A 57502-nucleotide genomic window follows, 5' to 3' on the forward strand; every position below is an offset into this window, starting at 1 on the left:
GGCCTGGATATCGACGCGCAGGATAGATCCCCATTCGGGCCAATCGGCCAGCATTTCCTCGAATGTCTGGCGCAGCAGCACCGCCTGCAGGTCCGGATGGTCCAGCCGTTCGCAGATCCGGTGAATGACGCAGTCTTCCAGCGAACGGTGGTTGAGCACCGTCGAATAGAGGAAAGCTGCGAGCACGGGATCCCTGTCTGCACCGCTCTTTGCTTCGTGGCGCAAGGTGTCCCAGATCGGATCGACGGAGGCTAGGGTCTCGGTCGTGCGGATATCAGTGCGTGCCGCCATGGCAGTACCCTCGTTTGCGGGAGAGCCCATTATATAGAACAGTATTGCAAAAACGCCAATGCCGGCGAAACGGATGACCCGACATCAGCCTGTTGCCAGTTGGCTGTAGAAGTCCAGCACAGCCGCCTTGAACACCCGGTCGCCGACGGCCAGCATGTGGTCACGGTTGGGAATATCGATGGCCTGCGCATGTGGCATCAGCGCCGCCAGTTCCTGCGGTGAACCGGCAATATCGTCTTTGGTGCCAACGCCAATCAACGTCGGCGTTTCGATGCGGCCCATATCGCTGCGCGCCACCAGATCGCGTGAGCCACGGATACAGGCGGCCAGAGCCTCGCGGTCGCTTTTCGTCTGGTCGGCAAAGGCCCGGAACATACGTCCACGGGCATGCGTAACATCCTCCAGCGAGGGGGCAAGCAGCGCATCGGCGATCGGATCCCAGTCGCCGACGCCATCGGTCATGCCGATACCCAGCCCGCCCAGCACCAGTGAGCGCACGCGGTCCGGATAGGCAAGCGTGGCAAAGGTCGAGATGCGCGCCCCCATGGAATAGCCCATTAGATGGGCAGTCTTGACGCCCAGATGGTCAAGCAGCGCCATAGCATCACCCGCCATAACGGAAGGATGATAGGCTTCCACCTCACGCGGCTTGTCGCTCGCGCCATGGCCGCGATTGTCGAGCGCGATCACCCGGTAACCCGCCTCGCCCAGCGTCTTCAACCAGCCCGGATAGACCCAGTTCACATTGGCTGTCGAGGCAAAGCCATGGATCAGCAGAACGGGCTCGCCGCCAGGATCACCTTGGTCGAAATAGGCCAGCTGCAGGTTCTCGTGGTGGAAACTGGAAAATTCGGGGGCATTGAGGTTCATGGGCACGGCTTCCTTTTGGTGCGCGATCATATGCGAAACAGTGCCGCGCTTGAACAGCACGCCCATGAAATTTCAGTGCAGGCCCGTGTTTCCCCTACACTTTCGCTTAGCACCCCTATAGAGTCAGCGCCAAACGATCAGATCATTGGAGACGAATATGGCCGGTCACGGTATCCCCCATTTCCAGAACGACGGTGGACATCGCCTTATCGAGGTGGGCGTGAAGGAATTCATGTGCACCGGCGCTTCCGTGCCTTATGACCACCCGCATATCTACATCGACATGGGCGACGACAACGAAAAGGTCTGCTCCTATTGCTCGACGCTCTACCGTTATAACCCCGCCCTGAAAGCGGAACAGACCAATCCTCCAGGCTGCACCTTCCACGTCAAAGCCGCCTGACCAGAGCCGAATCATGAATGTCGAAAATGCCGCGATCATAGGCGCGGGAATGGCTGGCCTGACGGCCGCTCTTGCGTTGTCTCGTCGCGGCATTTCCTGCCAGGTGATTGAGCAGGCGCCCTATCTGGCCGAAGTGGGCGCCGGCCTGCAGCTTTCGCCGAATGCAACGCGCATTCTTGGGCGGCTCGGTGTGCTGCCGCAACTGGAACACGTCTGGACGGAACCGGACATGATTGCACTTGCATCGGGCCGCACGCTCGGGCGCATCGCTCATGTGCCGGTCGGACGGTCGGCACGCGAGCGCTGGCGTGCGCCTTATGGTGTTCTTCACCGCGGCACTCTCCAGACTGTGCTGAGCGCTGCCGTTTCGGCAGAACCTCTCTGCTCATTGCATCTTGGCCACCGCATCGATCGCGCCGATCCCGCGACGGTTGCCGCAGTCACCGGCGTGACGCCGGACCTGATCATCGGTGCCGACGGTGTATGGTCGATGGTGCGGGAATCGATCACCAATGCGCCGGAGCCGGATTTTTCCCGCAATGTCGCCTGGCGCTTCACCATAGCGTCCGAAGTTGCCCCGGATTTCCTGTCACCGTATTCGGTCACGGCCTTTCTCGGACCCTCGGCCCACATTGTATCCTATCCACTGCGCGAAATCGGCGGCTACAACATCGTGGCCATCGCCAGCGGCGTCGATCCGGGCCACACTTGGGAAGCCCATGGAGATACGCGGCAAAAGCAAATCCTGCTGGATCAGTTTCACGGCTGGCATCCCAAGGTGATCGACCTGCTGCGCGGCACGCAGGATGCAAAATTCTGGCCGCTCTATCAGGTCAGCAATGGCGCATGGCAGAATGGCCGCAACACGGTGCTTATCGGTGACGCAGCGCATGCGATGATGCCGTTTGCCGCACAAGGCGCTGCCATGGCAATCGAGGATGGTTGGCAACTGGCCTTGTGCCTATCGTCAGCCACAAGCCTGCCGGCAGCACTTGCGGCCTACGAATCGGTGCGCAAGGCCCGAATAGCCCGCGTGCGCCAGCGTGGCAGCTTCAACCGCTTTGCCTATCACCTGCGCGGCCCCCTGCGGTTTGGGCGTGATCTTGTGCTGTCGCTACGTCCGCCGCAATCGCTCGCGGCGGACATGGATTGGCTCTACGGTTACGAGGCCAGTTGATCAGGCTTTTGCCATGGCGGCAAAACCGTTTTCGAGATCCGCCTTCAGGTCGGCGACATCCTCAAGCCCGATCTGAAGGCGGATGACCGGCCCCTCACTGGGCGCCTTGCAGATGGTGCGGTCGCTCAGATTGACATGCACTGCAAGGCTCTCATAACCGCCCCAGGAATAGCCAAGGCCGAAGAGGGACAGCGCATCCAGGAATGCATGCGCCTTGCGCTTGAAATCATCCTCGTGATCGACCTTCAGCACAATCGAGAAGACACCCGTGGCACCCTTGAAATCACGCTTCCAGATCGCGTGTCCCGGAAAGCTTTCGAGCGCCGGGTGCAGGACGCGCACCACGTCATTGCGCTCCTCCAGAAAGCGGGCGATATCGAGGGCGCTTTTCTGATGATGGGCAAGTCGAACGCCCATGGTGCGCAGGCCGCGCAGAATCTGATAGCTGTCATCAGGCGAGCCGCAGGTGCCCAGTGTGAGTTGTGCCTCCTGCAGGCGGGGCCAGTGCTTTTCGTTGGCAGACACCGATCCCATGATGATATCGGAATGGCCGGACGGGTACTTCGTCGTGGCATGCATGGACACATCGACGCCGAAATCGAGCGCCCGGAAGTAGAGCGGCGTTGCCCATGTATTGTCCATGGTGACGACGCAATCATGCCGGTGCGCCGCATCGGCGATGGCACGAATATCCTGCATTTCGAACGTGTTGGAGCCCGGAGCCTCGGTATGCACTAGCTTCGTGTTCGGACGGATCAGCGCTTCGATACCCGCACCGACCAACGGATCGTAATACTCGATCTCCACGCCCATCCGGGTCAGCATCGTATCGCAGAAGTGCCGGCAGGGATGATAGACAGAATCGACGATCAGCGCATGGTCGCCGGCTGACAGATAGGCGAGGAAAGGCACGGTAATCGCCGCCAGTCCCGATGGCACCAGAATGGTGCCGGCCGAGCCCTCCAGGGCATTCAGCGCGTCGCACAGAGCATCTGTCGTCGGCGTCCCGCGTGTCCCGTAACTATATTTCTGTGCCCGCGTCTCCATGGTCTTGCAATCGGGGAATAGGACCGTGGACGCATGAACGACCGGCGGATTCACAAAACCGTGATAGCTCATAGGATCATGTCCCAGATGAGCAAGGCGCGTGTTGTCGCCGGCATTGGCCAGGGTGAAGGCTTTGTCTTTCATAAGGAAACAGGCTTTCGCAATTGTGATTGCGAAGTTTTGGCGGCTCGCGGGAGGCTGGTCAAGCCCAGCCTGACAGATCAGGAGCAAGTTTACACACAGCCACAACGTACGGCTGTCTTCAGTTTAGGCAGCGACTGCACAAAACCATACACCTTGCGTAATATATCACCACTCCACGGCAATTTGTCGGATTTGAGGCGCTAATTTAAAGTGCAAGACTTGACCCCTGCCCATATTTCCGACTGTGATAGTGCCAGCTCGTTCCGGGAGGCCTTACGAGCGGCCTGCCCCAGCCGACATCTGGTTGGGCGGGGAGGCTTTGGGTCGATCAAAAAACAAGAGACAAAGGTTGGGAAAAATGAAAAAGACAATTCTGTCAGCTGCGATTGGCGCGGCAGTACTGGGCGCTGCCTCGACTGCATCCGCTGCCACGCTTGACTCCGTGAAGGCAAAGGGCTTCGTGCAATGCGTCGTCAACACCGGCCTGGCCGGCTTTGCCGCTCCGGATGCCTCTGGCAACTGGACTGGCTTCGACGTTGACTACTGCAAGGCCGTATCGGCTGCGATCTTTGCCGACGCAACCAAGGTCAAGTACACTCCGACCACGGGCCAGACCCGCTTTCCGGCCCTGCAGTCCGGTGAAGGCGACGTTCTGTTCCGCAACACCACGTGGACCATCAGCCGCGACACAGCACTCGGCTTCAACTTCCGCACCGTCAACTACTATGACGGTCAGGGTTTCATGGTTCCCAAGAGCCTCAATGTGAAGTCGGCTCTCGAGCTGTCCGGCGCTGCTGTCTGCGTACAGTCCGGCACCACGACCGAGCTCAACCTTGCCGACTACTTCAAGGCCAATAACCTGCAGTACAACCCGGTCGTCTTCGAAAAGTTCGAAGAAGTGAACGCCGCCTATGCTGCCGGCCGTTGCGACGTCTACACCACCGACCAGTCCGGCCTTTATGCCGTTCGCCTCGGCCTGACCAACCCGGATGACCACGTCGTTCTTCCGGAAATCATCTCCAAGGAGCCGCTTGGCCCGGCCGTTCGCCAGGGCGACGACCAGTGGTTCGACATCGTATCCTGGACGCATTACGCGCTGATCCAGGCTGAAGAGTTCGGCATCACGCAGGCCAATGTTGACGAAATCCGCAAGACCACGACCAACCCGGACATCAAGCGCTTCCTCGGCGTTGAAAAGGACAGCAAGATCGGTACCGATCTCGGTCTGACCAATGACTGGGCCTACAATATCATCAAGGGCGTCGGTAACTACGGCGAAATCTTCGAGCGCAATATCGGCAAGGGCTCGGCCCTGAAGATCGAACGCGGCCTGAATGCTCTGTGGTCCAAGGGTGGCCTGCAATACGCACCGCCGATCCGTTAATCGGCTGTTTTACGGACGAAAGCGAGGCGGCCACACCGCCTCGCATACCACCTCGGCATAATAGAAAATAACGGCCTTAAGGCCTTGCGGGGAAATTGGCACGCATGACCGACCATGCCATAAATGCGCCCACCAAAGGACGCGATCTCCGATCTTTGATCTACGATCCCAAGGTTCGGAGTATCTTTTTTCAGATCGCGACAGCGGTAATCCTGACGTTTTTCGTCCTCGAGATTTACCACAACGTCACCACCAACCTGCAGCAGTCGAACACTGCCTCCGGTTACGCTTTTCTCAACAGCCGGGCTGGCTTTGATATCGGCCAGTCCCTCATCGCCTATACCAGCGATTCCACCTATGGCCGCGCCATTATCGTCGGCCTGTTGAATACGCTGATGATCGCCTTCTGCGGCATTATCACGGCCACGATCCTCGGCTTTCTGGTCGGCCTTGGCCGCCTGTCGAAGAACTGGCTGATTGCCAAGCTGTGCACCGTCTATGTCGAAGTGTTCCGCAACATTCCGCCGCTCCTGGTGATCTTCTTCTGGTATTCGGGCGTTCTGTCGACATTGCCGCAGCCGCGTGATGCCATCCAGATCCCCGGCAGCATCTTCCTGAGCAATCGCGGCCTCACCTTCCCCAAGCCGATCTGGGGCGACGGCTCCGGCCTCATTCTCATCGGTCTGGCCGCAGCAATCGTTGCCGCCTTCGCCATTTCCCGCTGGGCAAAGGCGCGCCAGATGGCAACGGGAAAGCAATTTCCGGTTGGCTGGACCACGCTCGGCCTTCTGATCGGCCTTCCGCTGATCGGTTTCCTCGCGGCTGGCGCACCGTTGACCTTCGATATTCCCGTCGAAGGCCGTTTCAATCTTTCGGGCGGCGCTGTCGTTGCACCGGAATTCGTGGCGCTCTATCTGGCGCTTTCCTTCTACACAGCCTCGTTCATTGCCGAAATTATCCGCGCGGGTATCCGGTCCGTGTCGAAGGGACAGAGCGAGGCAGCCTTTGCGCTCGGTCTGCAACCCTCGCACACGACCCGTCTCGTCGTGGTGCCGCAGGCTATGCGCATCATCATCCCACCCTTGACCAGCCAGTATCTGAACCTGACGAAGAATTCGTCGCTCGGTATCGCGATCGGTTTCCCCGATCTCGTCTCGACCGGCGGAACGACGTTGAACCAGACCGGCCAGGCCGTGGAAGTCGTTGCAATCTGGCTCGTGGTATATTTGAGCATCAGCATTGCCACCTCCCTGTTCATGAACTGGTTCAACGCCAAAATGGCATTGGTGGAGCGCTAAGACATGGCCACGCGAAAAATCACTTTTGTCCGCGACAGCATGCTGCCGCCACAACCTGCTCCCCAGGCGTCCGGCAATTCCGCCGCCTGGGTGCGCGCCAATCTTCTGGCCACGCCGAAAGACGTGGTCATGACCCTCTTGGCCCTGGCTCTTCTGGCCTATATGCTGCCCGGAATGATCAACTGGCTGTTTATCGAGGCCAGCTGGTTCGGATCGGACCGCTCGGTCTGCGCCACCATTGCCCAGGGCGGCATTCAGCCGAATGGCTGGCACGGGGCCTGCTGGGCCTTTGTGGAAGACCGCTTCGCGCAGTTTGTCTTCGGCCGTTATCCACTTGAAGAGCGCTGGCGCGTTCTTTTGACGCTTGCGCTCTTCGTCGCACTACTCATTCCGGTTCTGATGCCAAAGGCGCCACGCAAGGGCCTGAATGCGCTCCTGCTCTTCGTTGTCTTTCCTGTCGTTGCCTTCTTTCTTCTGCATGGCGGTTTTGGCCTGTCGGAAGTGGAAACGCCGCTCTGGGGCGGATTGATGGTCACGCTGATCCTGTCCTTTGTCGGGATTGCCGTATCACTGCCGCTCGGCATCCTTCTGGCGCTCGGGCGCCGGTCAAAAATGCCGGTGATCAAGACGATCTGCGTCGTCTTCATCGAAGTGATCCGTGGCGTACCGCTGATTACGGTTCTGTTCATGGCCAATGTCATGTTGCCACTCTTCCTGCCCACAGGCTGGACGATCGACAACTTCCTGCGTGCACTGGTCGGTGTCGCCCTGTTTGCCTCGGCCTATATGGCCGAAGTCATTCGCGGCGGCTTGCAGGCCATTCCGAAAGGACAGACGGAAGGCGCTGAATCGCTGGGCCTCAGCTATTGGCAGACGATCCGGCTGATCATCCTGCCGCAGGCCATCAAGCTGGTCATTCCGGGCATCGTCAACACGTTCATCGGCCTATTCAAGGATACCTCGCTCGTCTCGATCATCGGGATGTTCGATCTCCTGGGCATTGTACAGCTGAACTTCCGGGATTCTGCATGGATCGCACCAGCCGTGCCGATCACAGGTCTCGTATTCGCCGGGTTCATGTTCTGGATCTTCTGCTTCGGCATGTCGCGCTACTCCGCCTTCATGGAGCGGCACCTCGACACCGGGCACAAACGATAAAAAAGGGGAAAGACATGGCAGACGCCGCACCCAAGAAGACAGCCGTTTCAAATACCGACGTGGCCGTCGAAATCACCGCAATGAACAAGTGGTACGGAGATTTTCACGTCCTGCGCGATGTGAACCTCAAAGTCATGGCAGGCGAACGCATTGTCATCGCTGGGCCATCCGGTTCCGGAAAATCGACGATGATTCGCTGCATCAACCGGCTGGAAGAACACCAGTCCGGACAGATCGTCGTTGACGGTATCGAACTGACGAATGACCTAAAGAAGATCGATGAAGTGCGCCGCGAAGTCGGCATGGTCTTCCAGCACTTCAACCTCTTCCCGCATCTGACGATCCTGGAAAACTGCACGCTTGCACCGATCTGGGTTCGTAAGATGCCGAAGAAGGAAGCGGAAGAAATCGCGATGCACTTCCTGAAGCGCGTCAAGATTCCGGAACAGGCCAACAAATATCCGGGCCAACTCTCCGGCGGACAGCAGCAGCGCGTGGCAATTGCCCGCTCGCTGTGCATGAAGCCGAAGATCATGCTCTTCGATGAGCCGACATCTGCACTCGATCCGGAAATGGTGAAGGAAGTGCTCGACACGATGGTGGGTCTTGCCGAAGAAGGCATGACCATGCTCTGCGTGACCCACGAAATGGGCTTTGCCCGCCAGGTCGCGGACCGCGTCATTTTCATGGACCAGGGGCAGATCGTCGAGCAGAACGCGCCGGCGGAATTCTTCGACAATCCGCAGCACGAGCGCACCCGACTCTTCCTCAGCCAGATTCTGCACTAGTGCTTCTATTGTGACATTTGCGTCCCGTCACGAGACCCTTACGAGTAAATGTCGGCGCAGAAAAATCAACAAGGGCGGCCAACAAGCCGCCCTTCACTATGATGGCAAACCCGTCGATTGTTTCGGCGGGTTTTTGCGTTCTCTGGCGTTGAGATTTCGGCTGACGGATCGCCCGGCGCTTCACATGTGCCTTCGAAGAAGTCGCCTCGACATGAAGCGGCGACCTATCGCCGGATCACTGACGAGATCAACAGTAAAGGCATGAAAAAAGGCGGCTCGAAGGCCGCCTTTTCAGTATGATAAATCCGTAACCGATTAACGCGAATAGAATTCGACAACCAGGTTCGGTTCCATGATGACGGCGTAAGGCACGTCCGACAGGGTGGGCACGCGAACGAAGGTCGCAACCATCTTGTTGTGATCGGCATCGATATAGTCCGGAACGTCACGCTCAGCGAGCGAAACGGATTCCAGAACCGTGACCATCTGCTTGGACTTTTCGCGAACTTCGATCACGTCGCCAGCCTTGCAGCGGTAGGAACCGATGTTGACGCGAACGCCGTTGACCGTGACGTGGCCGTGGTTGACGAACTGGCGGGCAGCAAACACCGTCGGTACGAACTTGGCGCGGTAGACGATAGCGTCCAGACGCGATTCCAAGAGGCCGATCAGGTTTTCGCCGGTATCGCCCTTGCGGCGGTTGGCTTCGTCATAGGTGGCGCGGAACTGCTTCTCGCGGATATCGCCGTAGTAGCCCTTCAGCTTCTGCTTGGCGCGCAGCTGCACACCGAAGTCCGAAAGCTTGCCCTTGCGGCGCTGACCGTGCTGGCCAGGACCGTATTCGCGACGGTTGACCGGGGACTTCGGACGACCCCAGATATTCTCGCCCATACGGCGATCGATTTTGTACTTGGACGACGCGCGCTTGCTCATCGCATTTCCTTTCATAGGTTTTCACCGGCCTGTTACCAAACCGGCTTTAAGGAAACACGCCCTCCTAAGAGATGCCGTTGACGGCACCTCTGACAGGTTTCTCACGGAGCATCCGGAGACAACCACGGGACATGTCAAATGAAACACCGGGCGTTGCCACCCGGTGCTTGAGGCGGTCTTTAGGGACAAGTCATGGAATTGTCAACAACGACACCACGGAAGCGCGACGGTGGCGGCATTGAATGCTGGATAACGTCTATTCACAAATCTGCCGTCCTACTTGATTTTTTCTGTTGTTCCCCCCTTGAATGACAAAAACAGGCTTCCCATCTCAATTATCAGCACCGGGCCCCTCTGACGTGTACAGCCGGATCGACCCGTGATGTCGGTGCTTTTTCCATTCAACTTGATCCGGCGTTGGAAGACCCGTCATGGATTTTCTCGTCGTCGATGTACTCGGCAAGCCACTCTGGATGTGGCTCACCTTTGTTGTTGTCGTACTTGTACTGCTGGCACTCGATCTTGGTGTTCTCCACAAGGATAGCCGCGAAATTGGCATCAAAGAGAGCTTCGTCCTTTCCGCTTTCTACATTTCTCTCGGCCTCGCCTTCGGTGGCTGGATCTGGTACCAGAGCGGCGAACAGGCCGGCCTGGAATATCTGACCGGATTCGTGGTCGAAAAAAGCCTCGCGATGGACAATATCTTCGTCATCGCCATGATCTTCGGATATTTCTCCATTCCCCGCGCCTACCAGCACCGTGTGCTTCTCTGGGGCATTCTCGGCGTCATCATCCTGCGCGGCATCATGATCGCCGCCGGCGCGGCCATCGTCGAGAACTACAACTGGGTACTTTATATCTTCGCAGCCTTCCTGATCATCACCGGCATCAAGATGCTGCTGACGGCTGAGCAGGAATATGATGTCTCCACCAACCCGGTGCTGAAATTTCTGCGCAAGAAGCTTCCGGTCACGGACAGCCTGCGCGGCGAAAAGTTCATGGTGCGCGAGACCGATGAAAAGACCGGCAAGCTGAAGACCTTCATCACGCCGCTCTTCCTTGCCCTGGTGATGGTGGAACTGGCCGACGTCATCTTCGCCGTCGATTCCATCCCGGCGATCTTTGCCATCACGACAGACCCCTATATCGTCTACACGTCCAATATCTTCGCGATCCTTGGCCTTCGCGCGCTCTACTTTGCGCTCTCGGCCCTGATCCACCGCTTTGCCTATCTCAAGTACGCGCTGTCGGTCGTCCTGATCTTCATCGGCTCCAAGATCTTCCTTGCCGACATGCTCGGCCTTGCCAAGATCCCGCCGGTCGTCTCGCTGACCGTAACGCTGGGCATCCTTGCCGCCGGCATCTTCGGCTCGCTCTGGGCGACCCGCAACCTGCCCACGGATACCAGCCACGGCAAATAAGCCGGGCTGACACACCAATATCACCGCGCCGGCTCAACCGGCGCGGTTTTCTCCGTCTTGGCGGCATAGAAAGAATACCGACAGGATCCGGGCACTTGGCGTCCGCTTAGCTGAGACACACACTATACACCCAATGTCCCATTTATTTTATAGTATTATAATTTTCTGAAATTTTAACTCCAAATCAAACCGTCCATATGTTGCTCGCTTCATGCGGCAAGTCTGCACAATTTGACCCTTCTTCAATCTTTTCTCCCTAGTGACAAAAAGTTGCCTGTCAAAAGCATCAGCTTTCTTTGGGGGATGAGGATAATGATGTTCGCCTTTCTGTTTCGCTCTCTACGAGGGCGTTTCACGCTTCTCACCGTTCTGGGTTTCGTCTTAGGCCTGAGCTCCGTTGCACTCGTCGGCACGGCCTTCATGGAAACGGCCATGCGCCGCGACGCCCAGGCGGCAGCACGTGGGCTTCTTCTCCAATATGCCAATGATATTCGTTCGGACATTGCCCGCTCATCGGCACTGATCAATACACTGGCCGAAACTGCCGCAGCCGTTGCATCCTCTGAGAAGCCGGATCGTGACCTGCTGGGAGATATGGTCAGCCGAAGCTTGAACGGCCAAGCCGATCTGCTGGGGATAAGCCTGGTCTTTGAAGACAATATGCTGGATGGAGAAGACCAGCACTTTCAGGACCATCCGAATTCTGGCCTGAATAGCGGTCGGTTTGCCACCTATCTTTACCGCTCCGGCAGTTCGGCCATCGACATCGAAAAGCTGGACATGGCAGATGCGGCAGCGGCCGTCTGGTACGATACCCCCTTGAAATCCGGCAGGCTGATGATCACGCCCGCCTATGCGGACCTGATCGACAACACCGAAACCATGATCACCACCATTGCCGCACCTGTGCGCCGGGGCCAAGACGTGATCGGCGTGGCCGGCGCTGATTTCAACCTCGGCGACATATCCAAGCGCATCGCGGCACTGAAGCCCTTCAATTCCGGTGCCGTGTCGCTTATCGACGGTTCCGGCCTGTGGCTTGCGCATGCCGACCGGACGCGGCTGGCGAAACCGGCCGATATCAGCGATGTCCAGACCCTGACGCAAAGGGCTAGCGCGCAAGATGTCGTGGATCAGACGGATTCCAACGGCATCTATCACGCCGCCTTCAAGATTCGCTTCCCCGACATCGGCGAGGAATGGACGCTGCTGCTCGCGGTGCCAGGAGCCGATATGGTGGCGAATGCCACACAGGCGCGCAACAACATGCTGATGTTCGGCGGCCTGATTGCCCTTGTTGCACTGATACTGACATCTGTTGCCGCAAGCCGCTTCTTCGGCCCCATTTCCACGATGACACGCGTCATGCACCGGCTTGCAGTCGGCGAAAACGACATGACAATCCCCTTCACCCAGCGCCAGGATGAAATCGGTGGCATGGCAGCATCTATCGCCGTTTTTCAGGCCGCAGCCCTGCGCAATCGCCAGCTGGAGAACGAGGCTGAAGAGGCACGTCGGCGCCTGGAAGAGGATCGCGCGCTGAGCCAGGCAAAGGCCGAGGCCGAGGCTTCGCAGAAGCTTCACGAGGCGACATCCGGGCTTGCCTCCGGCCTTAAGCGGTTGGCATCCGGCGATCTTGCCTTCAGCCTTTCCGAGCCCTTCGCGCCGGAATTCGAGGCCCTTCGGCACGATTTCAACAACTCGATCCAGCAGCTTGCCGATACCCTGGTCTCCATCATTGACGGCATAGCCTCGATCGATGAGGGCGCCATTGCGATCAATGCCGGTGCCAATGACCTATCGAAGCGCACCGAACAGCAGGCGGCAGCCCTGGAAGAAACGGCGGCCGCCATCGAGCAAATCACCATCAATGTGAAGAATGCCTCGCAATTGACCGAGGAGGCTCGCCGGGTTGCCCGCGAAGCCAATAGCGACGCCGCCCGCTCCGGCACTGTCGTGATACGGGCGGAGGAGGCCATGCGCACGATCGAGGCAAGCTCGACCAAGATATCGAGCATCATCGGCGTTATCGACGAGATCGCCTTCCAGACGAACCTGCTGGCGCTGAATGCCGGCGTGGAGGCTGCGCGCGCCGGCGAAGCCGGTAAGGGCTTTGCCGTGGTTGCCCAGGAAGTGCGGGAGCTTGCCCAGCGGTCGGCGTCCGCCGCAAAGGAAATCAAGGCGCTCATCGTCACCTCCAGCGGACAGATCGGCGATGGTGTGGAACTAGTGCGTCAGGCGGGCGCGTCACTATCGGGCATTTCGGCCTATATCGGTCAGATGAACGAGCATATGGAATCCATTTCCACATCGTCGCGTGAGCAGTTCATCGGCCTGGCGGAGGTGAACTCCGCAGTCACCGAACTGGACCAGACAACCCAGCGCAATGCGGCAATGGTTGAGGAAACCACAGCCTCCGTTGGATCGCTTGCGACGGAATCAGACCGCCTGCAAAATCTGGTGCGTCGCTTCCAACTGCCGGTGCGTCACGCTCTGTCACGCGCGGCGTAAGGCAAAGCTTTCACGTATGGGCACCGCGCCGGCTCAACCCCGGCGCGGTTTTTCTTTGCGCGATCCGGCATTCCCGAGAGCGCAATGGCGCGCTAAGCTCAAAGCCATTGCCAGCCAGAATCGGATACATACTCATGTCGCTGCCCACAGATACCGTGCTTGACCGTTTTCTCCGCTATGTCGTGATCGACACGCAATCCGACGCCACGTCCCAGAGCCAGCCATCGACGGACAAGCAGAAAAACCTTGGCCGCCTTCTGGAAGCGGAACTGAAGGCCCTCGGACTTGCCGATGCCCATCTCGACGAGCATGGCAATGTCTATGCGACTGTTCCGGCCACGACGAAAAAGACCGTGCCTTCCATCTGCTTCTGTTCGCATATGGATACGGCACCCGACTTTTCCGGCACCGGCGTCAAGCCACAGATCGTCAAGAACTACCAGGGTGGCGACATCCGGCTGATCGGTGACGCAAACCAGGTCATCAAGGTGTCTGAACATCCCGAACTGTCCAACCAGATCGGCCATGACATTGTCACCACCGACGGCACGACGCTGCTCGGCGCCGATGACAAGGCCGGCATTGCCGAAATCATGACTGCCGCGCAATTCCTGCTGGCCCATCCCGAAATCCCGCACGGACCGGTCAAGATCCTCTTCACCACGGATGAGGAAATCGGTCGCGGCGCCGACAAGGTGGACATCAAAAAGCTTGGCGCCGCCTTCGGCTATACGCTGGATGGCTCGACGATTGGCGAGATCGAGAACGAGACCTTTTCCGCCGATGGCGTGACGATTACGATCACCGGCGTTGCCATGCATCCGGGCACGGCGAAGAACAGAATGGAGAATGCCATCAAAATCGCCGCCGGCATTGTCGCCCGCCTGCCGCAGGACCAGGCGCCGGAAACGACGGAAGGCAAACAGGGTTTCATCCATCCGGTCGGCATCAGCGGCGCCATGGAGGGCGCGACCGTCAGCTTCATCATCCGCGACTTCGAGGAACAGGGCCTCACCGATAAGGAAGAGCTGCTGAAGACCATCACCCAGGATGTGATGGCGGCCTATCCCGGCTCCAGCTTCACCTTCACGGTGAAGCAGCAGTATCGCAATATGAAGATCGTTCTCGATCGCCACCCGGAGGTGATGGATAATCTCATCGAGGCAACAAAGCGCGTCGGACTTACACCCAGGATCCACAGCATCCGCGGCGGCACGGATGGCTCACGCCTTTCCTTCATGGGCCTACCCTGCCCCAATATCTTTACCGGCGGCCATGCCTATCACTCGCCGCTCGAATGGGTGAGCGTCGAGGATATGGAAACCTCGGTGAAGACGATCGTGGAACTGGTGAAGGTCTGGGAAGAGCGGGCGGCGTGAGGCATTTAGCGGGAGGACTGTAGATGTGGCAGGGACCGAGATAGCCTGACTAACGCGATGCCCCCGCCCTGCCAACCAGACAGTATGCCGCTATCACCGATCTTCGCTTGATGTTGATTGAGGATAGGGGTTTGGCCACGCGGTGATCTCCCCACCTGTGGGGGAGATGGCCGGCAGGCCAGAGGGGGCAAGTTTCATACACCGGCATTCGGCAACCCGGAGCCTTATCTACTCCGCCGCGAACCGGTCCAACCTCGCCGGCGCGTCATCGGTCGCATCGGCCATGCCCGGCGCCGTCTGCACATCGAGATCCGGGAAGGCAACAATGCGTTTTCCTGAAAAGTCCGAATGCACGACGACGAGGTTCTGCTCCTCGAAATAGCCGAGCAGACGGCGCGCACGCCGGGCAGAATGCGTGCCATAGGCGCGCGCGATGCGCATATCCGACGGGCATGGCTCCCCGAGCAGGGCCGCCTTTGCCATGAGCAGAAACACGCCCTGAAGATCATCGGAGACGCGCGCGGACAATTCCAGCGCCGTCTGCCAGCCGGGCGTGGCGGCGGTTTCCTCATCCACCCCTGCCCGTGACACCGCAAGACGCCGGCGAAACTCGGCCATCGGCATCGGCGGGCCGGGCAGCCTGCGCATGCGGGCGCGCACCAGAAAATCCTGGTAGAGAACCGAATCGGTGCGATAGGCGGCCTGAGGATCGTCGATGATTTCCGTCAGCACCGCCAAGAGCCGCTCCTCGCGCTCTTCGGGCGACAGTTCCGGCTGAGACGGACGGTTGGGCTCCGGCGCTATCGGGGCAGCGGCCGGTGTCGCGCGCGACAATTCGGCCAGGATATCCGTCGTCGGGCGGGGTGCCGGCGGTGTGCGGCGGGTCAGCGGCCTTGTGAATTCTTCCGGATCGGGCGTGAAGATCAAGTCTTCCACATCCTGCACCGCATCCGGCAGCGGCATCAGCTTGGGCGAGGAGGAGCGCGCCGAGGTTTCCACATCGCCGATGATGATGGGCAGCGGGCGGCGCGACAAAGCCGGCCCGAGTGCAACGAAATTACCGCGCTTCAAGTCGCGGAACATTTCCGCCTGGCGGCGATCCATGCCCAAGAGATCGGCCGCGCGCGCCATGTCGATATCGAGAAAGGTGCGGCCCATCAGGAAGTTGGAGGCTTCGGCGGCAACATTCTTGGCAAGTTTGGCCAGACGCTGGGTGGCAATGACGCCAGCAAGACCACGTTTACGACCACGGCACATCAGGTTTGTCATGGCGCCCAGCGACATCTTGCGGGCATCTTCGGACACATCGCCGCCGACAGAGGGCGCAAACATCTGCGCTTCATCGACCACCACCAGCACCGGATACCAATATTCGCGATCCGCATCGAACATGCCGTTCAGGAAGGCGGCGGCGGCGCGCATCTGGTCCTCGATGTCGAGACCTTCCAGCGTCAGCACGCAGGAAACGCGGTGCTGGCGAATACGCGTCGCGATGCCGATCAACTCTGCTTCGGTACGCTCGCCATCCACGACGATATGGCCATATTTGTCGGCCAGCGTGACGAAATCACCTTCTGGATCGATGATAACCTGCTGCACCCAGGGCGCCGACTGTTCCAGCAACCGGCGCAGAAGATGCGACTTGCCGGAGCCGGAATTGCCCTGCACCAGAAGACGCGTGGCCAGAAGCTCCTCGATATCGAGCTTGGCCGGCTGCCCGCCGGACAGAGTTCCCATATCGATGCCTACCTGCACTGCACTACCTCATTTGCCCATGATGAAAGCCTGGACGGCACTGCCGTTCATCCGGCAGTGCCTTAGCAGGTTTATCGCGAGTCGGCGCGGTGAAAAGGCTGGCGATCAACAGGCAATCAACTGGCCGCCCTGCGGTAACCCGCCGCAAACAGGCCGGCACCGACCATCAGGGAACCACCGGTGCGGTTGACGATCCGCCGGATCCTTGGCTGGCGCACGCTGTCGCGGGCCTTTGATGCCAGCAAGCCATACAGCGCTGCATTCAGCGTTGCCAGAACCAGGAACGTCACCTCAAGGATCACCATCTGCATGGCAAAGGGCTTCGAGAGATCCAGATACTGCGGCAGGAAGGCCACGAAAAACACGATGCTTTTGGGGTTGAGGGCCGTCACAACATAGGTGTGCAGAAATATGCGCAAGGGGCGTTCCGGCGGGCTTTCGAGATCATCTCCCGTCGCATTGGGCACCGGCGCACGCCACAGCTTGATGCCAAGATAGATCAGATAGGCTGCACCGATCCACTTCAGCACGGTAAACGCGCTGGCAGAGGTCGCCAGCAGCGCCCCGAGCCCCAGCATGGAAGCGGTCATGGCGGTGAAATCCCCCAGTGCAACGCCGGCAACCGTGGCGGCGGCCACTCTTCGTCCGTGCGACAGCGCATAGGAGATGACGAGCAGATTGGTCGGGCCGGGAATGGCGAGCATGATTGCAGACGCCGCCACGAAGGCGAGCCAGTGCTCGAAGGGCATGCGTATGGTCCTTTCCTCAACGAGAGACGTAAGCAAGCCACCGCAGCCAATGCTTGGCAAGCGGGTTCACAGGCTTGAAAATCAGAAATCCCTCCCGCCGCCTTTGCAGCGGGAGGGAAAGCGCTGGCGCCAATAACAGGCGTTAGCGAAAAGCCTCCCTCACGGAGGCGCGCGGCTCATGGGCGGAACCCCAGCCAATACACCATCGGCGCTCTCACCGGTCCTTCCCGCACTTGCCGATCACTGTCGGAAACGCCGATGTCGCGCAGCATGCGATCGGAAAAGTGCCTGAGATCATTGACTTTGCGGCGCTCCCGGAAAGCCGAGACGAACAAAGCCCGCGCGACATTCCAGAAGCCGTATTCTCGATGCAGATCGCCGACAGCGTCGGCAACCATGGATTGGTCTTTGAACATGGATTTTCATTCCCGGCGCATCGCAGCGGCGGGTCCTTTTCGGGTTGAAAATGACGGATAGGCGAAAGACAGCAAATCGCGCGGATTTGCAGCGTCAGGCCAGGACGTCAGACAGGGTTGGGTTGGAGCGCCAAAAGGCTGGAGTTCAGGCGTTTATGGCCTGATTATCGCACGGCTGAATGAACCCCATAGCGGGATTATTCATCGGTGCCATATGTCCGCCAGCGAGGCGCAGATACGTGAAGATACGGGTCATGATGCGCCTCCTTTCGTGAAACAGTTGCGGACTGGGACAAGTTGACACAGGCTTATTTCGCCGGCAAGTCTGCAATCTGAATTTGCAGAACAACACCAGTCTCTGTTGCCATACCGCAACAAACAGATTTTGCGATCAGAGAATGCGCAGTCCAAAACCCTGCATCAGCCGGCGTGTCGCAAAATCCGGATTGCCGGAGGTAAAAACGGCAAAGTCGTAGTCCTGACCATGCTCGGTGTGATCGGCGGCCGGCACCATCCGGCGCGCCTGACGGGCAATCGCTTCGGCCGGATCAAGCCAGTCGACAGGCCAGGGGGCGAGCCGACGAAACACATTGGCCATGAAGGGATAATGGGTGCAGGCCAGCACGACAATGTCGGTGCGGGCGCCATCCTTTTCGACGAAGCAGGGCGCGATTTCGGCGGTGACTGCCTCATCATTCACGCCCTCTCCGCGGATATAGGCCTCTGCCAGGCGCGCCAGATTTTCAGAGCCGACGAGGCGCACATGGCATTGCGAGGCAAAGGACTGGATGAGATCGCGCGTATAGGCGCGTTTGACGGTGCCGGGCGTGGCGAGCACCGAAACGAGGCCGGAGCGCGTGCGTTCCGCCGCCGGCTTGATGGCGGGCACCGTGCCGACAAAGGTCATCATCGGAAAGGCCTGCCGAAGGGCGGCGCCCGCAAGCGTGAAGGCCGTGTTGCAGGCAATCACGCAGATTTCCGGCTGGTAGGTACCAAGGAGATCGGTAAACAGGGAAAGAATACGCTTCGTCAGCGCCTCTTCCTCCCAGCCACCATAGGGAAAGCCGGCATCATCGGCGACATAGATGAAACCGCGCTCCGGCATCAGCACGCGTGCCTCGCGCAGGACCGTCAGCCCGCCAATGCCCGAATCGAATACCAGAATCGGCTTCAGATCATGCCTCGTCACCTGCTCCATTCCCCTCATCTTCGCCACCGGTTGTCGCCGGCCCCTTGCCTTTTGGCCAGCGCCGCTGAAACCGGTCCAGCGATGTCAGCACGCCGCGCAAGACGCTGATTTCCGGCTCGGTAAAATTCGGCCGCGACAGCACCGCACGCAGGTTGTCGATCATTCGCGGCTTTTTCGTGAGCGGATGGAAGTAGTTGCGGGCGTCCAGCGCCTCTTCGATCTGGTCGAACAGACCAATCAACTGCGATTTGGTTGCCGGCCTCTGCTCAACCCTCTGGAACGGGGTTGCCGCGTCATCCTGCATGCCGCTCTTCATCCATTCATAGGACATCAGAAGCACGGCTTGAGCGATATTCAACGAGGCAAAGGCGGGATTGACCGGGAAGGTAACGATCTCGTCGGCCAGCGCCACTTCTTCATTGCTCAGGCCCCAGCGCTCGCGGCCAAAGAGAATGCCTGTCTTTTCACCAAGTGAGAAACGCTCACGCAACATGCTGGCCGCCGTCACCGGAGAGCGTATTTCTTTGAAACCATCGCGCTGTCGCGCCGTGGTCGCGAAAACGAAATTGAGATCGGCCACCGCTTCTTCCAGCGTTGCGAAGACCTGCGTGGCATCGATCACGTGATCGGCCTTGGCAGCGGCGGCCTGCGCCTTTTCGCTCGGCCAGCCGTCGCGCGGATTGACAAGGCGCAGTTCGGCAATGCCGAAATTCGCCATGGCGCGCGCCACCATGCCGATATTTTCACCGAGCTGCGGCTCGACAAGAATGATCGCCGGCCCTTCCGCTAAAAGTTCGCGCTCGCTATTGGTGCCTGCCATGTTGTTCCCAGCCTTCCCGAAGTCGGGCTTCCACTGGCACACTCCGCGGCAAAAATCAAAATCTTCGCCTTCACTGCCGGCGTCAGTCCGTGGACAGCGCCTTGAAGGCTTCGCGCAGCGAGTCCACCGTCTTGCCCGCCTTGTCCACATGGCGGATGTCGTCGATCGTGTAGGAAAGGTCTGGCGCCGTGCCCTCCCGCACCATGTCGAACAGAACCGTGACCTTGATCGGCTGCGTGCCGCTGCCGAAACAATACATTTCCGTAAACTGCACCGTCACTGTCGTCTTGGCACCTTTCGGCCCGGACTTGTAGCTGATGTCCTTCGGGCCGCAGCCATCCTGGCCGCCGGTAATCGGGTCCCAGTCGATGAAGATCTCGTCGCCCCTGGCCTTGGTCTTCACAAGTGCCGTTGTGAGGTCGCGGGTAAAGCCGAGACTGAAAAAGGTAAGAAGCGAATGCGGATCGAAATATTCCTTGCCCGCAACGGAAGCCTTAATGACCGCCTGAACGGGCTTGGCTGGCTCCTGCGCAAAGGCTGTTCCGGCATAGAACAGCAAGGCACAGGCACACACAATCTGACGCAATGGCATGTTCATTCCCCCTGATGGATGCGCCCAGCTGCGAGCCCCCGCCCCCGCCGGCCACGCAGACCTGACCGCTTTACTGCGCGTCCTTGGCCAGCGACTGCATTTCGGCATAGACCGAATCACGCTCGCCTTCAGCCACATGATGCATGTCATCGATCACCGGCTTGCCGCTTTCGATCACCACATCGAAATGTACCTCGCTGACCGCGTCTTTGATCTGCGCGTCATCGATGCAGGTCCACATCTTGAATGATACGACGACGTCCGTCATGCCGTCCCTTGCAGCACCAGGCTTGATAGCGATATCCTGCAGCGGGCAACCATCCTGCGAATTGGTCACGACATCATAGCCGAAGGGATCGCCCGGCTCGTTATTTTCCGTGTCATAGGCCGGATGCTTCGCAGCCTCCTTGTAGGCGGCCTGGAATCGCTTGCTGAACAACTTTGCCAGCGGCTCGGGATCGAACATGTATTTCCAGTCGGCGTCCACGCTTTCCCAGTTCGCCTTGGTCATATCCATGACCTGCCTGACCGGTTCGCTTACGTCCGCAGCGCCGGCAACTGTAGCAAAGAGTGAAAAGGAAAGCGCGATCATCATGGTGCGCATTGTGGTTGAGAATCCCTGATTGATGTGAGGTCGGAGATTATCCCCGCACCGGGGTTTGGCAATGGCAAATATGGTTGCACGCGCTTTGCGTTCTGCTGCGGCAATGCTATAGCGCTCGAGATTTTCGTCCACGCGTCGGATCATTCGATCCCGCACAGTCAAGAGGCACATACATGAACAAGATCAAGGTAGCCAACCCGGTCGTCGATCTCGACGGCGATGAAATGACCCGCATCATCTGGCAGTTCATCAAGGACAAGCTGATCCTGCCCTACCTTGACCTCAACATCGAATATTACGACCTCTCGGTCGAAAATCGCGACGCAACCGACGACCAGGTCACCGTCGATGCAGCCAACGCCATCAAGAAGCACGGCGTTGGCATCAAATGCGCCACGATCACGCCAGACGAAGCCCGCGTGAAGGAATTCGGCCTGAAGAAGATGTGGAAGAGCCCGAACGGCACGATCCGCAACATCCTCGGCGGCGTGATTTTCCGCGAACCGATCATCATGCAGAACGTTCCGCGCCTGGTTCCGGGCTGGACGAAGCCGATCATCGTCGGCCGTCACGCGTTCGGCGACCAGTACCGCGCCACCGATTTCAAATTCCCCGGCAAGGGCAAGCTCTCTATCAAGTTCGTCGGTGACGACGGCCAGACGATTGAGCACGACGTGTTCGACGCCCCGTCGGCTGGCGTGGCCATGGCCATGTACAATCTGGATGATTCGATCCGCGATTTCGCCCGCGCCTCGCTGAACTACGCCCTGCAGCGCGGCGTTCCCTGCTACCTCTCCACCAAGAACACCATCCTCAAGGCCTATGACGGCCGCTTCAAGGATCTGTTCGAGGAAATCTACGAGGCCGAATTCAAGGAACAGTATGAAGCTGCCAAGATCTGGTACGAGCATCGCCTGATCGACGACATGGTCGCATCCGCGCTCAAGTGGTCCGGCGGCTATGTCTGGGCCTGCAAGAACTACGACGGCGACGTGCAGTCCGACATCGTGGCGCAGGGCTTTGGCTCACTCGGCCTGATGACCTCGGTTCTGATGACGCCGGATGGGAAGACGGTCGAAGCCGAAGCCGCCCACGGTACGGTGACGCGCCACTATCGCCAGCATCAGAAGGGACAGGAAACCTCGACGAACTCGATCGCCTCGATCTTCGCCTGGACACGTGGTCTCGCACACCGCGCCAAGCTCGACGACAATGCGGAACTCGCAACCTTCGCCGACACGCTTGAGAAGGTCTGCATCCAGACGGTCGAAGCCGGCTACATGACGAAGGATCTCGCCCTGCTGATCGGTCCCGACCAGCCCTGGCTCTCCACCACCGCCTTCCTCGACAAGATCGACGAGAACCTCAAGGCCGCCATGGCCGCCTGATCGGCGCCAAGCGACTGACACATGACTGCGAAGCCCGGCCACGTGCCGGGCTTCTTGCGTTTGAAATGGCGAATCAGCGATCTTGTCATGCGGCCGACATGTGGTTATGAAATGAACATAACGTGAACAAACAGGAGGATCAAATGAGCCTTGTGCTTTATACAAACCCCATGTCGCGCGGCCGCATCGTGCGCTGGATGCTGGAGGAAGTCGCTGCACCTTATGAAGTGCAGTCCCTGCCCTTTGGCGAGGCGATGAAATCTGCCAGCTATCTGGCCATCAACCCGATGGGCAAGGTCCCGGCACTGGTGCACAATGGCACTGTTATCACGGAATGCGCCGCCATCTGCGCCTATCTCGCCGAAACCTTTCCGCAGGCAGGTCTTCATCCGCAAGCAGACGCGGAGCGCGGCGCCTATTATCGCTGGATGTTCTTTGCTGCAGGTCCGTTGGAAGCAGCCGTCAGCAATCGCAGCCTTGGCTTCGATGTGACACCGGACAAGCAGCGCACGGTCGGCTATGGCTCGTATGAAGCCGTCATGGACACACTGGAAATGGCAGTCTCGACCACGCCCTTCATCGCCGGCGAGCGCTTTACGGCAGCCGATGTCTATATCGGCTCACATATCATGTGGGGCCTGCAATTCGGCACAGTTGAGAAACGCCCTGCTTTCGAGTCCTATGTGGCGCAACTCACGCAAAGACCAGCGCATCTGCGGGCAACCGAACTGGACGACGCCCTGCTGGCAACACGGGGCTGAGGCCCAGGGTCTTCGCGCCAAACGACACACGTTCACCATGCTTTGATATTGGACCTTGGCCCGGCTCATGATAATGAGCCGGCCATGAAAAATAGCCCTTCCCACTCTCCCATCCATGTCGTTGGCGGCGGTCTTGCCGGCTCGGAAGCCGCATGGCAGATCGCTCAATCCGGCGTGCCCGTCATCCTGCATGAAATGCGCGGCGTGCGCGGCACGGACGCCCACAAGACCGATAGCCTGGCCGAACTGGTCTGCTCCAACTCATTCCGCTCCGATGATGCGACGGCCAATGCCGTTGGTGTCATTCACGCGGAAATGCGGCTTGCCGGTTCGCTGATCATGGCCTGTGCCGACCGTCATCAGGTACCGGCCGGCGGCGCACTGGCCGTTGACCGTGACGGCTTTGCCGAGGCGGTGACGCAGGCGATCGACGAACATCCGTTGATCACCGTCGTGCGCGAGGAAGTGCAGGGCCTGCCGCCGGCAGACTGGGGCCTCACCATCGTCGCAACCGGCCCACTCACCTCCGAGGCGCTTGCGGCGGGCATTCAGGCGGAAACCGGCAAGGATGCGCTTGCCTTCTTCGATGCGATAGCACCCATCGTCCACAGGGACAGTATCGACATGGATATCTGCTGGTACCAGTCGCGCTATGACAAGGTCGGCCCCGGCGGCAATGGCAAGGACTATATCAACTGCCCGCTCGACAAGGTGCAATACGACGCCTTTGTCGATGCGCTGATTGCCGGCGATGCCGTCGGCTTCAAGGAATGGGAAGGCACGCCCTATTTTGACGGCTGCCTGCCGATCGAAGTCATGGCCGAGCGCGGCCGCGAGACCCTGCGCCACGGCCCGATGAAGCCGATGGGGCTGACCAATGCGCACAACCCGACGGTCAAGGCCTATGCGGTCGTACAGTTGCGCCAGGACAATGCGCTTGGCACGCTCTACAATATGGTGGGTTTCCAGACGAAGCTGAAATATGGCGCCCAGGCGGAAATCTTCCGGAGGATTCCCGGCCTGCAGAATGCCGAATTTGCCCGCCTCGGCGGGCTGCACCGCAACACCTATATCCACTCGCCGACGCTGCTCGACCAGAGCCTGACCTTGAAGAGCCGTCCAGGCCTGCGCTTTGCCGGCCAGATCACCGGCTGCGAGGGCTATGTAGAAAGTGCAGCGATCGGCCTTCTGGCGGGCCGGTTTTCCGCAAGCGAGGCCAAAGGCGAGAGGATTTCACCGCCGCCGGCAACCACGGCACTCGGCGCTCTGTTGAACCATATTACCGGCGGGCATCTCGTCTCCGAGGATGAGCCGGGCAAGCGCTCGTTTCAGCCGATGAATATCAATTTCGGCCTGTTTCCCGACCTCGAGCCCGGCTCGATTGTGCGGCCCGAGGGCATCAAGCGCTTTCGCGGCAAAGACAAGACAATCATGAAGCGGCAATTGATGGCGCGTCGGGCACTCTCCGATTGCGCTGGCTGGCTGGGGGTTCCCCCGCCGATTTCATACCAAGCGTCGATGATAGAAACCGATTGCGCCGGAGCGATTTTGGTTTCCGGCTAGGAGAAAACCACAGTCGGACCTCTCGGTCCGGCGAGGATTTGCGACAACGTCCGGGAGGCAAAACCGCCCGGTGCTTCGCATGGGCCGGATTTCGTTCACCGGCTACGTCGCAATCCTCGACCGATGCCAACAGCATCGCTCTCCGGTATGCTCCTTGCCGGATGAACGTCTCCGGTCCCACGCAATGGGTTCCTATCATCGACGCTTGGTATCAGACCTTGGCGGGACCGAGATCGTCTCCGAACCCATCGACGCCTGACAAAGCCTGGCTGCCCGGTGCCATGAAATTGCCGAGCAGCCAGAGCGACACTTCTGCGGCTTCGGCGGCTGTCATAAAGGTAAAACTGCCGTTTTGAGTTGGCGCATCAAGAAACTCGATGGCAAGCCCGCGACCATTGGGTAACGGGTCTACGCGCACGCGACCGGGTTCGATCAGGTGGCAGGCGTAGTGATTGCCGCGGTTGCGCATGATGCCGGCCTTGTTGTCATGCAGGCGCACGAAGACTGCCAGACCATCAACCGTCTCATGCAGACTGCGAATGGCTTCCAGCGGATAGGCCCGGCCGAATTCTATGATGGCCAACCCTGCATCATGCCTGTTGCCCTCTTCACGATACTTGGCCATCCGCGTCGCATAATAGGCAAACGCAATGACAAGCAGAAAGAGGATGGACCAGGTCACAAGGCTCACAATGATCCCTTTCGAAAATCGGGCAAGGCAATGCAGGCGCTATAGCGTTTGAGGCTTGCGCGAATGTGGCCAGCGTTAAGGACATGGGCCAGAATGGCGCGGATCAGATACGCTTCAGCACCAGCGTCCCGGTCATGCGCAATTGTCGGCGCCACTGCGCCGACTGAAGCGGAGCCTCAAGGCGATCGGCTCGCAGACGCTGCGCGCGGCGCAGAACGGGATAGGCCAAAGCGACGGGTAGATAGGCAGGCAACAGCGCGGCGGGGATCTTGCCCGCAGCCCGCGCCCGCCGCAGGTGGTCGAGCCCAAGGCCAGCAAAGGCATTCAGCGCAAGGCTGAGCTTATGGGCATCCTCCTCCGCCAAAAAGCTGTCGCGGTTCAGCCCGGTTGCCACAAGGATATTCTCCGGCACATAGACCTGGCCGCGACGCAGGTGGAGCGGCATCAGAAGCAGGAGACCGGCAATCGCCTGTGCCACGCCCGCATGGCCGGCAATCTCGGTGTTGCCCATCGCCGCCTGTGGGTCCAGCACCAGGCTGGCAAGCTGGATCAGCGCAGAGGCCGTTTCGCCCGCATAGCCTTCCAGCGCGTTTCGATCCGGCATAGGATCATCGTAAAGGTCGAAAATGCGCGCATCGATCATGTCGAGAAAGGTCTGGCGCGGCAGGCCATGCGTGTCGATCGTCTCGATCAGCGCGCGCGCCACCGGATTGGCACTTGCCTCGCCCTTGGCTGTGCCCTCCAGCAGATCCCGCCACCATTGCAGCCGGATTTCACCGGCAAGCGGCTGCTGCACAACGTCTCGCACGCGAGCAATTTCCGCATTGAAGGCATAAAGCGCCGCAAGGGCGCCCTGCTTCGGTTGTGGAGACAGGAGGCAGGCGAGATAGCGATCACGATCCGTCTCGCGGAGCGTTGCAAGACATATGTCCCAATGGGAGCCAGCGCTGGCCGTCACGGCAGTGTCTCCGCTTTCAAGAAGTCAGACGGCGATGAAGGCAGCCGCCACCGGCCGCTGCTCGCCGAGCATGATATTATACGTGCGCACGGCGGCTCCGGTTCCCATCGGGTCGGAAGAAATGCCTTTGGCCCGAAGTGCTGCCTTCAGAGGCGCCGGCAGGGGCCGGATATCCTTGCCGGTGCCGACCAGCAGAAATTCCACATCGCCGGCTTCCGCCAGAATACGCGCAAAGGCGTCTACCGTCAGCGCATCGCCTTCAGACAGATCCCAGCCGTAGATACCGGACGGCAGGCAGATCAGCGAGCCACGATGCGACATGTCGGCAAAGCGGAAACCGCCATTGCCGTAGGAGTCGATCACGGCCCGGCCCGGAAAGTGGGCGTCGCGGATTTCAATGTTACGCGCCAAGGATCACACGCCCGGCTTGCTGCTGGACAAGCTCTTCTCCGTCTTTGTCTTGCGGTTCTCCTCCGTATCGAAGGCATCGCTGCGCAGCTTGAAGGCAATCAGCACAGGGGCCGCGATATAGATCGACGAGAAGGTCCCGACGGCCACGCCAAACAGCATGGCGAAAGTAAAGGAGCGAATGACTTCGCCACCGAAGATATAAAGCGCCGAGAGCGCAATCATCGTCGTCAGACCGGTCAGAACCGTACGCGACAGCGTCTGGTTGATCGAAATGTCGATGAGTTCCGTCAGCGGCATTTTCTTGTAGCGCCGCAGGTTCTCTCGCATTCGGTCATAGACGACAACCGTATCGTTGAGCGAATAACCGACAATCGTCAAAATGGCCGCGATACTGGTCAGGTTGAACTCGATACCCGTCAGAACAAAAAGCCCCATGGTCAGGATCACGTCATGCATCGTGGCGATGATCGCACCCACCGCGAACTGCCATTCGAAACGAAACCAGATGTAGACGAGGATGAACAGCAGCGCCACACCGACGCCAAGCGTGGCCGTAAAGCTCAATTCGCTCGAGACAGACGGGCCAACGACCTCGACGCGGCGGAAATCATATTCCCCTTCCAGGTCATTGCGAATGCGCTGCAGCGCCGACTGCTCGGCATTTTCGCCACCATCCTGCGCCTGCACGCGCACAAGAACATCCTGTGGCGTACCAAAGCCTTGCGCCTGAACCTCACCCAGATTGAGTTGGTCGAGCCGCGCACGGATATCGGCAATATTGGCGTCGCCTTCCCGCGCCTTCATCTCGATGATCGAACCGCCACGGAAATCGATGCCGAGATTCATGCCGATGCTGGCAAACGCCACCACCGAGGCAATCGACAAAGCAGCAGCACCGAAGAATGTGTAACGGCGCAGCGACATGAAAGGCAGGCCACGACCATCGAACATGCCGGTGCGAATGCCTTTCGGCAACTGCTTGGGCTTGGAACGACGCACCCAGAGCGCAAACATCCAGCTTGTAAAGGTAAAGGCGGTAAAGACGGTGGTGACGATACCGACGGCCAGCGTCACGGCAAAGCCACGCACCGGGCCGGAGCCTAGATAGAACAGCACGACGGCGGCAATCAGCGTCGTCAGGTTGGCATCGATGATCGTGGCGAAGGCACGCTTGAAGCCGCTGTCGATGGCAGGCAGCAGCGAGCGACCGCTTTTGACCTCTTCGCGAATGCGCTCATAGATCAGAACGTTGGAATCCACCGCCATGCCCATGGTCAGCACGATACCGGCAATGCCGGGCAGTGTCAGCGTCGAGCCAATCAAGGTCAGGACGGAAAGGATCATGACGATGTTCACGGCAAGCGCGATATTGGCCAGTATCCCGAAGAAACCATAGAATGCGAGCATGAAACTGGCGACGGCGAGCGCGCCGATGATACTGGCTACAACGCCGGCGCGGATGGAATCCGCACCAAGGCCGGGACCAACCGTGCGCTCTTCAACAACTGTCAGCGTGGCTGGCAGCGCGCCGGCACGCAGCAGAACCGCGAGATCATTGGCGCTCTGAACGTTGAAATTGCCGGAAATCTGGCCGGACCCGCCGATAATCGGTTCGCGGATAACCGGCGCGGAAATCACCTGGTCATCGAGGACGATGGCAAACGGACGCCCGACATTCTGCTGCGTGGCCTGCGCAAAACGCTGGGCACCGCGCGAATCGAAGCGGAAGGTGACGACCGGTTCATTGGTCTGCTGGTTGAAGCTGGCCTGTGAATCAACAAGGCTTTCGCCCGAGACCAGCGCACGACGCTCCACCAGGTAAGGCACCGGTGGATCATCCATCGAATACATGATCTGCGATGCCGCCGGAGGGCGACCGTTCAGCGCCTCCTGAACCGGCATGCTGGTATCGACCATGTGGAAGGAGAGTTTTGCCGTCTGATTGAGCAGGGCCTTCAGGCGCTGCGGATCTTCAAGACCCGGAACCTGCACGATGATGCGGTCTTCGCCCTGACGCTGGATCAGCGGTTCGGTCGTGCCGAGCTCGTCAACACGGCGACGCACCACCTCGATGGACTGCGTGACTGCCGAGGACAGTCGGTAATTGATGCCTGCATCGGTCAGGCTGAGGCGCAAGGCTCCGTCACCGCCATCGGCGAGAGTCATTTCTGTGACCGTCCCGCCGAATGCGCCTGACGAGACCGGCTGAAGCAGCGGCGCAAGTGCCGTGCGGGCTGCTTCGATCTGAGCTGGATCGGTAATCTTGACCTGGATCTGCTGACCGGTGCCATTGAGGCCTGTATAGCGCACATTGGCTTCGCGCAGGACATTGCGCACATCGCCGACGACCGTTTCCAGCCGTTCCTTGACGATATCTGCACGCTCAAGCTTGAGCATGATGTGCGAGCCGCCCTGAAGATCGAGGCCAAGCGTGACCTTTTTCGTCGGGAACCAGCTTGGGAGCTCTGCCAAACGCTCATTGCTGAAAAGATTCGGTGCCGCCACGAAACCGCAGAGGACAATGACGAACCAGATGAATAGGGTCTTCCAGCGTGAGAAGTATAGCATTGAGCTCTCGATGTTCTGGATAGAACAGGGGGCGCCTCGATACCGGGACGCCAACCCGCTATCGGGTGTCAGGCAGTTTCGGTCTTGACCGGCTCGCCCTTGACACGGACTTCGGCAATATAGGTGCGCATGGCGCGGATCTTCACGCCTTCGGCGATTTCGACCTCGAGCTCGTTGTCATCGACGACCTTGGTCACCTTGCCGGCAATGCCACCGCCGAGAACGACCTGATCGCCACGACGGATGTTCGCCAGCGTTTCCTGCCGCTTCTTCATCTGTGCACGCTGCGGGCGGATGAGGAAGAAGTACCAGACCACCATCAGCGGCGCGAACAGGAAAAGCATTTCGAGGCCGGAGCCGAATGCGGATGCACCAGGTGCGGCACCCTCGGCTTGGGCAAATGCTTCTGTAATGAACATCGAGAACTCCCAGGAAAAATGGTTACGGAGGTACCCCCCGCTTCAAGCCGCCGGAATATAGTTGCGCTGAAGGCGAATGCAACAGAAACGGCGGACACGGCGTACCGAATTGAGCGCTCTTACCCTTTCGATGCACAAAACACCATGCTACCGCGAACGAAAAGCGTTGTTGCCGTGCAAGTCGATGCACAGGAGGGAAAACATGTCCGAGGTTTCAACCGCTACACTGATTGCCGAGGTTCGCCGCCTTGCCGACGCTTTGGAGCGGCTGGCGGGCCCGCCGCCGGCGAAAAACGACTGGACCGCCGCCGATTGCTTCGTCTGGGTGCCTGCGCGCGAATTCCTGCAACCGGTGCTGCGCCCGAACCGCGTCGCACTAAAGCTGATCCGTGGCGTCGATCACGTTCGCGACATCCTGCATGAAAACACCCTGCGATTCGCCGAGGGTTTTGCTGCCAACAACGTGCTTCTCTGGGGCGCGCGCGGCATGGGCAAATCCTCGCTGGTGAAAGCCGTGCATGCGGATGTGCGCGCCGCCGGCGCGCGCTTGAAACTGGTCGAGGTTCACCGCGAAGATATTTCGTCGCTGCCGACGCTTCTCGATATCCTCAAAACATCAGGCTTTCGAGTCATCGTGTTTTGCGACGACCTATCCTTCGATCATGACGATACCGCCTATAAATCCCTGAAGGCAGCCCTTGATGGTGGCATCGAAGGCCGTCCGGACAATGTCCTGTTCTACGCCACGTCCAATCGCCGACATCTTCTGCCACGCCACATGATGGAAAACGAGCAATCGACGGCGAGCAACCCCTCGGAAGCGGTCGAGGAGAAGGTCTCGCTGTCGGATCGCTTCGGGCTCTGGCTCGGCTTCCACAAATGCAACCAAACCGACTATCTGGCGATGATCGACGCCTATGCCGACCATTTCGGCATATCGGACGATCGTGAAAGACTGCATCACGAGGCGCTGGAATGGGCAACCACCCGCGGCGGGCGCTCGGGCCGCGTCGCCTGGCAATATATCCAGGATCTCGCCGGGCGCCTGCGCAAGCCGCTGGAGCGCGACGGATATGCATCGGTGGCACCTTCCCCATAACGCAGAAAGCCCGGACGAGCCGGGCTTTCGCTATCTCCTCACGACGCAATACTATTCGAGGAAAGTGATCGGGTTTACCGGCGTTGCATCCTTGCGCACTTCGAAATGTACCTGCGGGCGCTTGGCGTCACCGCTCATGCCGGATGTGGCGACCGTCTGGCCGCGCTGGATCTTCTGGCCGCGCGTCACCGAAATATTGGCGGCGTGGCCATAGACTGTAACCTTGCCGTCGTCATGGCGCACGAGAACCGTGTTGCCGAGCTGCTTCAATCCATTGCCGGCATAGATCACGACGCCGTTTTCGGCGGCTTTGATCGGTGTACCTTCCGGCACGGAAATGTCGATACCGTCATTGCGGCTGCCATTGACGTTCTGCCCGTAGGACGCAATCACCGCGCCAGTGACCGGCCAGCGATATTTGCTGATGCCCGTAGATGTCGGTGCAGGCGTCGACATGTCGGACTTCTGTTCGACATCCGACAGGCTTGCCGTTTGGGCCGCCGCTGGCTTTTCAGGCGCTTTGGCAGCCGGCGCATCCGGCTTCAGGGCAACCTGCTCGGCCTTAGGGGCAGCGGCAGGCTTCTGTGTTGCAGCAGCGGGAATCGAGGCCGTCTTCAGGTCATCGCCCGAGGTGCCGGCAACCTTCAGAGTCTGGCCGATTCGCAGATTGCCGTCGGTGATGCCGTTTTCGGCCTTCAGGCGATCGATCGGCGTATTGGTGGCCTTGGCGATCTTGGACAGGGTGTCGCCGCTCTTGACGACATAGCCGCCGCTTGGCGGAACCGGCTTGCCGCCGGCAGGCGGCGTCAGCTTGCCGGCTTCGGCCTGCATCTTGTCGCGGGCACCAGCCGGTGTCGGCAGGACGGCAACCTTGTCGCCCGGCTGTTGGGACGGAACCGGAAGCTTGCCCGGATTTTGCAGGTCGATGGCGCCGGCCGCAAGCTTGGCCGCATTCGTGCCCTGCGAATAGGTAGGGATGATGACGATCTGACCGGCCGTGATCGATCCGCCATTGGCGCGCAGGATTTCCTTTTCCGGAACGCCGTAACGGTTGGAAAGCGTTGCAGCTGTCTCACCGGGCTTCAACGTTACCTTCGGTGCATTGGTAACAGACCAGCCCTTGGAACCAGTCGAACCGGTGACGACACCATCGGCATTGACGGTCGGAGGACGGCGCACGCTGGCCGTGGCTTCCGGCACCTTGGCCGGCATGGGCTGGGCAAGCGCCTCATTGCGGCTCTGTAGATCGCGGGCCGGCGGAAGCGAAGCGGCAGACTGCGACGCGGCTGAAGGCGGCGCAAGTTCAGCGCGCTGGATGGATGCGGAGGCACGTGCCGGCGACGGGCTTGCCGGCGCAACAGGCTGGTAGCCGCCTGACGCATAACCACCGGAATTTGCGGCCGGATAAGGCTGGCTCACCGCTCCGCTGCGGGACAGGTAGTCCGAGCCGGGTGCGGAACCTATATTTTCTTCCGGGATCGGTGCAAGACCATAAGCACCGCCACCCTGTCTTTGCGGGATGGATGCCGTCGTCAGACTATCCTTGTCGGAAAACAGACCGGTAAAACGAGATGCGTCGGAGCTGCAACCCGCCGCCGTACTGGCCAGAAAGACCGCAACGGCTATGCGTACGGCTGAGTTTCTCATTTTCGATGAACTGTTCAAACGCATGACTCGACCTACACCACGCAACCAACTTGGGAGTCATTAAAGCGCGTTAGTCTTACCGGCGGGTTAAGGCCCGCCATAAGGGTCGAATATTTTTGGCAAATTGCTAACCATGATGCAGCGCAGCAATCACCCTTTTCACAGTTGCGAGGCGATATGCGGCACAAGCGGCAGGAAACCGACCGGAAACAGATCTTCCCGTTCGAAGCGACTGCCGGTCTTGGTCAGGCGCACCATCATGCACGTCTCGTCATCCAGCATCAGCGGCGCCACCATGGAACCGCCATGCACCAGCTGTTCGGCATAGAATCGCGGGATCTGGCTAAAGGCGGCAGTCACCAGAATGCGGTCGAACGTGCCCTCGCCCGGCATGCCATTGCCACCATCGGCCTGACGAATGATGACATTGCGCAGACCCAGCGCCTCGATCCGCCCCTGCGCCGCCGTGACCAGCGTGCGATAGCGCTCGACGGACAGAACGCGCTCGGCAAGCCGGCACATGACGGCGGTCATGAAGCCGCTACCTGTGCCAATTTCGAGCACCCGCTGACCGGGACGGATCTGCAGGCGCGAGAGGATGCGCACGGCCAGATCCGCACCTTCCATGAAGGAACCGCAATCGATGGGAATAGAACGGCTGGAATAGGCATCGCCAATGAATTGCGGCGGCACGAATTGCGAGCGCGGCGTCTGCTCGCAGGCGGTGAGCAGATCGAGATCGGTGAGGCCTTCCGCCCGGAGCCGAAGCACCAGCGAGGCAAACCCCTCCTTCTCGAGCATGCCGGCTTTCAAGGGTTACCCCCCAGCGCACGAGCAAGGCTGTCGCGCACCGTATAATCCGTAAGGTCAAGCTTCAGCGGGCTCACGGAAATCCGATTGGCGCGAAGAGCTTGGATATCGGTACCTTCTGCAAACTGACCGGCACGTTCGCCAAAACGCAGCCAGAAATAGGGGTTGTCACGGCCATCCTGACGTTCATCGAGAACCAGCGCAAAATCGGTGCGCGCCTGTGAGGTCACCTCTATGCCAGCCACATCACCGGCAGCGCAGGCCGGGAAATTGACATTCAGGAAGGTACCGGCCGGCAGATCGAGAGCAAGAAGCCTCGCAATCAGGTCCGGCGCATAATGTTCAGCTGTCGCCCAGTCAAGGTGGCGCTTGCCATCCTCGTAGCGCACCGCCTGGCTGAGCGAAATGGACCGCACGCCCTGGATCGTGCCCTCGATGGCACCGGCCACGGTGCCCGAATAGGTCACGTCATCGGCAATGTTTGCACCGGCATTGATGCCCGACAAAATGAGATCCGGCTTGACGTCCATGACATGGCGCAGGCCCATGATGACACAATCGGTCGGCGTGCCGCGCACGGCAAAATGCCTGTCCGACACCTGGCGAAGACGAAGCGGCTCCGACAGGGTCAGGGAATGGGCAAGCCCGCTCTGGTCCGTTTCTGGCGCCACGACCCATACGTCGTCGCTCAGCCTGCGGGCAACACGCTCCAGCACCGCCAAGCCTTCGGCCTGGATGCCATCATCATTGGTCAGCAGGATGCGCATGCCTGTTACGCACTCCGCTCGATTTTCGTCAGGCCGCCCATATAGGGCAGAAGCACGTCCGGAATGGTCACAGAACCATCTTCATTCAGATAGTTTTCCAGCACCGCAATCAGGCAGCGACCAACAGCCGTGCCAGAACCGTTCAGCGTATGGACAAAACGCGGCGTCTTTTCATCCTTCACCCGGTAGCGGGCATTCATCCGGCGTCCCTGGAAATCGCCACAGACCGAGCAGGACGAGATTTCGCGATAGGTGTTCTGGCCCGGCAGCCAGACTTCCAGATCATAGGTCTTGCGGGCACCAAAGCCCATGTCACCGGTGCAAAGCGTCATGGTGCGGAAATGCAGACCAAGGCGTTTCAGCACTTCTTCCGCGCAGGCCGTCATGCGCTCATGTTCGGCCACCGCGCTTTCGGCATCGGTGATCGAGACAAGCTCGCATTTCCAGAACTGATGCTGGCGCAGCATGCCACGCGTATCGCGGCCGGCAGAACCGGCTTCCGAGCGGAAGGACGGCGTCAGCGCGGTAAAGCGCAGCGGCAGCTTTTCCTGATCGAGGATTTCGCCCGAAACGAGATTGGTCAGCGTCACTTCCGCCGTCGGGATCAGCCAGCGGCCATCGGTCGTGCGGAACAGGTCTTCGGCAAATTTCGGCAACTGGCCGGTGCCATACATGGCCTCATCGCGCACCATCAGCGGCGAGGACACTTCCGTATAGCCATGCTCGGCGGTGTGGAGATCGATCATGAACTGGCCGAGCGCGCGTTCCAGCCGCGCCAAGGGACCGGTCAGAACCGTGAAGCGCGAGCCCGAAAGCTTTGCAGCTCGGTCGAAATCCATCATTCCGAGCGCTTCGCCGATCTCGAAATGCTCCTTGGCGGCATGGTTCCAGCGCGGCTTTTCGCCGACAACGCGGGCAACGACATTGTCGTGCTCGTCCTTGCCCACCGGCACATCATCAAAGGGAATATTGGGAAGTACAGACAGAACCGCATCAAGAGCTGCAACTGCCTCGCGCTCCTGCTGCTCGACGCGCGGCATGCTGTCCTTCAGGTCGGCCACTTCGGCTTTCAGTCGATCGGCCAATTCGCCGTTCTTCGCAGCCATTGCCGCGCCGATTTCCTTCGATGCGGCATTGCGGCGTGACTGCATGTCCTGCAGCGTCTGGATGGCGGAGCGGCGCGTCTCGTCAAGCGCAATGATGGCTTGCGCCTGCGGCTCGGCGCCGCGCTTCTTCAGGGCCTCATCGAGGGCAGCGGGATTGTCACGGATCCACTTGATATCGAGCATCGTCGTTCCAGGTCATCTTGTGGTTAGGGCCGACGCGATGCGCCCCGGCCGGAAAATGGCGTCCGGCCGAGACATCCTGTTCTGCCGGAACGATCGCTACGCCTCGTCGGACTTCGCCACGACAGCGGCGCTTTCCGAATCGCCGGACGCCTGTTCGGCGGCGCGTTTGCGCTCGATCAGGCGGGCAGCATAGATGGAAACCTCGTAGAGAAGGATAGCCGGCAGCGCAAGACCGATCTGGGACAGCGGATCGGGCGGTGTCAGAACAGCGGCCACGACAAAGGCAAGCACGATCGCGTATTTGCGCTTTTCCTTCAGCCAATCACTGGTGAGAATACCGACACGAACGAGAAGCGTGGTGACCACCGGCAGCTGGAAGACCAGACCGAAGGACATGACCAGCGTCATGATCAGCGACAGATATTCCGAGACTTTCGGCATCAGCGAAATGGCAACTTCGCCATCGACAGGCGCCTGCTGCATGGCCAAGAAGAACCACATGACCATGGGCGTGAAGAAGAAGTAGACGAGCGCGCCGCCGAGCAGAAACAACAGAGGCGAAGCGATCAGAAACGGCAGGAAAGCCGCCCGCTCGTTCTTGTAAAGGCCGGGTGCCACGAACTTGTAGAGCTGCGAGGCAATGATCGGGAACGCGATTACCAGCGCGCCAAACATGGCGACCTTCACCTGGGTGAAGAAAAATTCCTGCGGCGCAGTGTAGATCAGTTCCGATTTAGACAGGTCAAGCCCTGCCCAGACCACCGCCCATTTATAGGGAACGACGAGCAGGTTGAAGAGCTGCTTGGCAAAGTAGAAGCAGACCAGGAAGGCGAGGAAAAAGGCGGCAAGCGACCAAATCAGGCGCGTGCGCAACTCCATCAGATGCTCGATGAGCGGCTGGGGCTTGTCTTCAATTTCGCCGGTCATGCGTCATCCTTGGGCGTGGTAGGCTTCTTGCGCTTGCGTGGCTGCACCGGACTTGTGGCGAGTTCTGCGGAAGCCTCGATGGATTTGGCCACCCGCTTGCGCGGTGCCTTTTCCAATGGGGGCGCGTTTGACGGGGTGGCTTCAATCGCAGCCGCCGAAATCGACTTGGCGGTGCGCGTGCGCTTGGCCGCAGCCACAGGGATTGGTGCTTCCTCGACGGCAGCAGGGGGCTTTCGTGGTGCACGCGGCTTCTTGACCGCAGGCACCGGCGTTTCCGTCACTGTTGCAACGACAGGAGTGGGTGCTGTAGCAGCTGCGGCAGGCGCTGGCGTGACAGCCGGACCTGTTGAGGCTGGTGCGGCCGGCGTAACGACCGACGCCGCGGCAACCACTGGGGTTGACGCCGGCGCCGCAGCCGGCGCTGAAAGGGGAGTGACGCCCATCGGCGGCGTTTCCGGCAGCGACATGTCCGCAACGGGCAGCAGTTCATCGATCAGGCTTTCGGCCGTCTCGTCCTCCGGCTTGCGACCGATCTCGTTCAGCGGCGGCATTGTCGTCGCCTTCTGAAGATCGTTGCGGATCTCATTGCCCATTTCGCGCAAGGGGTTCATCGCCTCGCGCAGCGCATTGGCCGGATTGAGGCGCTGCGCATCAGACAAGGTCTGGCGCACATCATCCATATCCGCTTCGCGCAGGGCCTGATCGAACTGCGTTCGAAAGTCCCCTGCCATTTTGCGAAGATTGGATGTCATCTTTCCGAAGGCCCGCAGCATGGGCGGGAGATCCTTCGGACCGACGACAACGATCAAGACGACCGCGATAACAAGTAACTCGGTCCAGCCGATGTCCAGCATGCGCTACGCTCCTGCAGGGCCGCGCTCATAGGCGCGGCACCAACGGCCTTACTTGGTTTCTTCCGGCTTGTGATCGACCGTCTTGCTGGTCGGCGTCGCGTCGGTCGTCTCCTCGTCGGACATGCCCTTCTTGAAGCTTTTGATGCCCTTGGCAACGTCGCCCATGAGTTCCGGGATCTTGCCGCGGCCGAAGAAGATGAGCACGATGACCAGTACGATCAACCAGTGCCAGACACTAAAGGAACCCATGACGTCACTCCATAATTTCGCGTTCTTGCCGATGTAAGACGTTTATCTCTCTTTTTCAAACACCAAAATATCGTCTGGCGAAACGTTGACGGTCACGTCTGTGAGACCGTCCGGCAACTGGTCGGCGCGGATGCGGGCGCGCAGCGGATCATCCAGCCCATCGACAGCCAGCGTCAGCAGTTCGACCACGCCGAGAAAGCGACGCGTCAGGATACGCGCCGGCACGGAACCGCCGGTTTCACGCACGGAAATTGACGAGATCCGCACGGCAACCTCCACGTCCCTGCCCTCAGCCAGACCACCCGCCGCGCATGTGCCAAGCGGCGTCTCGACTAGGCCATTGCTCACACGGGCATCGAGACGGTTGATTTCGGAGAAAAAAGCGGCTGCAAACAGCGATTGCGGCCGGCGATAAAGATCCTGAGACCGCCCGACCTGCACCAGCCGCCCGTGATTGAGCAGCGCTATCCGGTCAGCCATGCGCATGGCCTCTTCCGCATCATGCGTCACGACGATCGCGGTTGCCCGTGTCTGGCGCAGCACATCGAGCGTATCGGCGCGGATCGTATCCTTCAGCCTCGAATCAAGTCCGCTGAAAGGTTCATCCATCAAAAGCACGCTCGGACGCGGCGCAAGTGCCCGCGCCAGCGCCACCCGCTGCTGTTCACCGCCTGACAGCGCATGGGGATACTTCGTCGCATAATGCGAAAGGCCGACGCGTTCCAGCGCCACCATGGCCTCGGCCAATGCTTCACGGGATGGCAGGGCGGTCAGTCCGAATCGCACGTTTTCCAGCACGTTCAGATGCGGAAACAGCGCATAATCCTGAAACATCAGCCCGACGCCGCGCTTTTCCGGCGGAACGAATGTCTCCGGTCCCGCCACCTCACGCCCATCGATCAGCACGCGACCACCCGTCTGCGCCTCAATGCCGGCGGCAATACGCAAAAGCGTCGTCTTGCCGGAGCCGGACGGGCCCAGCAGGCACAGGACCTCGCCGGGCTTTGCCTCCAGGCTGATATCGCGCACCGTCCCGCGGCCATGATAGCTGTGTTCGACGGCTTCGAAGGCGAGACTGGAGGCAAAGGACACGCCGGCGGTGCGGCGGATTGCAGTCGAAGCCCTTGTGGGCGCGGGATCATTCATGCCTTCATGCCTTTGTCATGCAACCCGCTGTCATCCGCCGTGAGAGATCGCTAATCATTCGCCCGCCACAGATCGCAGATGTCCTCAGCTATTCGTCTTCTCCACCACCCGGTGTCAAGAGCCCCAGTTCCTCCAGATCAAGCTGCGTGATCGGATCTTCATCCTCGCTGAGGTCTTCAGCAGACATCGGAATCGGAATGCGGAAATCCGGCGGAATGCGGCCGGAAAGAAGCCCTGCCCCCTTCAATTCCTCAAGCCCCGGCAGATCGCGGATTTCCTCCAATCCGAAATGATCGAGAAAACGCGGCGTGGTGCCCAGAGTGACCGGGCGACCCGGCGTACGGCGGCGACCGCGAAACCGCACCCAGCCGGCCTCCATCAGCACATCGAGCGTACCGCGCGAGGTCTGCACGCCACGGATTTCCTCAATCTCGGCACGTGTCACCGGCTGGTGGTAGGCGATGATGGCCAGAACCTCCAGGGCGGCACGCGAGAGCTTGCGTACTTCGGTATCGTCGCGGCGGATGACGAAGGACAGATCGGCAGCCGTGCGAAAGGCCCAGCGATCCTCGACGCGAATGAGATTGACGCCGCGCCCGGCATAGAGCCGCACAAGCCGCCACATGATGCGTGCCACATCCACGCCGCGCGGCAGGCGCTCCGCCAGATAGCTTTCGCTGACCGGCTCTGCCGCCGCAAAGACCAGCGCTTCGGCTGTGCGCTCGGCCTCCAGCTCCAGCCCGGTTACGGGCCCATCCAGCGGATCCAGCGCGTCGATCATATCCGTCTGCGACACCTGCGGCCTCCTATTCGCTGACCGGGCCGCCAGGACGACCGGTGGCGCGCCGCATGTAAAGCGGCTGAAACGCACCATCCTGGCGCATTTCAAGGCGGCCCTCGCGCACGAGCTCCAACGAAGCGGCAAAGGCGCTGGCGGTCGCCGTTACGCGATCGGTCGGCGACATATAGTCGAGAAGATAATGCTGGAGCGCCGTCCAGTCGCCGATTTCGCCAATCATGCTGGTCAGCAATTCGCGCGCCTCGACCAGAGACCAGACCTTGCGCCGCTCGATCGTCACCTGCGTAACGGCCTGTCTCTGGCGCAGATTGGCATAGGCATTGAGGAGATCATAGAGATTGGCTTCAAAAGCCTGCCCATTGCGCTCGGGGATATGCTCCGGCGCGCCGCGGGCAAAGACATCGCGTCCCAACCGGTTGCGGTTGATGAGACGGGTTGCCGCCTCGCGCATGGCTTCCAGGCGTTTCAGGCGAAAAGCAAGCGTCGCCGCCATTTCCTCGCCGGTCGGGCCATCATCCTGGCGCACCTGCTGGGGAATGAGGAGTTTTGATTTGAGATAGGCCAGCCATGCGGCCATCACCAGATAATCGGCGGCAAGCTCGATGCGCACACGGCGCGCGCTATCGACGAATTGCAGATATTGTTCGGCCAGCGCCAGAACAGAGATGCGGGCAAGATCAACCTTCTGCGTGCGGGCAAGATGCAGCAGAAGATCCAGCGGACCTTCGAAACCGCCGACATCAATGACGAGCGCCGCCTCGCTCACCCCCCGCGCGTCTGTATCCTGCCAGAGCCTGTCCATCGGTGTGGCAGACTGCGATGTATCACCGGCCATTGCCTGCCCTCCTCTGCCCCAGCTTATCGGCGCTCATGGCACGCCCTTTCAGGCCGTGCCCATCAAGGCCCAGAATTCGGCCCGCAGCGCCTGCTCGCTCAGCCCATCGGGCACGCGAAAGGCCCGCTCGGCCGCTTCAGTGCGCACCAGCGCGGGTCCGGATAGAACCGGGACCTGCTGCACTACAGCTTTCATTTCCTCCATCACGCCATTGCAATGCAAGACAATATCGCAGCCGCCTGCGACAATATCGGCCGCCCGCTCGCCAAGCGTGCCTTGAAGCGCATTCATCGAGCTGTCATCGGAGATCAGCAGGCCCTGAAAACCGATGCGGCCGCGAATGATCTCCTCGATCACCTTTGGCGACGTGGTGGCTGGCCGCTGAGGATCGACCGCGGTGAAGACAATATGAGCGCTCATCGCCATGGCCTCGTCTTTCAGGGCGTGAAAGGGTGCAAAATCATGGGCGTCGAGGTCTTCGAGCGACGTGGTGACCACCGGCAGTGCATGGTGCGAATCGGCCATGCCGCGGCCATGGCCCGGCATATGCTTCATCACCGGCAACATGCCGCCGGCCTTCAAACCATCGGCCGCCGCCTGCCCCAGGGCTGCAACGACCTGTGGCGTGAAACCATAGGCGCGGTCGCCAATCACATTGCTTGCCCCTTCCACCGGCACATCCAGAACCGGCAGGCAATTGACATTGATACCCAGTTTCAGGAGATCGAAGGCGTTTAGGCGTGACATCAGCCAGGCGGCGCGCAGCCCCTTGTCTCGGTCCGCCTCATAGAGCGCACCAAGCGCTGCGGCCGGCGGATATTTTTCAATCATCGGCGGGCGGATGCGCTGCACGCGCCCGCCTTCCTGATCGATGAGCACCGGCGCGTCGGGGCGCCCAACCGCCTCACGCATCGAGGCCACCAGATCGCGGATCTGCTGCGGCTCCTGCAGATTGCGGGCAAACAGGATGAAGCCCCAGGGGCGCTCTGAGCGATAAAGCGCGATTTCATCCGCAGACAGGACCGGGCCGGCACAGCCAAGGATCATGGCTTTCGAGGGACCTGCCATAACGCTTGTTGCTTCACTCATCATCCCGCAGCCCTCATCCATTCATCACCCGCACGGTTTCGTGCATCCTCAACAAAAAACGGGGCACAAACGGCCCCGTTTTCGATGTCTTGCCGTGAAACGGTCAGCGGGCAATCAGGCAGGTGCCACCAGCGGCCCGCAGACGTTCGCACAGAGCAGCGGCCTCATCCTTGCTGCCAGCCGGAATGCGGACTCGGTAGAACGTGCCCTTGCCGGCAATCTCTGCCTTGGCGATATCGACGCCACGGCCACCGATCACGCTGCCAAACTTTGACGACAGGTTGCGATAGGATTTTTGCGCATCGGCTTCGGAGGGAAGCGAGGCAACCTGGATATAGTAGCCGCCAGGACCGGCTGAAGCGGTTGCAGGCGCTGCTGCGGCAGGCGGAACGGAGGCTGTTGCCACCGGCGCAGTTTGTGCCGGAGCCGGCGTCGCCGGTGTGCGCACATTACCTTGTTCGGAGACGGCCGCGACAACCTTGACCGGCTGGGCAGACGGACGCGCAGTCGGCACTGGCGTACCGGGTGCTGCCGTGCCTGCGGAAACCGTTGCCGCCGGTGCTGGCGCAGCAGCAGCCACGACGGGTGCGGCAACAGGCGCCGCAGGCGTGATGGTCGAGGCGGTCTGGGTCGGTTCCGCCAAAGCAGGCGCTGCCGGAACCTTGGCCGTGCGGGCCGTCGTTGCCGGCGCGTCGCTGACCTGTTCGACCAGCGTACCATCAGCGCGCACGATCATCGTCTTGACCTTGCGCGGCATGACCGCCAGCTGATCGGGATCGGCAGGCGCTGCCGCGGGGGCAGCTTCACCGGGCGACAAACGGGCCTCTTCAGACACGGCAGCCGGCATTTCCTCGGTTTCACCGTCCAGCGAGAAGCCTTCCGGTACAAGCGTCTTCTGCACGACATCCACCGGCTGTTCATCGGAGGAAATCAGCGACGACTGCTTGGGATCATGCAATGCGCCACCTGCAACCCGGTCATAGACGGCCTTGTCCTGATTGGGGACAGTCTTGCCACCGGGGTGCTCCGGAACCATCTTCACCGGATCGGTATCAGCGGCAATCACCACCGGTGCGCCATCACCGCCAAGCCTGCCACCATCACCGGCAAACCAGGCATAGCCGGATACACCCGCCACCAGAAGGAAGCCTGCGATGGACAGAGGCAAGACATAGGCTGCGGCACGGCGCCGGGTGACCGGCTCCTCATAGGGCTCAAAGGCTCGATCGTCCTCGTCCAGTCGTGTGCGGCCCGGAATGGGCGCAGACAGGCTGCGGCGGAAATCCTCCTCGAGCGCGCGCTCGAATTCATCGAGACCATCGCTGGGTTGGGCCATGACGGCGGAAGCAGAGGAACCTGCAACGGCAAACGTCTTCGGCTGCACCCTGGACAGAGGCGCTGCCGCGGCTCTTGCCTCGGCATTGGTCGTTTCCAGGAAGGATGCCAGTTCCGCATCGAGATCAAGATCATAATCGGAATGGGTAGCGCGGGGTTTTTCCGGCTCATGCACGGGAAGCTCCGGCACATTCAGATCAGGAACCGCTTCCGGCATGTCTTCGGTGTCAGACAGCAAGGCCGGATCAAACATATCGGCATCGTCAAAGACGATATCCTCCGGCATTGTCGCAGCCTCTGCCGGCGCCGGTGCCGACGCCTCCGTGCGCGGCTCGACGGGCAGTGTCTGTGCCGAGCGGGAATTGGCCAGAAAGGCTGGCACTACAGGGGCAAGGCTTGCTGCCGCAGGGGCTGGTGCTGGCATTTGCACAGGCATCGGTGCAGCGGCCCGCACGGGCTCGACCGGGACCGCATTAGCTTTGACAGGCGCAACAGGCGCAAACGCCCCAGGTTCGTCCGCCATCAGGTCGGAGAGATCGAGATCCAGATCATCCAGCGCGATATCAAAATCCATATCAACGTCAAAATCTGCCGGAATGACAGGTGCGGCAGGTTCGGCACGCGCCACAAGGGGTGCAGGCACGGGAACTGCCTCAGCCTTCTGCCTTGCTTCCACGCGCGCCGGAGCTACAGCCACGGGGACTTCATCAAAGACCGGCTTGTCATCGAAGTGCGGCGCATCGTGAACGATCGGCGCTTCGAAAACGGATTGCGAAATGGGAGCGGTATGGACGGACAGCGTGTGATCTGCGCCACGCGAATAATGATCGACATCATAGACCGGTTCATCGAGAGGCGAGAACCTGGCGTTTTCAATGGCCTCTCTCACCGGCGTCGGCGCAAGGTCGGGCACAACCTTCGCTGCTTCTGGCGGCGCAACCGCGAAATCAGCTTCCCAGACCGAAGCCGGGGCAGCAGTCAACACCGGCTCAACCGGCTGAAGAACGGCGGAACGTGGCTCGCGCAGGGGCTCCGGGGCACGGTTGAAATTGGCAAGCGGCATGCGGAAGCCAGGCTCATAGGCCTTGGCCGGCGGACGCGACGATGGCCGTGAACCGGCAGATACAACCGGTGCCGGTGCAAGAGAGTTTTCCAGCTCGGAAATCAGGTCGAGATCGAAGGCACCGGCATCAAAGCCGGGCTCAATGGGCGCGCGCCGATTGCCGTCAGAAGCACCGCGCAGGTTGTCAGCATCGAGCGACATGGAGTCGTAGGCATCAGAACTCAGAAAGCCGGCTGGCATGGCCAGCGCTTCTGCCGCAACACGCAATGCGGCAGCAGGTGCAGCCGATACGTGAGGCTCTGGATCTGCAAACGGGTCCGCATCGACAAACTGTTCGCGCGTCACGACGGGCGCCGACAGTGGCGCAATAACGGGCTGAGACTGGGTCGCGGGGGAAAGCGCGACAGATGCATGCGGCTCCACACCCAGATCACCGACCGGATCTAGGCGCGGTGAATCATACCGCTCGAACTCGCGCAGAAGCTCGTCTTCAAGGTTGAAGACAGGATCGCGACGCGGCTGCTCGCCTGACTGAACCCTTGGGGACGGCCTCTCGTCATAACCGCCGATCCGGGCGAGTTCCGCCAACGGATCGTCATCGGCAAAGAAGTCCGGCCCGTCATGTCGGCCCAGTGCAACGCTGTTGTTTGCCATTCCCTCGTCCACTTACCTACGCTAACACAGTCACTGCCAGCGCTTTATGGGTAAATGGTGGCGTGTCTATCGCATCTCGTCCGGTGCGGCTGTGCCTGTAATGGTCAGCCCGGACTTCAAAACAGAAGCGACGGCACGCACAAGCCCAAGCCTGGCGATACTAGAGTCTCGGTTGTTATCCTTAACAAACCGTAAGTCAGGGTTATCTTTGCCCTTATTCCAGTGCGCATGGAAGCAGCTTGCCAGATCATAAAGGTAAAATGCAACCCTATGGGGCTCCTGAGACAGCGCTGCAGCCTCAATCAGGCGAGGATATTCCGCCAACTTAGCCAAAAGTTGAATTTCTGCCGCATCATCGACTCCCGAAACCGCGCTGGCGAAATCAAGTGATTCGACATCGAGATCCGGAAAAGCCTCTTGCGCCTGGCGAAATACCGACATGCAGCGAGCATGCGCATACTGCACGTAGAAGACCGGGTTCTCCTTGGAGTGCTCGGTTACCTTGGCGAAATCGAAATCCAAGGGCTCGGAATTCTTCCGATACAGCATCATGAAGCGCACGGGATCGCGCCCCACTTCCTCCACGACGTCGCGCAGGGTGACGAAATCGCCCGACCGCTTCGACATCTTCACCGGTTCGCCATTGCGATAGAGCTTGACCAGCTGGCAGAGCAGCACGGTGAGCTTTGCCGAACCACCGGAAACGGCACGGGCAACGGCCTCCAGACGCTTGACGTAACCGCCATGATCGGCGCCGAGCACATAGATCATCTCGTCATAGCCGCGGTCGAACTTGTCCTTGAAATAGGCAACGTCGGCGGCGAAATAGGTGTAGCTTCCGTCAGACTTGATCAGCGGACGGTCAATGTCGTCACCGACATCGGTGGAGCGGAACAGCGTCTGCTCGCGGTCTTCCCAATCTTCCGGCAACTGGCCCTTCGGCGGCGGAAGAGTGCCGCGATAGACATGGCCCTTGAAGGTCAGGTCGTTGATCGCCTGGCGAATGCGGGCAGCGCCTTCGGCATGCAGGGTGCGCTCCGAATAGAACACGTCGTGATGCACGTTGAGCGCATCGAGATCCTCGCGGATCATCACCATCATGGCATCGATGGCGCGGTCCTTGATGATCGGCATCCAGTCTTCGGCCGGCATATTGTGCAGCCGTGTGCCGAATTCCTTGGCCAGCGCCTCGCCGACCGGCACAAGATAGTCTCCCGGATAAAGGCCCGCCGGGATTTCGCCCACGGTCTCGCCCAGCGCCTCGCGGTAACGCAGGAAGACGGACCGCGCCAGGACGTCGATCTGCGAGCCGGCATCGTTGATGTAATATTCCTTGGCGACTTCGTAGCCGGCAAAACCCATGAGATTGGCCAGAGCATCGCCGACAACAGCTCCGCGGCAATGCCCGACATGCATCGGCCCCGTCGGGTTGGCCGAGACGAATTCGACATTCACCTTGCGGCCCGCGCCCACCGTTGAGCGACCATAATCGGTGCCAGCGCGGATGATCGAGGCAAGCACGCGCTGCCAGTAATCCATCGACACGCGGATATTGATGAAGCCAGGCCCGGCAACCGTTACATCGACGATATCGGCGTCTTCCTTCAGCTTGGCGGCGATGATGTCTGCCAGCGCCCGAGGATTGGTGCCGAGCGGCTTTGCCAGCACCATTGCGGCATTGGTTGACACATCGCCATGGCTTGGATCACGCGGCGGCTCGACCGTCAGGCGGGAAAAATCGACGGTGGCGCGTTTCTCCTTGATGAGATCGATCGTCTCGAGCGCTTGCTTGATCCGGATTTCGAAATCGGCGAACAGATTCATGTGCTGCATCCCAGCATGAGGCGGACAGGCCACCAAAACGATTGAGTTGGCGGGTGCCTAGCCCAATTCGGGTGTACGGTCAAACAGCCGGCGATGTGCTTTGACTGCATAGGTGTCAGTCATGCCGGCCAGATAGTCGCCCACATGGCGGGCTTTTGCAGCCTCGCCGAGCCCGGCAATATGGCTCACCCAGTAGTGGCTTTGCATCTGCGTCGGATCAGCCATGTAAGCACCGAAAAGGTCCACAACGATCTGCGCGGCGCCGGCGCGGATGCGCATGATATCCGGATGGCGGTAGATGCGCGAAAACAACAGCTTCTTGATCGCCCTGTCGGTGGCGGCCATGTCCGGCGAAAACGTCGCGATCATCTGATCGGCGGCGCGGATATCCCTGGCATTTTGCGGTTTTAATGCCGCAAGCCGCGCCTGCGCCACGCTGATCACATCTTCCACCATATGGGTGATCTGCCGGCGCATGATCTCATTGGCAAAGCGCGAAGCTTCCAGACCCGGATATTTTGCCCGAACCTCGGCCATCATGCTGGCGAGAAAGGGAATGTCCTCCAGCATCTCGAAGGTCAGATAGCCGGAGCGCAGGCCGTCGTCGATATCATGCGTGTTATAGGCAATGTCATCAGCAATGGCTGCAACCTGCGCCTCAAGGCTGGCATAGCTGTCGAGTTCCAGGTCGTTGAGCTCGCAATAGTCGAGGATCGGCTGCGGCACAGGGCCTTTCAGCCCGATTCCCGCCTTGTCCATCAGCGGCCCATTGTGCTTGACGAGCCCTTCCAGGCTTTCCCAGGTGAGGTTGATCCCGTCGAATTCCGCATAGCGTCGCTCGAGCTTGGTAACGATGCGAAGTGATTGCGCATTGTGATCGAAACCCCCATAGGGCAAGAGCATCTCGTCCAGTGCATCCTCGCCCGTATGACCGAAGGGCGTGTGACCAAAATCATGCACCAGCGCCACGCCCTCTGCGAGGTCCTCGTCGATTTTCAGCGCGCGCGCCAAAGCACGGGCGATCTGTGCCACCTCGATCGTATGGGTGAGACGCGTGCGATAATGATCGCCGTCCACGCCGATGAACACCTGCGTCTTATGCTTCAGGCGCCGGAAAGCCGTAGTGTGAACGATCCGGTCACGGTCGCGCTGGAATTCCGAACGCGTCAGGCTGGATGCTTCCGGCACCAGACGTCCGCGCGATGCCCAGGGATCGGCCGCATAGACCGCCCGTTCACCGGATCCGAATCCCAGATTACGTGTATCGATCGACATGCTCACATCCGTCTCTGTTTCCGCCGACGTCATCATGAATGCGCCGCGAAGCACCCATTGACGCTTGATTTAACCCTTCATACCTATAGAGCGTGACGGCGCAAAGCCGATCAGACCAATCTCCGGACCTTGACCCCGGTAGGAAGGCTAAAAGACGATGACTGAAATCCCTGTGACTCTTTCCGATGCGGCCGCCAAGCGGATCGCCGAGATCGTGCGCGCCGATCACGGCAAACAGGCCCTGCGCGTTTCCGTCGAGGGCGGCGGCTGTTCCGGCTTCTCCTACAAGTTCGATCTGGTCGAGGCATCGGCAGACGATGACCTGGTGATTGCCAAGGGCGACGCCAAGGTGCTGATCGACAGCATGTCACTCGTCTACATGAGCGGCTCGGAAATCGACTTCGTCGACAATCTGCTCGGCCAGTCCTTCCAGATCAAAAACCCCAATGCGGTGGCCAGCTGCGGCTGTGGAACCAGCTTCTCCATCTGACGGGACAAAGGTTTTTGCCGCTTCCAATGCGTCTCCCATCGGCTAAAAGAGGAAAGAGACGAAGGATTGGAAGCCATGAAAATCGCGAGCTGGAACATCAACGGCGTCAAGGCGCGCATAGAAAACCTGCGCCAGTGGCTCAGTGATTTTTCGCCGGATGTCGTGTGCCTGCAGGAAATCAAGTCGGTGGACGAAGGCTTTCCGCGTCTTGAGATCGAGCAGCTTGGCTATCACGTGGAAACCCATGGCCAGAAGGGTTTCAATGGCGTGGCCATCCTCTCCAAGCTGCAGCCGGACGAGGTGATGCGCGGCCTGCCGGGCGACGACAGCGATGAGCAGTCACGCTATATTGAGGCGGTGTTTTCCGTGCCCTGCGGCGTGGTGCGCATAGCCTCCATCTATCTGCCGAACGGCAATCCGTCCGACGATCCGGTCAAGTACCCTTACAAACTTGCCTGGATGGAGCGCCTGCGAAAGCATGCCGAGACAAGGCTTCTTCTGGAAGAGCCGCTGATTCTGGCCGGCGACTACAATGTCATCCCCGAACCGCATGACTGTTTCGACCCCAAGGCATGGGCAAGCGACGCGCTTTTTCTGCCTGAAACGCGAGCCGCATTCCGCCGGCTGGAAAACCTCGGCCTGACGGACGCCGTGCGCGCCACGAGTGACCAGACCAAGCTTTATACATTCTGGGATTATCAGGCAGGCGCCTGGCCGAAGAACAACGGCATCCGCATTGACCACCTGATGCTCTCGCCGGAAGCTGCCGACCGGCTGGTCTCGACATCAATCGAAAAGCAGGTGCGCGCCTGGGAAAAGCCTTCGGATCATGTGCCGGTGGTTGGCATATTCAATTTTAACTGAGGCGTAGGACCATCACGCGCAACGATGCCGGGCAGCCTTGCCCGGTCGGCATAGTTCAGTCGGCGTCGACTTCGAAATGCTGGGCCAGCGCGACCGCGCTGCGGCGATCCTGTTCATTAGACAGCGAGAAGGCATCCTCCTGCATCTGCTCCATCCACGGGCAATCCTTGGCCGAACAGCGATCGAGCGCTGCCGTCAGGAAGGCAAGCCCGCGCACGGTCTGCCCTTCCTGGAACAGCACATTGCCGAACACCGCCATAGCGCCGGCATGACCACCTTTGCGGGCCTGGTTCAGCCATTTTTTGGCCTGCTGGATATTGGGTGCGCCGCCCTCGCCCACCAGCATCATCTTGGCGAGCTGGAACTGCGCCTCGGAAACGCCGAAGGTGGAGGCGACCTGGAAATACAGCTGGCGCGCCTGGCCCAGATCCATCTTAACCGGAGTTCCGGGAATGCCGTGGCGGTAATAATCGGCAAGCGCCAGCAGTGCATTGACGAAAAATCCGGTATCTTCTGAGCCGGGCTCGACGCCCTGGCTGGCGATTTCGTTGTAGATTTTGAAGGCCTCGAAATCATTCTGCGCCACGCCGTCGCCAAAGGCATACATATTGGCAAGCGCCCAGCGCGAACCCGTATGGCCTTTTTCGGCAGCATAACGATAGGCTTCGACGGCATCTTTCTTCTGGCCGTTTTTGTAGGCTTTGAAGCCGAATTTGAAGAGATCGAAAGGACCGGATTCCTTCGACACGCCGGAATTGATATCAAAAGCAGATGCTTTGGGGGCATGGCTGGTGACGAACACCAGACTGAGCGCCAGAAGCCCCAGGGAGGGCATCGAAAGCTGCGGCATGTTCAAACTTCCTTAACCATGCCGATGATTGATGGGAATCGAATGCGGGAGATTGTCTCGCCTGCCATTGCAGCCTGGATTGTGCCGCTGCCGCTCTGAAGAAGGGTCATAAAACGTACTCCGAACACTCGATCGTTTACGCCGGTCTGATAGGCCGGGCTCACGTGGCGTTTGCGCAACCGATCATGGTCGCCATATTTCGCCACGATAGGCAGTGTTTTCGGCAATACTACGGCCCCCTCGTCAAATGGCAGGCTCGGCATCGCGACTGACGGGCATTGTTTTGCCCAGCCGTCCCTACGCCCTGCCTTGCCAAAGAATTCGCCCATAATACTCCGAGACACGCCCCGCCCCCGCAGTCCGCTTTTTTTCATCTGAGCTTACTCGCTGCGCCCCGTTTGTGGCGGGATGTAGACAGAATGTGCTCGTCCGAGATGAGGATCTATCGTCGCAAGAATCTGTTGCCAAATCGTCACAAAAGCTTCAACGGACGAACAAAGACTTCACCTCACAAAAAGGGCCCGGAACGAACCGGACCCTTTGCATGATTTCCACTTGGACGCGGCATCTGGGCGTCAGAACTTAACCTTCAGCGAGGTTGAGACGGCAGCCACCAGATCGGTGCCGAAATCGTAGCGGAGGTTCGCCCCATAGGTCTGGCCGTTGAGCACGACGCGGTCCGAGGAGCCGCTGGTGAGGATGCCGAGTACGCCTGCCAGACGCAGTTCGACATTCTTGTTGGGCGAGTAGGATACGCCGGCACCAAGGCTCCAGGTATCGGTCTGCGTGCCGTAACCCTGACTCGTACCACGGTCCCAGGTCACACTGAGCGCTCCGCTCCACTGATCATTGAACTTGTGACCGATGCCGCCGCTGACAGTCCAGCCATCACGATAGCCAAGATCGAGCGAGGTGATCTGCGTTGCACTGCTGCAGGACGAGACCGTGCCAACAACACAGAAGGGAATCGTCGAAAACTGGCTCCAGTCCACCCACTTGACCGAACCGAAGGCCAACCAGTTCGGTGCGATACCGGTCTGGAGCTTCAGCTCGATCGAATCGGGCATGGCCTGCGATCCGAAGACGTTGTACCGCTGGTTGGAATTGAGAGCTGGATTGACCTGGCGCAGATCCAGCGTGCCATTGATGTCATTCATGTCCACTTCGCTGTTGTAGACCAGGCTTGCGCGGAAAGCATATTCCGGGATTTCATAGGCCACGCCGGCACGCCAGCCCCAACCGTCGCCCTTCAACTCAAGTCGACCGACGCCCGACAGCGGAACACCCGCCGGATAGGCCTGCACCAGACGCTCCTTGAAGCCATCAACTTCCTGATAGATCGCGCCGCCAATGAAACGCAGCTGGCCCGGTCCCGCATCGAAGCGATAAGAACAGGTTGCCGCGTAAGAATCGCTATTCACCTTGGTTTCGGTGTTCTCGTTGGCGCCTGCCCAATTCACGCCGGGCTTGGTATGGGCGCCCCAGGGCTGGGAATAGTCGAGCATGCAATCGACGCTATCTCCGAGGCCAGCCTTGATGCCGACACGCGGAACCCAATAGCCTTCGGAATCATCAGCCGTCGTCGAACGACTGTTCAGATTGCCGCCGCCACGCCCCGTGGTGGTTGGAAATGCTGTCGTCGTATCGGTGTCGGTGACATTCTTCAATTTGCGCTGGGGCGAAACGTAGGTCGCCGTCGATTCGATTGCAACCGTCGATGGGTCGAACAGAAGATCGACATTGTAACCACCACGTTCCAGCCCGCCTGCCAGAGTCGTGGTGTGAAGCGCGCCAACCGCAGTCGCAGCCAGCAGGCCTCGCAAAATAGATTGTCTTACCATAATTCTCCCACTCCCAGGTAAGTTGAAGCCCCAGCCTAATTGCTTGATCGCAAAAGACAACTTGCCTTGATTGTGCTGCAGCGCAACAGCTTGGGACATAGACTTACGTAAGAAATTCAGTGACCGGACGAGATACGATTGATAGGAAAATAATTTTGCGCCAGGCTTGCGCCCGCTGGCCACACTTAGAACCAGATTCCAAAATTTCAAATCCAGTTGCCCATCTGCAACATCACTACAATTCCGATAGGATTTGATCTATACACGCAAACCTTGTGAAAAAATCCATCGTTAGGACATAAAAAACCCCGCGAAACGGATCCGCGGGGTCGAATGTCATGCATTGATAAAATAACAGGTGAATCAAACCGCTTCGCTGATCCGCTGCAGTGCCGTGCGAAGGCTCTCCCGCTGTACCAGCAATTCGGCCAGTCGGTCGCGTTCGGCACTCACCACCTCTGGATCGGCATTGGAGACGAACTTATCATTGCCCAGCTTCTTCTCGGTGCGTTCGATATCCGACTCGGTCTTGCCAAGTGCCTTTTCAACCCGCGCGCGTTCTGCGGCCAGATCGATCAGGCTGCCGAGCGGCAGGCAGGCGGTCGATTCGCCGACCACAACCTGAGCGGCGCCGCGCGGCGCCGTATCGGCCAGTGAGATGGTTTCGGCACGGGCTAGCCGCTGGATTGCGGCCTCGTGGCGAACCAGCCGCTCGCGTGTCACTTCGCTTGCGCCAACGACAATCAGCGGCGCCTTGGCGGAGGGCGGAACATTCATCTCGGAGCGGGCGGAGCGCAGCCCTGTGACGAGATCGACCAACCAGTTGATTTCGGCAGCCGCTGCCTCGTCGCGGAAGCCCGGCGCCGGCCAGTCACCATGGCAGAGCAGAACATCACGGGTCTTCCCCTCGCCGGCGGTATGAGCCCACAATTCTTCCGTCATGAACGGCATGAACGGGTGAAGCAGCTTGTAGGTTTCCTCCAGCACATAGGCCACGCAGGCCTGCGCTTCCACCTTGGCCGCCTCGTCTTCGCCGGAGAAGATCGGCTTCAAGAGTTCCAGATACCAGTCGCAGACCTGGTTCCACACAAAGCGATAGAGACTGCCGGCCGCATCGTTGAAACGCTGCGATTCGATGGCGCTGGTGACATCGATGATCGTGGCCGACAGTTCCGTCAGGATCCAGCGGTTGACCGTCAGCGTCGCCGCCTCCGGTGCAAAATCGGGATCGCGCTTGACGCCGTTCATTTCGGCAAAACGCGTAGCGTTCCAGAGCTTGGTGCCGAAATTGCGGTAGCCGGCAATGCGGGCCGGATCCAGTTTCACGTCACGGCCCTGCGCCGCCATGATGGCGAGCGTGAAGCGCAGCGCGTCGGCGCCATATTCGTCGATCAGATCGAGAGGATCGATGACATTGCCCTTCGACTTCGACATCTTCTGGCCGTTCTTGTCACGAACCAGCGCATGCACATAGACCGTGTTGAACGGCTCGACGGCATTGCCATCCTCGTCCTTCATGAAATGCAGGCCCATCATCATCATCCGGGCAACCCAGAAGAAGATGATGTCAAATCCGGTGACCAGAACATTGGTCGGGTAATAGCGCGCCAGTTCCGGCGTCTGGTCGGGCCAGCCAAGCGTCGAAAAGGGCCAGAGCGCCGAGGAAAACCAAGTATCGAGAACATCCTCGTCGCGCGTCAGAATGGAGCCCGGCTCGAAATTCTCAAGCTTTTCCTCGACCCAGGCCTTCCAGGGGCCTTCATGCGCGATATAGTGCTGGATTGCCGCGTGAAGCGCCTCCTCCTCGGTCTTTTCGACAAAGACCTGACCATCCGGTCCGTACCAGGCCGGGATCTGATGACCCCACCAGAGCTGGCGGGAAATGCACCAGGGCTGGATGTTTTCCATCCATTCGAAATAGGTCTTGTCCCAATTCTTCGGCACGAATTTCGTGCGGCCGTCACGCACGGAAGCAATCGCCGGTTCGGCGAGCGTCTTGGCATCGACAAACCACTGGTCGGTCAGCATCGGCTCGATGACCACATTCGAGCGGTCGCCGAAGGGCTGCATGATTTTCTTGTTTTCGACGTAAGGAACCTCATTGCCCTCTGCGTCCTTGACGGTGACCGCCAGGCCATCGGCATTGATGGCGGCAACGATGCGCTTGCGCGCCTCATAGCGATCCAGACCGCGATAGGCGTCCGGCACAAGGTTGATGTCGTCCACTTCCGATTCTGACGGCAATTCGCCGCTGCGTGCAATGGCCTGCGCCAGCGCCGCACAGGTGGCATAGTCATCGCCATCCTCGCGAAGTTTGGCCGTACCATCCATCAGGCGGTACAGCGGAATATTATTGCGCTTGGCGACCTGATAGTCGTTGAAGTCATGGGCGCCGGTAATCTTTACCGCGCCGGAACCGAAGGTCGGGTCCGGGTATTCGTCGGTGATGATCGGGATCAGACGGCGATGCTCCTTCGGTCCCACCGGGATCTCGCAAAGCTTGCCGACAATCGCCGCATAGCGGGCATCGGAAGGATGCACGGCCACGGCGCCATCGCCCAGCATCGTCTCGGGGCGGGTCGTGGCGATCGCGATATAGTCGCGCTCCTCCGACAGCGTCACATTGCCGTCGGCATCCTTCTCCACATAGGTATAGGTCTGGCCGCCGGCCAGCGGATATTTGAAGTGCCACATATGACCTTCGACCTCGCGGTTCTCCACCTCGATGTCAGAGATCGCCGTCTCGAACTGCGGGTCCCAGTTGACCAGTCGCTTGCCGCGGTAGATCAGGCCTTCCTTGTAGAGCGAGACGAAGACTTCCAGAACCGCCTTGGACAGGCCCTCGTCCATGGTGAAGCGCTCGCGCGACCAGTCACAGGAAGCGCCCAGACGCTTCAGCTGGTTGAAGATCAAGCCACCCGATTCGTCCTTCCACTCCCAGACCTTCTCGATGAAGGCCTCGCGACCGAGCGCCCGGCGGCCGGGCTGCTGGGATTCCGCAAGCTTGCGCTCAACCACCATCTGCGTTGCAATGCCGGCATGGTCCATGCCCGGCTGCCACAGAACATCCTTGCCGCGCATGCGCTCGAACCGCACCATGATGTCCTGCAGCGTGTTGTTCAACGCATGGCCCATGTGCAGCGAACCAGTCACGTTCGGCGGCGGGATGACGATGGTGAAGGTCTCGGCGCCGGGCTTGGCATTGGCGCCGGCGCGAAATGCATCGGCCTCGTCCCATGCGGTGGCAACCTTCGGTTCGACGGCAGCGGAATCATAGGTTTTTTCGAGCATTTTATGACCAGAATTTCGAGTTCTTATTGCTTTGGCTGTAAATAGGACTGACAAATCCAAGTCAATAAAAAAGGCCGCTCTTTCAAGCGGCCCCGGATAACGCACTGGACGGCAATCAGCGACGCGGGCCGCGTGCCACCCGTTCGATTTCCTCGCGCACCAGGCGCTCCACCAGTGTCGGCAGATTGTCGTCCAGCCATTCGCGCAGCATCGGCTGGAGCATATCGCGGGCCATGTCCTCGACCGACTGGCGCTCCATGCCGTTGAACACATCCACCAGTTCCTTGAAGGAGCGGGCGACCTGTTCGCCGGCCTCATGCGACAGAAGCAGGGCTGCTTCCTCGATCTTGGCAGGAAGCGACGATGCGGGAGCGCGTGCCGGCGCCTCAGCAGCCGGTGCAACGTCCTGGCGCAGATGCGGCGACATCGGCATGGTGGAAGGAAAAGCGGAGGTTTGCGCCGCAGGCTCGGCACGTTGCATCACGGCCGGGCGCAGTTCACTCATGACCGGCTCGAAAGGGGCTGCCACCATGGGCGCAGTCTCCACCCGCGATGTCTCGACGCGCGAAGCCTCCATTCGGGCAGGTTCCATCCGGGCAGGCTCCACGCGCACAGGCTCAAAGCGTGTGACGGACGGCAGTGCACCGGCCATATTCTGCGGCTGCGGCACGGGTGTGGTCTGCGGCGGCATGGAACGCGCCTGGAGTGGTTCGGGTACGCGTCCGGCAGCTGCACGCACCCGTGCAGCCACATCGGCCAGCGACAGAGTCTTGTCCTGCGGCTCGACTGACATGGAAGACGGCGCTGCGGCCTGAGCCATCTTGCGATCCATCAACGGCTCCATCGAACCGCGCAAATGCACCTGATCTGTCACATCGGCAACGGGCAATCCCGGATCATTTGCCGGAACCTGCGACAGGAAGGGCGGGTCCATCTCGTCGCTGATATCGAATTCATCCTCGGCATCGTCAAAGGCCGTCTCTGGCGGGCGCTGAGCCGCCTGCCCTTCGGTGATCGGGTCGTTGCTTTCGATGATCCGCCGGATGGAAGCCAGGATCTCTTCCATGGAAGGTTCGCGCGCGACGTTTGGCTGAGCCATTTTTATCCCCGATCTGCCTTGTGGCCGCGCATATCCCTTCAGGGCATCAGGCGACCGAATCGGATTTCAGTGTACGCGATGGACAGGGTGCATCACAATTGCCGCGCAGATCATGCCCTGTCCGATGCACAGTTTTATCGGCGACAGAACGGAAAAGAGCGGCACATGCCGCCCTTTCACACACAATAAGCGGCATGACGCCACCCATACTGGATCAGAAAACGAATTCTCTGGCCTTGGCAAAGCCAGGCAGCGGCGGAACGCAGGTGTTGAAATGCCGGCTTTCGGAGGCAACGCCATGTTCCTTGACGAAAACGCGGGCACTCGAGGCATTGCCATAGCCGACCACCGTCACGAGGCGGCCGCCTTCGCGCAGCTGATTGAACAGGGTTTCGGGAACCTGCTCGACGGCGCCATTGATGAAAATCAGGTCATAAGGTGCCTCGCCCGCATAACCGGCTTCGAGATCCCCGGTGACCACGGCCACGTTGTCACAGCCGAGCTGAGCCAGCTTGTCGGCGGCAAGGGCAGCAAGGCCTGCATCCGATTCGAGCGCGACGACCGCACTTGCCGTCTGCGACAGGAGTGCTGTGGCATAGCCTGTGCCGCAACCGACCTCCAGAACCACATCATCCTTGGTGACGCTCGCCAGCTGCAACAGCTTTGCCAGCGGCGAGGCTTCCATCATGAAACGACCGGGCGCGATTTCGACATCATTGTCGATATAAGCAAGGGTCTTTGCCTTTTCCGGCACGAAAGCCTCGCGCGGCACCGTCAGGAAGGCACGCAGCACCGAGTGGGAGGTGACATCGGTGGTGCGCACCTGATTGTCGACCATCTTGATCCGTGCTGCTTCGAAATCGATCATTGTCTTGGCCTCGTAAAAGCATCTGCCTTGCCTCCGTATTACTGATGCCGTGCCCGCCTTTCAAGACCGCAGCAGCATTGGGGGACGAATTCGCTGGGGCAAAGGCCGGATAGGCACGCGGAACCGGCCAAAAACCGGAAACAAAGCCGGGCGGTTGCGTGTTGCGCCTCATATCCAACAGAGAATGGGAGATACACATGCCGACGAACCGGCCGCAGGACAACCCGGTTGAAACGCCCCGCGGCCCGACGCCGGCACAGGATCCGGGCGACAATCGTAATCCGAATGATCCGACGCTGACGCCCGCCCTGATGCCGATCGGCGACACGGCCGGGGCTACGTGAGTCAAACTTTCCCGTCCACACTCATTTTGCCCGCATGGCACTGCGCCCTGCGGGCATTTGCCTTCAGAGGCAAGCAGCTACAGAACACAAGAAGAACAATGCGGACCATAAACGCGGGCCGTAAGAGCGCATCTCTTGCGACACCGGCTGCGCTCCCATTTTCTGCGGGCCTGTCATGGCCTTACCGACAGCGCGCGCGGAAAAATGTGCGCCGGCACAGATAAGGGACTTGCGCGGTTTCCAGATCCATTCTAAATGCGCCTCACCACACGCACTTACTATCTGGTTGGCCTCGTGGCGGAGTGGTTACGCAGAGGACTGCAAATCCTTGCACCCCGGTTCGATTCCGGGCGAGGCCTCCAACCTTCGATTGTTCTGAGTGCCTTTGGTCTTTCGATGACTGTCAGGGTCGTAGCTCCCAATTTTCCAGAGTATGTGGCGACAGGGCAAAAATCCTGCTACACTTCACGTTGTTCGCGCCATGGAGGAGCACGGGGCGGACGTT

At 59.9% G+C, this 57502-nt stretch carries 51 protein-coding genes, 1 tRNA gene and 1 pseudogene (1 of these 53 cut by a window edge); 17 read left to right on the forward strand and 36 right to left on the reverse strand.

Annotated elements, in window-relative coordinates; all coding sequences use genetic code 11:
- Together cysE and E8M77_RS17135 are read right to left on the reverse strand one after the other, a co-directional pair.
- Positions 1-291, reverse strand: the beginning of a protein-coding gene (gene cysE / locus E8M77_RS17130) for a serine O-acetyltransferase (protein ID WP_137131851.1). 534 nt of this gene lie to the left of the window's left edge; only the first 291 of its 825 coding nucleotides appear in the window; the start codon lies at positions 289-291; its stop codon lies beyond the left edge, outside the window.
- Between the two features lie 84 nt (positions 292-375).
- Complete coding sequence (locus E8M77_RS17135; protein ID WP_137131852.1) at positions 376-1161, reverse strand: alpha/beta hydrolase; 786 nt, start codon at positions 1159-1161, stop codon at positions 376-378.
- Between the two features lie 157 nt (positions 1162-1318).
- Here E8M77_RS17135 and E8M77_RS17140 point away from each other — a divergent pair, with 157 nt between their 5' ends.
- Both E8M77_RS17140 and E8M77_RS17145 read left to right on the forward strand, forming a co-directional pair.
- Positions 1319-1564 carry a zinc-finger domain-containing protein gene (locus tag E8M77_RS17140; protein WP_137131853.1) on the forward strand — a complete coding sequence of 82 codons (246 nt, stop codon included), beginning with the start codon at positions 1319-1321 and terminating at the stop codon, positions 1562-1564.
- A 13-nt stretch (positions 1565-1577) separates the two neighbouring features.
- Positions 1578-2741, forward strand: coding sequence for an FAD-dependent monooxygenase (locus E8M77_RS17145; protein ID WP_137131854.1), 1164 nt, complete (start codon positions 1578-1580; stop codon positions 2739-2741).
- On the opposite strand, the gene E8M77_RS17150 is transcribed toward E8M77_RS17145, so the two are convergent.
- Positions 2742-3932 carry a cystathionine beta-lyase gene (locus E8M77_RS17150; RefSeq protein ID WP_137131855.1) on the reverse strand — a complete coding sequence of 397 codons (1191 nt, stop codon included), beginning with the start codon at positions 3930-3932 and terminating at the stop codon, positions 2742-2744.
- A gap of 358 nt (positions 3933-4290) precedes the next feature.
- Between E8M77_RS17150 and E8M77_RS17155 the strand changes: the two genes are divergently transcribed.
- The 4 genes from E8M77_RS17155 (at position 4291) to E8M77_RS17170 (ending at position 8560) form a co-directional block, all read left to right on the forward strand.
- Entirely contained in the window at positions 4291-5316 is a 1026-nt protein-coding gene (locus E8M77_RS17155) for an amino acid ABC transporter substrate-binding protein (protein WP_137131856.1), read from the forward strand.
- 104 nt (positions 5317-5420) lie between these two features.
- A complete protein-coding gene (locus E8M77_RS17160) occupies positions 5421-6614 on the forward strand; it encodes an amino acid ABC transporter permease (RefSeq protein ID WP_137131857.1) in 1194 nt (397 codons plus the stop codon).
- 3 nt (positions 6615-6617) lie between these two features.
- A complete protein-coding gene (locus E8M77_RS17165; protein ID WP_137131858.1) occupies positions 6618-7772 on the forward strand; it encodes an amino acid ABC transporter permease in 1155 nt (384 codons plus the stop codon).
- 14 nt (positions 7773-7786) lie between these two features.
- Entirely contained in the window at positions 7787-8560 is a 774-nt protein-coding gene (locus tag E8M77_RS17170; protein WP_137131859.1) for an amino acid ABC transporter ATP-binding protein, read from the forward strand.
- A gap of 315 nt (positions 8561-8875) precedes the next feature.
- On the opposite strand, the gene rpsD is transcribed toward E8M77_RS17170, so the two are convergent.
- The gene (gene rpsD, locus E8M77_RS17175; protein WP_137131860.1) at positions 8876-9493 is read right to left on the reverse strand and encodes a 30S ribosomal protein S4; all 618 of its coding nucleotides are present in this window, start codon (positions 9491-9493) and stop codon (positions 8876-8878) included.
- Between the two features lie 431 nt (positions 9494-9924).
- Between rpsD and E8M77_RS17180 the strand changes: the two genes are divergently transcribed.
- The 3 genes from E8M77_RS17180 (at position 9925) to pepT (ending at position 14804) form a co-directional block, all read left to right on the forward strand.
- A complete protein-coding gene (locus E8M77_RS17180) occupies positions 9925-10914 on the forward strand; it encodes a TerC family protein (protein ID WP_137131861.1) in 990 nt (329 codons plus the stop codon).
- Positions 10915-11226: 312 nt separating this feature from the next.
- Positions 11227-13425: a methyl-accepting chemotaxis protein gene (locus E8M77_RS17185; RefSeq protein ID WP_170975918.1), complete on the forward strand. Its 2199-nt coding sequence runs from the start codon at positions 11227-11229 to the stop codon at positions 13423-13425.
- Between the two features lie 134 nt (positions 13426-13559).
- Entirely contained in the window at positions 13560-14804 is a 1245-nt protein-coding gene (gene pepT / locus E8M77_RS17190) for a peptidase T (RefSeq protein ID WP_137131863.1), read from the forward strand.
- A 228-nt stretch (positions 14805-15032) separates the two neighbouring features.
- Here pepT and E8M77_RS17195 read toward each other — a convergent pair whose 3' ends face one another.
- From E8M77_RS17195 to E8M77_RS17225, 7 genes are all read right to left on the reverse strand, one after another.
- Complete coding sequence (locus E8M77_RS17195; RefSeq protein WP_170975919.1) at positions 15033-16559, reverse strand: ATP-binding protein; 1527 nt, start codon at positions 16557-16559, stop codon at positions 15033-15035.
- A 116-nt stretch (positions 16560-16675) separates the two neighbouring features.
- Complete coding sequence (locus E8M77_RS17200; RefSeq protein ID WP_137131865.1) at positions 16676-17308, reverse strand: LysE family translocator; 633 nt, start codon at positions 17306-17308, stop codon at positions 16676-16678.
- 176 nt (positions 17309-17484) lie between these two features.
- Positions 17485-17724 (reverse strand): DUF1127 domain-containing protein, encoded by a 240-nt coding sequence (locus E8M77_RS17205; protein WP_137131866.1) that lies wholly within the window; start codon positions 17722-17724, stop codon positions 17485-17487.
- Positions 17725-18115: 391 nt separating this feature from the next.
- Positions 18116-18913: a glutamate racemase gene (gene murI, locus E8M77_RS17210; protein WP_246659304.1), complete on the reverse strand. Its 798-nt coding sequence runs from the start codon at positions 18911-18913 to the stop codon at positions 18116-18118.
- Entirely contained in the window at positions 18900-19733 is an 834-nt protein-coding gene (locus E8M77_RS17215; protein ID WP_137131867.1) for an RNA methyltransferase, read from the reverse strand. Before E8M77_RS17215 ends, murI begins: the two co-directional genes overlap by 14 nt.
- 82 nt (positions 19734-19815) lie before the next feature.
- Positions 19816-20325: a hypothetical protein gene (locus E8M77_RS17220; protein ID WP_137131868.1), complete on the reverse strand. Its 510-nt coding sequence runs from the start codon at positions 20323-20325 to the stop codon at positions 19816-19818.
- A 70-nt stretch (positions 20326-20395) separates the two neighbouring features.
- Positions 20396-21061, reverse strand: coding sequence for a hypothetical protein (locus tag E8M77_RS17225; protein WP_246659305.1), 666 nt, complete (start codon positions 21059-21061; stop codon positions 20396-20398).
- Positions 21062-21102: 41 nt separating this feature from the next.
- On the opposite strand from E8M77_RS17225, the gene E8M77_RS17230 reads away from it, so the two are divergent.
- The 3 genes from E8M77_RS17230 (at position 21103) to trmFO (ending at position 24641) form a co-directional block, all read left to right on the forward strand.
- Positions 21103-22317 (forward strand): NADP-dependent isocitrate dehydrogenase, encoded by a 1215-nt coding sequence (locus E8M77_RS17230; RefSeq protein WP_137131869.1) that lies wholly within the window; start codon positions 21103-21105, stop codon positions 22315-22317.
- 143 nt (positions 22318-22460) lie between these two features.
- On the forward strand, positions 22461-23078 hold the full coding sequence (locus tag E8M77_RS17235; protein ID WP_137131870.1) for a glutathione S-transferase family protein: 618 nt from the start codon (positions 22461-22463) through the stop codon (positions 23076-23078).
- 84 nt (positions 23079-23162) lie between these two features.
- Positions 23163-24641 carry a methylenetetrahydrofolate--tRNA-(uracil(54)-C(5))-methyltransferase (FADH(2)-oxidizing) TrmFO gene (trmFO, locus tag E8M77_RS17240; protein ID WP_137131871.1) on the forward strand — a complete coding sequence of 493 codons (1479 nt, stop codon included), beginning with the start codon at positions 23163-23165 and terminating at the stop codon, positions 24639-24641.
- 211 nt (positions 24642-24852) lie between these two features.
- Here the strand turns inward: trmFO and E8M77_RS17245 are convergent, their stop codons facing one another.
- From E8M77_RS17245 to yajC, 5 genes are all read right to left on the reverse strand, one after another.
- Entirely contained in the window at positions 24853-25332 is a 480-nt protein-coding gene (locus tag E8M77_RS17245; protein ID WP_137131872.1) for a hypothetical protein, read from the reverse strand.
- A 103-nt stretch (positions 25333-25435) separates the two neighbouring features.
- Complete coding sequence (locus tag E8M77_RS17250; protein ID WP_137131873.1) at positions 25436-26290, reverse strand: phytoene/squalene synthase family protein; 855 nt, start codon at positions 26288-26290, stop codon at positions 25436-25438.
- A gap of 24 nt (positions 26291-26314) precedes the next feature.
- Complete coding sequence (locus E8M77_RS17255; protein WP_137131874.1) at positions 26315-26701, reverse strand: Mth938-like domain-containing protein; 387 nt, start codon at positions 26699-26701, stop codon at positions 26315-26317.
- A 3-nt stretch (positions 26702-26704) separates the two neighbouring features.
- The gene (secDF, locus tag E8M77_RS17260; RefSeq protein WP_137131875.1) at positions 26705-29269 is read right to left on the reverse strand and encodes a protein translocase subunit SecDF; all 2565 of its coding nucleotides are present in this window, start codon (positions 29267-29269) and stop codon (positions 26705-26707) included.
- A 68-nt stretch (positions 29270-29337) separates the two neighbouring features.
- Complete coding sequence (gene yajC, locus E8M77_RS17265) at positions 29338-29688, reverse strand: preprotein translocase subunit YajC (RefSeq protein WP_137131876.1); 351 nt, start codon at positions 29686-29688, stop codon at positions 29338-29340.
- A 202-nt stretch (positions 29689-29890) separates the two neighbouring features.
- Here yajC and E8M77_RS17270 point away from each other — a divergent pair, with 202 nt between their 5' ends.
- Positions 29891-30787: an ATP-binding protein gene (locus tag E8M77_RS17270; protein WP_137131877.1), complete on the forward strand. Its 897-nt coding sequence runs from the start codon at positions 29891-29893 to the stop codon at positions 30785-30787.
- Between the two features lie 51 nt (positions 30788-30838).
- Here E8M77_RS17270 and E8M77_RS17275 read toward each other — a convergent pair whose 3' ends face one another.
- The 14 genes and pseudogenes from E8M77_RS17275 to E8M77_RS17340 all read right to left on the reverse strand — a co-directional run bounded on the left by E8M77_RS17275 (position 30839) and on the right by E8M77_RS17340 (position 47350).
- On the reverse strand, positions 30839-32434 hold the full coding sequence (locus tag E8M77_RS17275) for a LysM peptidoglycan-binding domain-containing M23 family metallopeptidase (RefSeq protein WP_246659306.1): 1596 nt from the start codon (positions 32432-32434) through the stop codon (positions 30839-30841).
- Between the two features lie 159 nt (positions 32435-32593).
- Complete coding sequence (locus tag E8M77_RS17280; RefSeq protein WP_137131879.1) at positions 32594-33247, reverse strand: protein-L-isoaspartate(D-aspartate) O-methyltransferase; 654 nt, start codon at positions 33245-33247, stop codon at positions 32594-32596.
- On the reverse strand, positions 33244-34011 hold the full coding sequence (gene surE, locus E8M77_RS17285) for a 5'/3'-nucleotidase SurE (protein ID WP_137131880.1): 768 nt from the start codon (positions 34009-34011) through the stop codon (positions 33244-33246). Before surE ends, E8M77_RS17280 begins: the two co-directional genes overlap by 4 nt.
- Before the next feature lie 5 nt (positions 34012-34016).
- Positions 34017-35300, reverse strand: coding sequence for a serine--tRNA ligase (gene serS / locus E8M77_RS17290; protein ID WP_137131881.1), 1284 nt, complete (start codon positions 35298-35300; stop codon positions 34017-34019).
- A gap of 96 nt (positions 35301-35396) precedes the next feature.
- Positions 35397-36227: a twin-arginine translocase subunit TatC gene (tatC, locus tag E8M77_RS17295; RefSeq protein WP_137131882.1), complete on the reverse strand. Its 831-nt coding sequence runs from the start codon at positions 36225-36227 to the stop codon at positions 35397-35399.
- 416 nt (positions 36228-36643) lie between these two features.
- Positions 36644-37081, reverse strand: a pseudogene (gene tatB / locus E8M77_RS24480) (Sec-independent protein translocase protein TatB); the annotation flags it as partial.
- A 48-nt stretch (positions 37082-37129) separates the two neighbouring features.
- Complete coding sequence (locus tag E8M77_RS17305; RefSeq protein ID WP_137131884.1) at positions 37130-37330, reverse strand: twin-arginine translocase TatA/TatE family subunit; 201 nt, start codon at positions 37328-37330, stop codon at positions 37130-37132.
- Between the two features lie 42 nt (positions 37331-37372).
- Positions 37373-38476, reverse strand: a complete 1104-nt coding sequence (locus tag E8M77_RS17310; protein WP_137131885.1) for an ABC transporter ATP-binding protein — start codon at positions 38474-38476, stop codon at positions 37373-37375.
- 88 nt (positions 38477-38564) lie between these two features.
- A complete protein-coding gene (gene scpB / locus E8M77_RS17315; RefSeq protein WP_137131990.1) occupies positions 38565-39257 on the reverse strand; it encodes an SMC-Scp complex subunit ScpB in 693 nt (230 codons plus the stop codon).
- A gap of 25 nt (positions 39258-39282) precedes the next feature.
- Positions 39283-40110 (reverse strand): ScpA family protein, encoded by an 828-nt coding sequence (locus E8M77_RS17320; protein ID WP_137131886.1) that lies wholly within the window; start codon positions 40108-40110, stop codon positions 39283-39285.
- A gap of 48 nt (positions 40111-40158) precedes the next feature.
- Positions 40159-41157 (reverse strand): beta-N-acetylhexosaminidase, encoded by a 999-nt coding sequence (nagZ, locus tag E8M77_RS17325; protein WP_137131991.1) that lies wholly within the window; start codon positions 41155-41157, stop codon positions 40159-40161.
- A gap of 145 nt (positions 41158-41302) precedes the next feature.
- The gene (locus E8M77_RS17330) at positions 41303-44251 is read right to left on the reverse strand and encodes an SPOR domain-containing protein (protein ID WP_137131887.1); all 2949 of its coding nucleotides are present in this window, start codon (positions 44249-44251) and stop codon (positions 41303-41305) included.
- A gap of 66 nt (positions 44252-44317) precedes the next feature.
- Positions 44318-46075 carry an arginine--tRNA ligase gene (argS, locus tag E8M77_RS17335; RefSeq protein WP_137131888.1) on the reverse strand — a complete coding sequence of 586 codons (1758 nt, stop codon included), beginning with the start codon at positions 46073-46075 and terminating at the stop codon, positions 44318-44320.
- 57 nt (positions 46076-46132) lie between these two features.
- A complete protein-coding gene (locus E8M77_RS17340) occupies positions 46133-47350 on the reverse strand; it encodes a deoxyguanosinetriphosphate triphosphohydrolase (protein ID WP_137131889.1) in 1218 nt (405 codons plus the stop codon).
- 157 nt (positions 47351-47507) lie between these two features.
- Between E8M77_RS17340 and erpA the strand changes: the two genes are divergently transcribed.
- Together erpA and xth are read left to right on the forward strand one after the other, a co-directional pair.
- Positions 47508-47840 carry an iron-sulfur cluster insertion protein ErpA gene (gene erpA, locus E8M77_RS17345; RefSeq protein ID WP_137131890.1) on the forward strand — a complete coding sequence of 111 codons (333 nt, stop codon included), beginning with the start codon at positions 47508-47510 and terminating at the stop codon, positions 47838-47840.
- Positions 47841-47915: 75 nt separating this feature from the next.
- On the forward strand, positions 47916-48704 hold the full coding sequence (gene xth / locus E8M77_RS17350; protein WP_137131891.1) for an exodeoxyribonuclease III: 789 nt from the start codon (positions 47916-47918) through the stop codon (positions 48702-48704).
- A 55-nt stretch (positions 48705-48759) separates the two neighbouring features.
- Here xth and exoR read toward each other — a convergent pair whose 3' ends face one another.
- The 6 genes from exoR to E8M77_RS17380 form a co-directional block, all read right to left on the reverse strand.
- A complete protein-coding gene (gene exoR / locus E8M77_RS17355) occupies positions 48760-49539 on the reverse strand; it encodes an exopolysaccharide production regulator ExoR (RefSeq protein WP_137131992.1) in 780 nt (259 codons plus the stop codon).
- Positions 49540-49556: 17 nt separating this feature from the next.
- Positions 49557-49883 carry a hypothetical protein gene (locus tag E8M77_RS17360; RefSeq protein WP_137131892.1) on the reverse strand — a complete coding sequence of 109 codons (327 nt, stop codon included), beginning with the start codon at positions 49881-49883 and terminating at the stop codon, positions 49557-49559.
- Positions 49884-50129: 246 nt separating this feature from the next.
- Entirely contained in the window at positions 50130-51395 is a 1266-nt protein-coding gene (locus E8M77_RS17365) for an OmpP1/FadL family transporter (RefSeq protein WP_137131893.1), read from the reverse strand.
- A gap of 363 nt (positions 51396-51758) precedes the next feature.
- Positions 51759-54686: a valine--tRNA ligase gene (locus tag E8M77_RS17370; protein ID WP_137131894.1), complete on the reverse strand. Its 2928-nt coding sequence runs from the start codon at positions 54684-54686 to the stop codon at positions 51759-51761.
- A 115-nt stretch (positions 54687-54801) separates the two neighbouring features.
- Entirely contained in the window at positions 54802-55785 is a 984-nt protein-coding gene (locus E8M77_RS17375) for a DUF2497 domain-containing protein (protein ID WP_137131895.1), read from the reverse strand.
- Positions 55786-55999: 214 nt separating this feature from the next.
- Positions 56000-56653 carry a protein-L-isoaspartate O-methyltransferase gene (locus E8M77_RS17380; protein WP_137131896.1) on the reverse strand — a complete coding sequence of 218 codons (654 nt, stop codon included), beginning with the start codon at positions 56651-56653 and terminating at the stop codon, positions 56000-56002.
- A 197-nt stretch (positions 56654-56850) separates the two neighbouring features.
- Here E8M77_RS17380 and E8M77_RS23930 point away from each other — a divergent pair, with 197 nt between their 5' ends.
- Both E8M77_RS23930 and E8M77_RS17385 read left to right on the forward strand, forming a co-directional pair.
- Positions 56851-56997 (forward strand): hypothetical protein, encoded by a 147-nt coding sequence (locus E8M77_RS23930; RefSeq protein WP_170975920.1) that lies wholly within the window; start codon positions 56851-56853, stop codon positions 56995-56997.
- Positions 56998-57285: 288 nt separating this feature from the next.
- Positions 57286-57359, forward strand: a tRNA-Cys gene (locus E8M77_RS17385).
- Positions 57360-57502 lie beyond the last annotated feature (143 nt).

The sequence above is a fragment of the Rhizobium sp. FY34 genome (assembly GCF_005222845.1).
Taxonomy (GTDB): Bacteria; Pseudomonadota; Alphaproteobacteria; order Rhizobiales; family Rhizobiaceae; genus Neorhizobium.

What these genes read in the sequence shown, in the direction of transcription:
- trmFO (WP_137131871.1), top strand. Translation starts at nt 23,163, where the DNA reads ATGAAAAATAGCCCTTCCCACTCTCCCATCCATGTCGTTGGCGGCGGT.
- E8M77_RS17305 (WP_137131884.1), bottom strand. Translation starts at nt 37,330, where the DNA reads ATGGGTTCCTTTAGTGTCTGGCACTGGTTGATCGTACTGGTCATCGTG.
- E8M77_RS17160 (WP_137131857.1), top strand. Translation starts at nt 5,421, where the DNA reads ATGACCGACCATGCCATAAATGCGCCCACCAAAGGACGCGATCTCCGA.
- E8M77_RS17135 (WP_137131852.1), bottom strand. Translation starts at nt 1,161, where the DNA reads ATGAACCTCAATGCCCCCGAATTTTCCAGTTTCCACCACGAGAACCTG.
- E8M77_RS17320 (WP_137131886.1), bottom strand. Translation starts at nt 40,110, where the DNA reads ATGGCCGGTGATACATCGCAGTCTGCCACACCGATGGACAGGCTCTGG.
- surE (WP_137131880.1), bottom strand. Translation starts at nt 34,011, where the DNA reads ATGCGCATCCTGCTGACCAATGATGATGGCATCCAGGCCGAAGGCTTG.
- yajC (WP_137131876.1), bottom strand. Translation starts at nt 29,688, where the DNA reads ATGTTCATTACAGAAGCATTTGCCCAAGCCGAGGGTGCCGCACCTGGT.
- E8M77_RS17180 (WP_137131861.1), top strand. Translation starts at nt 9,925, where the DNA reads ATGGATTTTCTCGTCGTCGATGTACTCGGCAAGCCACTCTGGATGTGG.
- E8M77_RS17155 (WP_137131856.1), top strand. Translation starts at nt 4,291, where the DNA reads ATGAAAAAGACAATTCTGTCAGCTGCGATTGGCGCGGCAGTACTGGGC.
- E8M77_RS17215 (WP_137131867.1), bottom strand. Translation starts at nt 19,733, where the DNA reads ATGGCAGGCACCAATAGCGAGCGCGAACTTTTAGCGGAAGGGCCGGCG.
- E8M77_RS17235 (WP_137131870.1), top strand. Translation starts at nt 22,461, where the DNA reads ATGAGCCTTGTGCTTTATACAAACCCCATGTCGCGCGGCCGCATCGTG.
- E8M77_RS17340 (WP_137131889.1), bottom strand. Translation starts at nt 47,350, where the DNA reads ATGTCGATCGATACACGTAATCTGGGATTCGGATCCGGTGAACGGGCG.
- E8M77_RS17220 (WP_137131868.1), bottom strand. Translation starts at nt 20,325, where the DNA reads ATGCCATTGCGTCAGATTGTGTGTGCCTGTGCCTTGCTGTTCTATGCC.
- E8M77_RS17150 (WP_137131855.1), bottom strand. Translation starts at nt 3,932, where the DNA reads ATGAAAGACAAAGCCTTCACCCTGGCCAATGCCGGCGACAACACGCGC.
- E8M77_RS17270 (WP_137131877.1), top strand. Translation starts at nt 29,891, where the DNA reads ATGTCCGAGGTTTCAACCGCTACACTGATTGCCGAGGTTCGCCGCCTT.
- E8M77_RS17185 (WP_170975918.1), top strand. Translation starts at nt 11,227, where the DNA reads ATGATGTTCGCCTTTCTGTTTCGCTCTCTACGAGGGCGTTTCACGCTT.
- scpB (WP_137131990.1), bottom strand. Translation starts at nt 39,257, where the DNA reads ATGATCGACGCGCTGGATCCGCTGGATGGGCCCGTAACCGGGCTGGAG.
- E8M77_RS17330 (WP_137131887.1), bottom strand. Translation starts at nt 44,251, where the DNA reads ATGGCAAACAACAGCGTTGCACTGGGCCGACATGACGGGCCGGACTTC.
- E8M77_RS17205 (WP_137131866.1), bottom strand. Translation starts at nt 17,724, where the DNA reads ATGTTCAAAGACCAATCCATGGTTGCCGACGCTGTCGGCGATCTGCAT.
- E8M77_RS17375 (WP_137131895.1), bottom strand. Translation starts at nt 55,785, where the DNA reads ATGGCTCAGCCAAACGTCGCGCGCGAACCTTCCATGGAAGAGATCCTG.
- pepT (WP_137131863.1), top strand. Translation starts at nt 13,560, where the DNA reads ATGTCGCTGCCCACAGATACCGTGCTTGACCGTTTTCTCCGCTATGTC.
- E8M77_RS17140 (WP_137131853.1), top strand. Translation starts at nt 1,319, where the DNA reads ATGGCCGGTCACGGTATCCCCCATTTCCAGAACGACGGTGGACATCGC.
- xth (WP_137131891.1), top strand. Translation starts at nt 47,916, where the DNA reads ATGAAAATCGCGAGCTGGAACATCAACGGCGTCAAGGCGCGCATAGAA.
- E8M77_RS17360 (WP_137131892.1), bottom strand. Translation starts at nt 49,883, where the DNA reads ATGGGCGAATTCTTTGGCAAGGCAGGGCGTAGGGACGGCTGGGCAAAA.
- tatC (WP_137131882.1), bottom strand. Translation starts at nt 36,227, where the DNA reads ATGACCGGCGAAATTGAAGACAAGCCCCAGCCGCTCATCGAGCATCTG.
- E8M77_RS17275 (WP_246659306.1), bottom strand. Translation starts at nt 32,434, where the DNA reads ATGAGAAACTCAGCCGTACGCATAGCCGTTGCGGTCTTTCTGGCCAGT.
- E8M77_RS17380 (WP_137131896.1), bottom strand. Translation starts at nt 56,653, where the DNA reads ATGATCGATTTCGAAGCAGCACGGATCAAGATGGTCGACAATCAGGTG.
- E8M77_RS17370 (WP_137131894.1), bottom strand. Translation starts at nt 54,686, where the DNA reads ATGCTCGAAAAAACCTATGATTCCGCTGCCGTCGAACCGAAGGTTGCC.
- secDF (WP_137131875.1), bottom strand. Translation starts at nt 29,269, where the DNA reads ATGCTATACTTCTCACGCTGGAAGACCCTATTCATCTGGTTCGTCATT.
- E8M77_RS17230 (WP_137131869.1), top strand. Translation starts at nt 21,103, where the DNA reads ATGAACAAGATCAAGGTAGCCAACCCGGTCGTCGATCTCGACGGCGAT.
- argS (WP_137131888.1), bottom strand. Translation starts at nt 46,075, where the DNA reads ATGAATCTGTTCGCCGATTTCGAAATCCGGATCAAGCAAGCGCTCGAG.
- E8M77_RS17170 (WP_137131859.1), top strand. Translation starts at nt 7,787, where the DNA reads ATGGCAGACGCCGCACCCAAGAAGACAGCCGTTTCAAATACCGACGTG.
- E8M77_RS17165 (WP_137131858.1), top strand. Translation starts at nt 6,618, where the DNA reads ATGGCCACGCGAAAAATCACTTTTGTCCGCGACAGCATGCTGCCGCCA.
- E8M77_RS17310 (WP_137131885.1), bottom strand. Translation starts at nt 38,476, where the DNA reads ATGAATGATCCCGCGCCCACAAGGGCTTCGACTGCAATCCGCCGCACC.
- E8M77_RS23930 (WP_170975920.1), top strand. Translation starts at nt 56,851, where the DNA reads ATGCCGACGAACCGGCCGCAGGACAACCCGGTTGAAACGCCCCGCGGC.
- rpsD (WP_137131860.1), bottom strand. Translation starts at nt 9,493, where the DNA reads ATGAGCAAGCGCGCGTCGTCCAAGTACAAAATCGATCGCCGTATGGGC.
- E8M77_RS17200 (WP_137131865.1), bottom strand. Translation starts at nt 17,308, where the DNA reads ATGCCCTTCGAGCACTGGCTCGCCTTCGTGGCGGCGTCTGCAATCATG.
- serS (WP_137131881.1), bottom strand. Translation starts at nt 35,300, where the DNA reads ATGCTCGATATCAAGTGGATCCGTGACAATCCCGCTGCCCTCGATGAG.
- nagZ (WP_137131991.1), bottom strand. Translation starts at nt 41,157, where the DNA reads ATGATCCTTGGCTGTGCCGGCCCGGTCCTGTCTGCGGATGAAATCGCG.
- E8M77_RS17145 (WP_137131854.1), top strand. Translation starts at nt 1,578, where the DNA reads ATGAATGTCGAAAATGCCGCGATCATAGGCGCGGGAATGGCTGGCCTG.
- exoR (WP_137131992.1), bottom strand. Translation starts at nt 49,539, where the DNA reads ATGCCCTCCCTGGGGCTTCTGGCGCTCAGTCTGGTGTTCGTCACCAGC.
- erpA (WP_137131890.1), top strand. Translation starts at nt 47,508, where the DNA reads ATGACTGAAATCCCTGTGACTCTTTCCGATGCGGCCGCCAAGCGGATC.
- E8M77_RS17365 (WP_137131893.1), bottom strand. Translation starts at nt 51,395, where the DNA reads ATGGTAAGACAATCTATTTTGCGAGGCCTGCTGGCTGCGACTGCGGTT.